Consider the following 57,671-nt stretch of genomic DNA (forward strand, 5'->3'; position numbering starts at 1 on the left):
TCGGCTGGTTAAAATAATCGCACTAAAATTGTTGAGGTCTATTTTTTGAGCCCTAATGTCTTTCGCACTTACTCCTTCTACATGAATAAACGAGCGGAAATCAACCTTTACCTTATGTTTTTGTTGTAATTCAAAATAAGGTGAATTTTCTACTTTTGGTTCTGGCTGAGACACCAAAATTGTTTTCACTTTTAAATTTGACATTGTTTTGAGCTAAATTTTTGTAATCAAATAATATATGAAATAATACGGTGCTATTTCAAGTGCGCAAAGATACAAAATAAAATAAAACAAGTTACCGATTACTAAATTTTGATAAATTCTCAAAGAAACTAAATAAGTAAGTAGGTTTATTATTAAAATCGCACCAATAACACAATAAATCAATAAATATGATGAATTATTGTAAAAAAGATAAATATTTACAGGAAGCAATACTATTGCTATAAATGTTCGATAACTAACTTTTTGCAAATTAAACTGCTCTATAAACTCTTCAATGTTAAAAGTAGTGGCAATAATTTTTTCGATTAAAAACTTAGAAAGTACAAAAACACCAAAGAAAACAAATATGCGTATAAAATTTATCCAATCATATTTAGAACTAATCCCAAAATAATCGAGCGCAATTTGAATAAAAAATGAAAACGAAATAGCTTGTACAATAAATAAAAGCACTGTAAAACCACTCATTAAATTAGAACTGTCTTTGTAAACTTTAATGTATTTGTCCGTAACCAAAATTCGCATGAAATCATTAAAACGAGTTTCAAAAGCCGTTTTAGTGATAGCAATTAAAGCAAAGGAAAGTATAAACAAACACGTTGCCCAATCTTTGGGTTCAATAACTCTTGGGTTTAAAATGGTTTCTATCATCGCTACAAAATTACGATTTTTTTATTTTCTAAATTATTATAAAATTATTAAGAAACTACACTGATAAAAACAGTATTTTTGCCCTGAAAAATGTCCTTATAAATGAGTTCAGGTATAGTAATTATTCCAACCTATAACGAAATTGAAAACATCGAAAGCATTGTTCGTGCTGTGTTTTCGCTTGAAAAAATATTTCATATTCTTATTGTTGACGATAATTCTCCCGATGGAACCGCGCAAAAAGTAACTGAACTTCAAAAAGAATTTTCCGAAAAATTATTTCTAGAAGTAAGAAAAAAGAAGTCTGGATTAGGAACAGCTTATGTGCATGGTTTCAAATGGGCTTTGGATAAAAATTACGAATTCATCTTTGAAATGGATGCCGATTTTTCTCACAATCCAAATGATTTAGAACGACTTCATGAAGCTTGTGTAAACGGTGCCGATTTAGCAGTTGGTTCTCGATATGTAACTGGTGTAAATGTGGTAAACTGGCCATTGAGCAGAGTTTTGTTGTCCTATTTTGCTTCGGTTTATGTTCGAATGATAACCGGAATGAAAATAATGGATGCAACTGCTGGTTTTATTTGTTACAAAAAACACGTGTTAGAAACCATCAATTTAGATAAAATAAAATTCATTGGTTACGCGTTTCAAATTGAAATGAAATACCGAGCTTTTGCCAAAAAGTTCAACATTCAAGAAGTTCCAGTCATTTTCACCGACAGAACTAAAGGACAATCCAAAATGAGTGGTGCAATTATTAAAGAAGCCGTTTTTGGCGTTTTGTCATTGCGAATAAAAAAGTTTATTAACCGATTATAAAATAAAATGAATACTGTTTTAATTAAAAATGCCAAGATTGTAAACGAAGGTAAGATTGTAGAAGGCGACGTTTTGATTGAAGATGAATTCATAGTCGAAATTGCCGAAAGTATTAGTCCAAAATCACCTAATTGTAAAATTATTGATGCCGAAGGAAATTATTTAATTCCGGGTGCAATCGATGATCAAGTACATTTTCGTGAACCAGGTTTAACTCATAAAGGAACAATTGAAACCGAAAGTCGTGCTGCTGTTGCTGGCGGAATAACATCTTTTATCGAGCAGCCAAACACCGTTCCAAATGCAGTAACGCAAGAAATTTTGGAAGAAAAATATCAAATTGCTGCCCGAACTTCCTATGCGAATTATTCGTTTATGATGGGTGGAACTAATGATAATTTAGAAGAAATTCTTAAAACAAATCCCAAAAATGTAGCCGGTTTAAAACTATTTTTAGGATCTTCTACAGGTGACATGCTTGTAGATAGTTCTGCTGCGTTAGAAAAAATATTTTCCAGCACTAAACTTCTAATTGCTGTTCATAGCGAAGACGAGACCACGGTAAAAGAAAATTTAGAAAAATATAAATTACAGTTTGGTGACGATATTCCGGTACAATATCATCCCGAAATTAGAAGTGTAGAAGCATGCTATAAATCAACGGTAAAAGTTATCGAATTGGCTAAACGAACTGGAGCAAGACTGCATGTTTTTCATATTTCAACAGCCAAAGAATTGGATTTATTTACCAATAAAATTCCGCTGGAAGAAAAACAAATCACGGCTGAGGTTTGCATTCATCATCTTTGGTTTTCAGACGAAGATTATGCCACAAAAGGAAATCTTATCAAATGGAATCCTGCCGTAAAATCAGCTGATGATAGAAAAGCTCTTTGGGCAGCATTGCTAGATGATAGAATAGATGTTGTTGCCACTGACCATGCGCCACATACTTTGGAGGAAAAAAAGCAAGTGTATACAAAAGCGCCTTCTGGTGGACCATTAGTGCAACATGCTGTAGTTGCCATGTTTGAAGCACATCATCAAGGTAAAATTTCTGTTGAAAAAATAGTAGAAAAAATGTGTCACAATCCAGCAAAAATATTTAAAATTGAGAAGCGCGGGTTTATCAAGGAAGGTTTCTATGCCGATTTAGTTATTGTAAATGCAGGTTTGCCTTGGAATGTCAAGAAGGAAAATATTATAGCAAAATGTGGTTGGTCGCCATTTGAAGGATATAATTTTAAATCCAGAATATCACATACTTTTGTAAACGGAGAATTGGTTTACCAAAATTTTAAAGTAAAAGATAAAAAAGTTGGAAAGCGATTGCTTTTTGAAACAGAGTTGTAATTTTACAAATATGAAAAAAATATTCTTTTTTTGCGTAGTATTTTTAGCCGTTAGTTGTAATAATTCAGTAATTGAAAAACCATCCAATTTGATTGAAAAAGATAAAATGGTTGATATTTTATATGATATTTCGTTATTAGAAACGGTTAAAAGTCAAGGGATTAAACGAGGTTTTACACAAAGTGAAATCAATCAATACATTCTAAAAAAATATAAAATTGATAGCCTTCAGTTGATTTCGAGCAATAAATATTATGCTTCGGATGCCGAAGAATATAAAAGAATGTTTGAAAAAGTAAAAGCAAAATTAGACGAAGACGATAAAAAAGTAACTGGAAAAACAGCTGCAGAGAAAAACAGTACCGAGAATTCGGATGCGCCTAAAGTGTATTAATTTTTTTGTCCAAAGTAATTATTTCGTCTAAAACGGAATCGATACTTTGAAACTCATAATTCAATCCCGAGATTTCGGGATTTTTAATTTTCTGGTTGGAAATAATTTCTTTGGAATGAAGTGAATTGGCACCATATTTTGTGATTTTTCGCTTACTTCTAAAAACAGTTGAAACCAACCAATCCAATCGCCACGCAATTGAAGTCATCCAAGGTTTTACTTCAAAAGTTGGTTTTTTGACATTTAATTTGTCGGCAATTTTAAAAATGATTTCTTCAAAAGATAGATTTTCGGAAATTAATGAAAATCGTTCTCCCGAAACGGTGCTTTTCATCAACAAATGCATTGTTTTTACAACATCAAAAACGCCAATATAACCTGTTGAACCTTTGGTGAAAAAGGGAAATCCTTTTTTTATTTTGGTAAAAAATTCGCCACTTCCATCTTTCCAAAGTGTTGTTCCAAAAATTACTCCGGGATTTACAATTACTACGTTTAAACCTTCTTGTTGTCCGCGCCAAACTTCCATTTCGGCACCATATTTTGTGATGGCATAATCGCTGTGAAGTGATTCGGGATTCCATTCAATTTCTTCGGTGAGAATGGTTTCGGTTTCTTTTAAATCGCCTAATGCTGCAATGGAACTAACGTGGCAAAGTTTTTTTATGTTTTTATCGATGCAAAAATTGACAATGTTGGCTGTACCTTCGATATTTACTTTTCTGAGTAGATTTTCGTCTTTTGGATTAAATGAAATTTGTGCGGCACAATGGTAAACGTATTCTATATTTTCAAAAGCAATTTCTAGTGATGGAATGTCGAGAATATCGGCTTTTATCCATTGGATTTTGGCAAAAAGATGTTCTTTATTGTAGAGTGAAAATAGTTTTTTGGTTTTTTCAATCTTTTTTTGATTTCTGTAAATGGCAACTATATTTTCTTCATTTTCTGCTAAATGAAGTAATAAATGTGCTCCAACTAAACCGGTTCCGCCTGTGACTAAAATCATGTTGTAAAGATAAGTTTAAAAGTTTATAGTTTAAAAGTTTAAAAGGAATTGGTTTTGAAATAATGTTTTCTTGGTAAGACAAATACTGTTTAGCCCTGATTGAAGTGGAAATCCTTTATAAATTGCCACGGGTTTAAACTCGTGGCAATTTATAAAGATTGAAACGGAAAGCAGGAGAATGGATAACAGATAAATTCCAAGCGATTCGCTCAACATAATTAATTTTTGATATTAAAATTGCTATTGTCATTGGTTTTTGAATTGTTATCTTTGTCAAAATTTTGAAAAAATGAAGAATTTAGTAGAAGAATTGCAATGGCGTGGATTGGTTCATGATATCATGCCTGGAACGGAAGAACAACTTTTAAAGGAAATGACAACGACGTATATTGGGTTTGATCCAACGAGCGATTCATTGCATATTGGGAGTTTGGTTCCGATAATTCTTTTAGTTCATTTGGAGAAATTTGGGCATAAACCTATTGCTTTGGTTGGTGGCGCAACAGGAATGATTGGCGATCCATCGGGGAAAAGTGACGAAAGAAATTTGCTGGATGAAGCTACTTTGGATAAAAATGTGGCTGGAATTAAAGCGGTTTTGTCACGATTTTTGGATTTTAATTCTACTGCTGCGAATGCTCCGATTTTGGTTAATAACTATGATTGGATGAAGGATTTTTCGTTTATCAATTTTGCACGTGATGTGGGAAAACGTATTACTGTAAACTACATGATGGCAAAGGATTCTGTGAAGAAAAGATTAAGTGCTGAAGGCGAAGGAATGAGTTTCACGGAGTTTACCTATCAATTAATTCAGGGTTATGATTTTCATCATTTGTATAAAGCGCACAATTGTTTGCTACAAATGGGTGGAAGCGATCAATGGGGAAATATTACGACTGGAACGGAATTGGTTCGTAGAATGAATAGCGAATCGGCAAAAGCTTTTGCAATGACTTGTCCTTTGATAACTAAAGCTGATGGTTCTAAATTTGGAAAATCCGAAGGTGGAAATGTTTGGTTAACTGCGGATAAAACTTCGGTCTATAAATTCTACCAATTTTGGTTGAATACAACTGATGTTGATGCGGAGAAATACATTAAGATTTTTACGTTTTTGGATAAAAACACGATTGATAGTTTAGTTGCTGAACATCAAACTGCTCCACATTTACGTGTTTTACAAAAGCGTTTGGCGGAAGAAATCACCACTTTTGTTCATGGAAAAGAAGAGTTGGAGAAAGCAGTTTTTGCTTCGAGTGCTTTTTTTAGTCCAACGATGGATGATTTAAAAAAATTGGATGTTGCTACTTTTTTAGAGGTTTTTGATGGTGTTCCACAAGCTGAGGTTTCAACTGATGATTTGAACGAAGGTTTGGATATGATTGCAGCGCTTTCTGCTAAAACAGGTTTCTTGGCTTCTAATAGTGACGCAAGACGTGAATTGCAGCAGAATTCGATTTCGTTAAATAAAGAAAAAATAGCAGCAGATTATAAAATTACAGCATCTGATTTAATTCACAATCAGTTTGTAATGTTGCAAAAAGGAAAGAAAAATTATTACTTGATAAAAATGGTTTAATACAAAAAGGAGCAAATTTTGCTCCTTTTTTATTCTCTAAAATTAATTTCAACTTTATTGGAAGTAAACCAACCTTTGATAAAGTTTTTGTCTTTTAGGATTTCGTTTTGTTCTTTTTCGGAAAATTTTGAAAGCAATTCTTCTTTCATCAAATTGATATGTAATTCATAAAAATGTGGTTCTTTTTCGTCAATGTAATATTCCATAACATCGTTTTTGAAATAGCGATTTTTATCCCAATTAAAAGTTGTTGAAAATTCTTTTGTTTGATTTGATTTAATTTCTTGAATGTTTTTGATTGTTCGGGCTTTACTTTCTTGTATAACTTGTTCAGCAGTTCTGTTTATAAATGTATCAGTTATTGAGTCATTGTATTTTTTTACTTCTGCTTCGTCCTTAAAAGTCCTAATAGTTTTTTTTGCTGTAAAGATTCCACTCACATCAATTGATTTTTCTTTTTCATAAACTTTATAATAAACACTAGGATTCAAAGAACCAGCACTAATCGGAATTAGATTGTCTGGATTTAATATAAAATGAATGGTTTTATTTGTTTTGTTTGTAATTGAATATTTTATAGTAAATGTTCTTACTTCTGGAGTTTCATCCAAAGAAGTCAGGCTTTCAATCTTAATCTCAACGGTTTTTTGTCCAAATAGAAATGTGGAATAAAGTAAAATTAAAATCAGTTTTATCCTCATGGAATTAATCTTTAAATTCAATTTTCATTTTGTTGGAAGTGAATTGACCTTTGATAAAATTAGGATTTTCTTTGATTTTTTGCAAATCTTCTTTTGTGAGTTGGTCTTGAAATAAATTGGTTTTCAGGTCGAGAATTAGTTCAATTTCGATAGTGTTATTTTGGTCGAGATAAAACTCTAAATCATCGTTTTTAATATATCGGTTTTTGTTCCAAAGTGTTTTTATAGTGAATGTTTTGGTTTCGTTTGGCTTCAAAAAAACAATATTGTTGAGCAAACGCAGTCTGTAATAAATCCATTGTAAATCATTACTTTCACCACCATTCTCTTTGTATTTTTTATAATTATCCATTGCTATTGTACCTTGAGTTATTTGGATTTTTTTCAAAAGATTTTTGGCTTCTTCGGATTCTTTATTTTCTATTTTTGAATATTCTAAATCGTCTTTTGTTTCGAATTCGAAAAATGGTCCATCCATATTTTCAAAAATACCGTTTTGATATATTTTGTAAACCGGAAAAAGCGTCAAAGAACTAGCCGAATTAGCAATTAATGCATTTGGAATAAGAAAAAACGAAAGTTCGTTTGCGGTTTTATTTTCTATTTGATAATTGATGTGATATTCCGTTGCTGAGTTGTGAACTGGAAAAGTTTCAATAGAATTGATTATAACTTCAAGTTTTGGATTCTGGGCGAAAATAGAAAATGAGCAAAGAAATAAAAGGATAAAAATTCGCATAAAGTTACATTAAATAATAAGATAACGTAAAAATATGGATTTTATTACATAACCATCAAATTGCAACCTCGAATATCGGAATTGTCAAAACGGCCTAAAATTTCAAAGGAATTGTTGGAATGTTTTTTTCCTAAATCTTGTGTTGCGATAAATGAACACGAATTAATATTGGCTAAATCAATCACGTTTACACCGCCAGTTTTTCCGAAATCGACATAGGTTAATGCATCTTCGGTGTCGCGAACTAGGATTTGCATCCATGATGGGCATTCAAAAATTCCATTGCCCAATGAATAGGCTTGCGATAATAATTCGGTCATGCCATATTCAGAATGAATGTTGGAAACGCTAAAACCTTTACTTAAAATGGAATGCAATTCTTCTCGAATGATTTCTTTTCGTTTGCCTTTCATTCCGCCAGTTTCCATGATAATGGTATTTTTTAACTGAAAGTTTTGTTTCTCGATTAAATCTAATAAAGCATAAGTTACACCAATTAAAATTACGTTTTGACCAGATGAATCGAGTTCGATTAGTTTTGCAATTAATTCGTCATAATTGTGAAGATAAAAACCGCTGTGTTCGTTGTTGGACAATTCGATTAGATCTTTAACCATATAAATCAAAGACGAACCGCAGCGTTCCAAATAGGATGGAAGCAAAGCCAAAACGGTATAATCTTCAATATTTCCATAAAACTCTGAAAAAGCCAATCGATAACTTTGTTCGTAGAGCGAAACATCAGTAACGAGATGTTTGCTAGTAATCATTCCTGTTGTTCCGCTACTAGTGAAAGTTTCTTGAATAGCTTCAGTGTTTGAAACCACATCATGACTTTTGAAAAACTGTATGGGCAAAAACGGAATTTTCTCAAGTGATTTTACTTTTTGAACATCAGTATTTAGAAAATCACAAAACTCACGATAGACTTTATTGTTTTCGTATTGGTAACGAAAAACTTTCAGCGCCATTTTTTCAAATTGCTTTTGAGAAGAAATGGTGAATATGTCTTGTGTGTTTATCAAGTAATTTTTTTGCAAAAGTAATAAAAATAAAAAAGCCCTAACTTTCGTTAGAGCTTTTAATATTATAAAAATGGGATTATCTAACCACTAATTTTTTAGTAGCAGTTTTACCTTCTTCAGAAATTTTAACTACATAAACACCTGCGTTTAATTCGCTAACATTGATTTCGTTTTCAGAAGAAATAGTTTTTAAAACTTGTTTTCCTATTACATCAAAAACAGTAACTGTTTTTTCAGCATTAGCAGCAGTTTCGATGAATAAAGTTCCGTTTGAAACTGGGTTTGGATACATTTTTAAACCAGTGATTTCATTTTGAGAAGTTCCTAAAGTAAAGTTAGGCGTTACATCTACTCTTAGTTCGTCAATAATCATTGTTGGCGTATTTGTATTTCCATCTTGTCTAAAGATTAAACCAGCAATACTAGTGTATGCAGTAGCAGGAACAACTGCTAATGTTGGAGAAGCAGTTCCGCCAATTGTTGGGTTGATAGTCAACGTTAAAATGTTGTTTGTAAAATCATATCCTAAAACAATATACTGAATATCGTTTACATTATATAATGTAGTATCCCAATCAGTTGGGGCTGCAGTTGTACCTAAACCATATTGATATTGAGTACCGTTTTTTCTTATCCAAACTCTACCATTAGTTGTAGCACCTGAATTATCAGTAAAAACAGCAAAATAAGTATTAACAGTTAAGTCAGTAGATGTAATATTTGATAAGTCTGTAACAGTAGCGATAAACGAAGCATAAACTGTACCTGTTGTAGTGTTTGTAAATGGAGTTCTTGATTCTGCTCCTGAACCTCCAAAAGTGATTGAATTTCCAGTAGAAGTAATTCCAGTATAACTTAAGCTTCCTGAATTGATAGTAATATTATCTCCAGAATTTACCGCTGTCCATTTTTGCTCAGCATTTAATGAACCTCCAACTGTATATGGGAATGGTTCGCTATATGGTAAAGAATTTACTGGTTTACATTCAGGAGAATTTCCATTAGTATCTAAATTACAAGTTCCACCTACAATTGTAACGGAGTAACCTGTATTTTCAGAAATACCTGTAATCGTTATATTTCCTTCTGCGGTTGTTGTTGGATTATCACCTCCAACTGTTCCAGATGATGGAGTTATAACATAGTTAGCATTTCCACCTCCAGTAAATGGTATTGTAACTGAATATGTGTCAATACCTAGAGTGGAATTAATACATGAAGTTGTAGGTGTTCCAAGTGCCAATGTACATGACGATGATACATTACTTAGTTTTATATCATCAATTCTAAATTGTGCAACTGCTGGATTAGGTTGTCTAAATCTTAATGATAAAGTTGACGATGAAGGTATTTGACCGCCTGGTATAGTTACTAATGACCAATTTGTAGCAGTAACGGTATAAGTTATTGCAGTCCAGTTAGTACCATTTGTGCTAAATTCAACAGCAACCTGATTGTTGACATTGTTTGTGTTAAGTCCAAATGATAGTTGAATGTTGGAGGAATTGTAAGCTGATGTATTTAATCCATCAATTTGGAAAAATAAATCAGCAGTATTGGTTATGAAAACATTTCTTCCTTGAGAAGCTCCAGCATAAGTACCAGTTGCAAGTGTTGATCTTGTGTCAGCAGTTCCTGAATACACAATAGGAGTTGAGTTTTGGAATGTATTAGCAGTAATAGATAAAGTTCCAGTTGCAGTTCCAATGTTTTCAGAGTAGAACGTTTGTCCAAAAGACAAAGAAGTCATTATTAAAAATAATAAAGCGTAAAGTTTTTTCATAAATTTCAAAATTAATTAGTATGCAAAGTTAAGCACAAATTTTTAGTAAAAAAATTATCAAAGTAAAAAAATAGTTAAATATCTAAATTTAACTATCTGACAATTAATTTTCTAGTAACGGTAGTATCTTCTTCTTTGATTTTAATAATGTAAACTCCTGCTGGAATTGTACTGATATTTAATTCTTTTGAAGAAGTATTGGTTTGTAACACTTTTTTACCTAGTACATCAAAAATTAGTATTTCTTTTTCCAAAGTAGTTTTTGATGTGATGTAGATTTTACCATTACTTACAGGATTTGGATAAAAACCAAGCACATCATTTTGTTGAAGTTTTCCTTCTTGTGATAATGCACTCAAAGAAAACAAACAAAAGAAAAGTGTAATATAGAAGTAGTGTTTTGCCATCATTATTATTTGGTTAATACAAATATATAAAATTTATTTCAAATATTGTACCAAAAAAAACTCCTTCTGGTTAGGAAGGAGCTTTTTTGTGAAATTATTAAGAAATATTACAAACCTCTTGTCCAGCCAGTTGCCCATGTTGGAATTCCAGTTCCATTTCCAGCACCTGTTGCATTTGCATTTTCGGTGTAAACTGAAGTTACATCAATAGCTTCACTAGTGGTGTTTGTACCTTTTGACTTTGTAGTAACATTATCAAATCTTACGTTTGTTGCTTTTAAAGAACCTGCAGTAACAAAGGCAAGACTTTCGTTGTGTTGAATATCAAAACCTGTTTTCCAGTTACTTAATACTAAGTTGTCAAAATTTACGTTTGTACCCACTCTCAATTTGATGGCTTGAGGCTCAGAACCAGTATCACCGTTACCAATTAAGGTAATGTTTCTAAGTGTAGGATTAGAGATTGGAGTAGCCGTGTGGTTGTTTGAATTGTTATCGGCTTCAATTCCTCTGTTTCCAGCATTTGTTCTTTTTCCATACCAATATTCACCTGTTCCAGTCCAGCCTTCAGTCCAGTCAAAAATATCATCACCAACAGAATTTGAACCATTAAAAGCAACTAAATATTTAGCATTTACTGTTCCACCAAACCATTCGAAAGCATCGTCTGATCCTTCATAAGATTGTACATATTCGATTAATGTTCCGCTACCAACTCCAAAAAGTGATAAACCATTGAATTCTTTTTCGCTGTTGTATGCATATCCTGTGTATTCTAGTCTTAAATATCTGATAGAACCAGAATTGTCATTTGAAATAGCACCACCATATGTTAATTCTGAAACTTCGGCAGAAGCTGTTAATCCTTTATTAATTGGAGCTTTACCACAGATTACTAATCCACCCCAACCACCAGGTTGTTTTACACTTGATGTCATAATAACTGGATTAGATGCTGTTCCTTGAACATCAATTTCTCCACCTTGTGCAATGGCAATATATCTAACAAGTCCATCAGTTGTAGCGTCTGTAGCTTCAATGATAACTCCTGGTTTGATAACTAATTTTGCTGTTTCTTTAACGATTAATTTTCCAGTTAGTTTGTATGTTCCTGATTCTAATGTTACAGTACCATCATTAATTTCTCCTTTCAAATTTTCGCGGTCTAAAACAAAAGTAGATTTGTTTGAATTATTTTCATCATCAGAACAAGACGTCATAAATAACGAAGCAGATAAAATTGCTGTTGCTAAAATTCTTGAAATTTGTTTTTTCATTGTGTGTTTATTTTATAGTTATTTTATTTGATTGCAAAATTGAAAATTACAGTTGTAATAATAGTTAAGGCTATGTAAACAATAAGTTAATTATCAGTTTGTTAAAATTTGTACTCTAATCCTAGTCCAAAAAAGGCACCTTTTTTATAGGTTAGTACAGGAACATCTCCACCAGCATTTTCTTGAACCCTTTTGAATGTTGGATTTAAGATGTTTCTTGCATTCAAATTGATACCTAGATTTTTGTTCAGTTTAGTTTTTAAAACAAAGTCCAATGAACCCATTCCTTTGTCTACTAAATTTCCTTTGGTTTCAACTCCAAGCGCATAAAGTCTATCAGAATAATGAGCATAAATTATTGTAGCTGTTACACTTTTATTATTTTGAAAATCTTTAGTATAAGATAAATCAGCATTTAACAAAAAGTCAGAAGCACCAGTAAATCCTGCTCTTTCGTTTGTTAAGTTAATGTTATAATCGGTTTCATTTCTAACTTTCTCTGAGTCTAATTCTTGATCAGTTTTCATATAAGAAGCATTAAATCCAGCCGAAAGTTTATTGGTTAAATCGCCTTCGATTTCGAAGATATTTTTTCTAACTTCCAATTCAATTCCATATGCGTGTCCAGAATCTCCGGTATTGATGAAAGAAATATCATTAGTTGAAGAAGCTAAAGTGATTTCGTTTATTGGGTCAATAATGTATTTTCCAAATGCTGTAACTGATATAAGTTCGTCATTTTTAAGGAAATATTCCCATTTTAAATCGGCATTGTAATTTTGTGAAGGATATAAATTTGGGTTACCTACTTTTACTTCGGTTACATCTTCATAAATAAAAAGTGCTCTTTCTTTGAACTGTGGTAAAGTATAAGTTTTACTTGCGCCAAATCTAAGGTTTTGTTTTTCGTTTACTTCGTATTTTAAAATAAGATTTGGTAAAAACTCATTTCTATTGAATGAATTTGTATCAGCACCTAATTGTGTTCTCCATGAAACAGTTTGTTCTACTCTTTCAAAACGTAAACCAACTATTGAACTTAATTTTTCAGTCAATTTGTATTCTAAACTCGCAAAACTCGCGTGAATATTCTGTTCACCAGTGTAAGTTTGAGGGCGCAAACCACCAAAAGCTTCAATATTAAATAAACCATTACTGTAGTTTTCTTGGTTTAAAACGGTGTCTAGGTTATCTGGATTTACAACAGTATTCAACAAACCGTCAAAAAATCTAAAGTTAAATTGAATGGCTTCAAAATCTCTGTTTTTAAATCTTCCGTTGTAACCAAGTGTGATTTTTCCTTTGGCTTCTCCATTTTCTTTATCGCCCAAAGCATAATTAAGCGCAAGATTAGCAGCAATTTCGTCTTCAGTTAAATTTTGATAATATCTGTGATTGTCTGTAATTGTGTTTTGTCCGAAAGTAAAACCATTCAAGTCTTCCTCAAATTTCAAAGTGTTTTGTGTTCTGTCTGGCATATCGCCTTTGATTTTGTTGTAAGACAAACCCCAGTCAAAATCAATCTTTTTTGTCAATTCGTGATTTCCTAATAATTGATTAACAAATAGTGTATTTTCTATGTAAGTTCCTCTTTGTACTAAAATGTCAAATCCTTCAAAATCTCTATTGTAACCAAAATAACTATCCTTTAATTGTTCGGAAGAATTTACGAATAGAAAGTTGTAAGATATTTTATTCTTGCTATTGATTTTGTAATTTGCATTGAACATTCCAGTTGAATTCGTTTTGTATGCAAATCGTTCTTGTTCAAATGATTTTAATTCAGCAGCTTGCGCACTAACACTTTGGTTTATTCCTTCTCTGTATTCATATCCATTGTTAAAGCCAGCGTTTGCAAATAAATTTAATTTTCCTTCTTTGCCGATGTCAAATGATTTTCCAGCTTTAATTCCTATGTTTCCACCAAATGGACTTTCTTTTACTGGAACTAAACTGTTTTGAAAATTGTATCCAGATAATGGATTGTTTGGAACACCATAAGACGAATATCCAAATTGGTTTGGTCCGTCTTGAAGATAAAATTCACCGTTTTTCTCTATTGCATTGGTATTGATTGTAGAACCCAAAGAAATTTCCAACATACCATTTCCTTTGTAATTCTTGGAAGAAATATTCACGTTTCCACCAGCAAAATCTCCCGAAATTCTAGAAGTATATACTTTATCAATAGAAATAGATTCTACAATATCAGTCGAAAAAAGATCAAGTGCAATGTTTTTCTTTTCAGGATCATTTGAAGGAACAGGTAAACCATTAATAGAAGTTGAATTATATCTGTCGCCAAGTCCACGAACATAAACATTGTTACTTCCTTCTTGTTTAGAAACTCCAGTCGTTTTAGCAACTGCCGATGCAACATCGCCAACACCTTTTCTGCTTAATTCTTGTGCACCAATTTCTTGTTTAACTTCTACAGCTTTCTTTTGGTCTAACAACAAAGCCGATTCTTTTTCACGATTTGTGGCTTTTTGAACAATAACATCTTGAAGCGTATAACTTCCAGAACCAATTGATTTATTTACAATAATGGTTTCGTTTTCTTTTACAATTACTTTTTCGGTAGCATTTTCATAACCTAGAAAACTAAATTCCAAAATATATTCTCCTGGAACGATAGCAATACTGAAACTTCCGTTTTCATCTGTATTAACCGCAATATTTTGTCCTTTTACCACTACATTTGCAAAAGGCAAAGGTTCGTTATTCAAATCTTTATCAGTAACAACACCTTTTATTGTTCCTTTGGTTTGAGCAAATCCTAAAACCGTAAATAACAAAGTGATAACAATTAATTTAAATTTCATTTTTGTTGTGTTTTATTTTGGCGCAAAGGAACTACTCCAATGTAAAGACCACGTTACTCACTTATTAGTATTTTGTTTTGAAAATATTACCAAATTGTTATCATATTAAATAATGGTTAACTCAGTATTTCATTTACGTATCATTTTGTATTATCTTTACTTTTGCATTGCTATTCTAAAATGATTGCATCACATGAAAAAAAAGGAAATTACCATTTTATTAGTCGATGACGAGCAAGATATTCTCGAAATTGTTGGCTACAATCTTGAGCAAGAAGGTTATCAAATCATCACGGCTTCCGATGGAAAAGAAGCTATTGCTAAAGCCAAAAAACATTTGCCACAATTGATCATCATGGACGTAATGATGCCCGAAATGGATGGAATGGAAGCTTGCGAAAACATTAGAATACTTCCTGAACTTAGCAATGTAATCATTACTTTCTTAACGGCTCGAAGCGAAGATTATTCTCAAGTAGCAGGTTTTGATGCTGGTGCCGATGATTATATTACAAAGCCAATCAAACCAAAATTGTTGGTTAGTAAAGTAAAAGCATTACTACGAAGATTAAAAGAAGACGAAAAATCTACCGAAACTTTAAACGTAGCCGGAATCGAAATCAACCGCGAAGAATACAAAATAATCAAAGACGGAAAAGAAATTATTTTGCCTCGAAAAGAATTTGAACTATTCTATCTTTTAGCTTCAAAACCTGGAAAAGTATTCAAGCGCGAAGAAATTCTGGATAAAGTTTGGGGTAACGAAGTTATCGTTGGCGGACGAACAATTGACGTACATATTCGTAAATTGCGCGAAAAAATCGACGAAGATTTATTCAAAACCATTAAAGGTGTTGGATACAAATTAGAAGGATAATAATGGCAATAAAATTCAAGAAAACATACCGGTTTGCACTAGTTTCAACCACTTATATTACCCTTTTTTCAACTGGTTTTCTTGGATTATTATTGTGGTTTTTTGGCAAATTTTCATTCTCAATTTGTTTGCTTTTTGCCGTTTCAATGGCAACATTTTCCTTCTTTGTGATACAATATCGTGTCGAAAAATTCATTTATCGAAGAGTAAAAAAAATCTACGATGATGTTTCGTTTCTCGAATCGACTTCCTTTATCAATCAACCCATTACTACTGATATGGCAACGCTAACCAAACAGGTTAAAAAGTTTGCTACCGATAAAAAACTCGAAATCGAAACCCTAAAAGTCCGCGAAGAATACCGTAGAGAATTTATGGGAAATGTTTCTCACGAATTAAAAACACCACTTTTTACCGTTCAAGGTTATATATCAACACTGCTTGAAGGTGCAATGGACGATAAAAAAGTGAGAAAAAAATACCTCGAACGTGCCGAAAAAGGTGTCGAACGATTGGTTTATATCGTAGAAGATTTAGACATGATTGCCAAATTTGAAATGGGCGAAATGAACCTCGATTTGTCTAAATTTAATATTGTGGAAGTTATTCAAAATGTTTTCGATTTGCTCGAAATGAACGCCGACAAAAAGAACATTATTTTGATGTTTGACCGAAAGTATAACAAAGCCATCAACGTTTTTGCTGACAAGGATAAAATCCAGCAAGTTGTCACTAATTTGGTGATGAATTCCATAAAATACGGTAAAGAAAACGGCACAACAGAAGTTACCATTGAAGATTTAGTCGATAGTAAATTGATTGTTCGTATTCGAGATAACGGCGAAGGAATTGCAAAACAACATCTTTCCAGAATTTTTGAACGCTTTTTTCGTGTGGATAAAAGTGGTGCGCGAAGCGAAGGTGGTTCTGGACTTGGACTTTCCATCGTAAAGCATATTATTGAAGCACACGGCGAATCGATTTATGTAGAAAGCGAATTTGGTAAAGGTTCCGAGTTTTCATTTACTATCGAAAAGGATAAATAATTGTTTCCAATGTATTTCTTCACTGATCTTTGGAAAACCACTGTATAACTGAATTTCTTGTAATTTTTCAATTCTAAAATCATCCTGATTTGCAAAAGGAATAATTCCTTTTTTCTTCAATCGTTTGGCGAGATATTCCTGTTCAAATTGTCCTGGAGTTGGAATAAAAAACGCTTTTTTCTCCAGTTTTACTAAATCCATAATTGTGGTATAACCCGAACGACAAAGAACAGTTTCACTTTCGTTAAAAGCCTTTTCCAGTTCGGTTGAAGTCATAAAATTGCAAAAAGTGACGTGATTTTTTTGCTCCATTTTTTGCGTTTCTTCCACTTTTCCTTTGATGAAAAGAATGTTACCGTCAAGGCTTTCAATTTCGTCAATTAGTTTGTCTTCCAAAATCGTTCGTTGCGGTTCTGGACCAGAAAGCAAAACCATCAAATCATATTTTTTAGGCAATTCTTTTTTCTCCAATCGGCTGAGAATTCCAATGTATTTTAAGTTTAGCGAATTGTCTTTTAAATGACCTAATTTTCCTGAAAAATTCACATTTTTATCAAAATCGGGAACCCAACATTCGGTAAAATTTTTAATAAAAAACTGATGCATTTTGCTCGAAATCCAAGTCGTTTTTCCCGATAAAACCGTGAGTTGATGCGTAATAAAAACACTCGGAATTTTTTTGCTATAAACACCAAGTCGATTGTCTGAAATAATACCACACAAATCAAATTCCTTCACCCATTTTTTTACAATTTTTTTCTCTTCCAAAATAGCGTGAATGGTTTTTGGACTATTTTTTATCAATTTCCACTTAAAATTTTCGGCTTTTTTGGCATATTCAATTTGATACGAAGGCAAATCTAAATGCATTAATTCAGGAAATTCTTTTTTGAGCAACGCCAAAGCATTTCCATCGGAAGCAATGATTGGTGTAAAACCATTTTTTTGCAATTCCCGAATGATTGGAATACATCGCGTAGCATGACCTAAACCCCAATTTAACGGAGCAATCAAGATGTTTTTTTTATTTTGAGCGAATGGTTCGGGCATTTTTGCTTTCCGTTTTCCCGCTTTCCGTTTCAATCTTTTATAATTACTTCTGTAATTATAAAAGGATTTCCACTTCAATCGGGGCTAATTTTTTTCTATTCGTTTACTAGGAATCAAATGGTTTACAGCTTTAACCCTGATTGAAGCGAAAATTTCCCGATTTTTTTTCGGGAATTGTAGCGAAAAGCAGGAATTACAATTACTGAAACAAACTACCGATTCGTTCCTAATCAAATGTAAAGATAAAACAGTTTGGTTTACTGTATATTTCCTTATTTTTACCAAAAATTTAAGTTTGTGGGAAGTAAGAATAAATTAAAGCGATTTAAAGAAAACGATACGTTTGAAAATGTGTTGCAACCAACTAGAGAAGAAGTTGTTAGTGGAAATTTTCAGTATAAAGGAAAATGGAATTCAGAGTTTTTCAAGAATGATAATCCGATTATTGTGGAGTTAGGCTGTGGAAAAGGTGAATATACGATTGGTTTGGCGCAACGAAATCCAAATGCAAACTATATTGGAATTGATGTAAAAGGTGCGCGTTTTTGGCGTGGTGCAAAAACGGCAGTTGAAAGCGGAATGAACAATACAGCGTTTGTTCGCACGCAAATTGAGTTGATTGAAGATATTTTTGCTGCACATGAAGTTGCCGAGATTTGGATTACGTTTCCCGATCCGCAAATTAAATATAAGCGAACGAAACATAGAATGACCAATTCGGAGTTTTTGAAAATGTACAAACGAATTCTAAAACCCGATGGCGTTGTAAATTTAAAAACTGATAGCGAATTTATGCACGGTTATACACTTGGATTGCTTCATGGCGAAGGTCACGAGGTTTTGTATGCCAATCATAATGTGTATAAAAATGAAGGTTCGCCAAAAGAAGTAACTGAAATTCAAACGTTTTACGAAAATCAATATTTAGAAATTAACAAAGCAATTACGTATATTCGTTTTAAGATTAAATAGTTTTTATTTGTATAATGTAAACTGTAAAATTGTATAATGTAATTATTCGGTTTTTCAATGTACAATATACATTTTACAATATACAATGAGTGTTATACTTCCATTCTTATCGGGATTTGTAGCTGCGATTATTGGCATTTTTCCGCCAGGATTAATCAATATGACCGCAGCAAAAGTTAGTGTTACTGACGGAAGAAGACGTGCTTTGGTGTTTGTTCTCGGTGCTTTGTTGGTAATTCTTGTCCAAACGTATATTTCGGTGATTTTTGCTCGATATATCAATAAGAACGAAGAAGTTGTAGTATTGCTACGCGAAATTGGTTTGGGAATTTTTACCGTGATTTCGTTTTATTTTTTATTTTTTGCTAAAACTCCAAAAAAACAAATCGATAAAGAAAGCATTCAACTGAAAAGCAAACGAAGTCGTTTTTTTATGGGAATGTTGATTTCGGCAATTAATTTTTTCCCAATTCCATATTATGTTTTAGTAAGTATAACATTGGCATCTTATAAAATCTTCACTTTTGATGCTGTTTCTATTTATAGTTTGGTTTTTGGCGTAGTTGTTGGTTCGTTCTCGGTGTTTTACTGTTATGTAGTTTTCTTCGAAAAGCTAAAATCCAAAACTGATTATTTCATAAAAAATATGAATACCATTATTGGTTTGGTTACAGGTTTTGTGGCAATTTTAACGTTAATAAATATCTTGAATTACCATTTTAATTAAGTTATTTCAAAAATCGGCTTTAATTTCAAAAACCAAAATCTGTAAATCTTTGGCAAAAAAAGAAATCCGATTAAAACTATTTAGAGAATTTCTATAACATGAAAAAAACATCAGAGAACGATAATTTTTTTGAACGAGTTTATGAAGTCGTTCGTCAAATTCCCGAAGGAAAAGTCACGTCGTATGGTGCAATTGCAAAAGCTTTGGGAGCAGCTCGTTCGGCTAGAATGGTTGGTTGGGCAATGAATGCAAGCCACAATATAGAAGATGTTCCAGCGCATCGTGTCGTCAATAGAAAAGGATTACTTTCGGGGAAACATCATTTTGAAGGAACCAATTTAATGCAACAACTGTTGGAAAACGAAGGAATTGAAATAGTTGATAATCAAATTGTAGATTTTGAAAAGCATTTTTGGATTCCAGAAATTAGTGAGCAGTTATGAGAAAAGTAATTTTTATATTCTTGGTATTGTTGTTTTCTTTTTGTTCCAAGAAAAAAGAGAATAATTTGCCACGACTTATTGTTCCAAAACAGAAAAATGTAGTTGAGGTCAATAGTAAAGAGATGCTACATATTTTTTATGCTAATATTTTAGCTCAAGGATTTGAAGAAGATATTAATGTAAATTATAATAAAGGTTTCTCGGAGGATAATCATAAAAACAATTATCAATGTTGTAAACATTTTGACACTATTTTACCCAAATATAATTTACACGTTATTATTGATACTTCATACACAGTAACTAATAATGGTTTTGAATATAAGTTTGTTAAAGTTCCACCAAAAGAATATCGATTTAAAAGAGTTGGTCTTATTGGCGGTAAATTACCTTCAAAAACTCTCAAAGAAAAATCCATCAAGTTAATGCAACAATATATAAATACTTGTGTTAATCAAGAAAAAGCTATGGTAAATTGCTTTCCAGTTTTAATTAAAAATTGTGGTAATACAACCGCATTTATAAAAGATGCTTATATTAAAATAATTCAAGAAGCAAAAGATGTTGATGGCATATGGAAACCAATCGAGTTTTCTTATAAAAGGTATGGTTGTATTGTCACAAGTCGATTATACAAGCTTAAACCTAAAAAATACATCGGTCTTTCAATGATTAAATACTACGGTAATTTCAAAACAAAAATTAGAACCAAACTTCAAATTAATAAACACTATTATTACTCAAATGAAATTGAAGGTAAAATAAATAGATCTCAATTTAATCAAGATAAAATATACGATTATGTTGATTTTGATTTACAAAGGAAATTGGATTTAAAGGATTTTAATGAAATTAAAAGCCACTGTCTATTAAAAAATGATTTGTAATTATTTCCTAATTTTCAAAAATTTACAAATAATTACAAATCTACTCCAACAAACAAACCGTAAATTTCGTTTGATTTTCTCCATTTTCAAAAGCCAAATAACCACCGTGAGCTTCAATAATATTTTTCGATAACGTCAGTCCAATTCCAGCGCCATCTTTTCGGGTAGTAAAAAACGGAAGGAAAATTTTGTCTTCAATTTCAGTATCAATTCCAGTTCCAGTATCCGTAATGATGAGGTAAATTCGTTTATCTTTGACTTCAGCTGAAAGCGTAATTTCTTTTGTTTCTTTTGCTTCCAAAGCATACATACTATTGGTCAATAAATTGATGATTACTTGTTCCATTTGATTTTTATCGACTAAAATCCAACGACTAAAATCGATAGTATTTTTAACAGAAATGGCCTCTTTCTTAAACAATGGCTGCATGATTTTTAAACAATCATTGATTAATTCTGAAAGCTCTGTTTTTTCTTTTCTTGGCGAAGGAAGCATCGCCAGTTTTCGATAACTTTCTACAAATTCTTGCAAGTGATTGCTTCGGTTGTGCATTGTTGCCACACTTTGTTTAATGTCTTCCAAATCTTCAGTTGAAAGTGTTTCTTGTTGGACCAATTCACTTAAATTTTGAGAAAGCGAACGAATTGGTGTAAGCGAATTTAATAACTCGTGCGAAATCACTTTCATCAAGTTAATCCAAGCTTCTTTTTCTTTTTTCTCAACCACTTTTTGAATGCTGTCGAGTAAAATAATGTAGTATTCCTGATTGAATGTTCGAGTTGCAGAGGTTTGAATAATGAAGGTTTGTGTATCTTGTTTGTTCACTCTAATTTGCAACGATGTTTTCATTTCCTGAAAATGTTGCTCTTCAATAATTTCGCAAAGCGATGGTAATTGATTTTTTAAATAATGCCATTTGGAAACTTTTGGCACAGTAAAATGTTTGGAAAAATAATCATTCATCAAAAAGATATTCCAATCGTCATTTTCCTTCTGCAAAATGATAATTCCGGTTTCAATATTGTTTAAAATCGAACGATAAATAATGTCTTTTGAAAGTTCTTCGTGTTGTTTGTTTTTTAGCCTACCATACAATTGGAATAAACTGGAATAATTTTCATAGGATTTATGTTTAGAAAAATCGGCAGAAAAATCATTTTGTAATATAGACGCAATCGTTCGGTCATAAATCAAAAAAGCATTTTTGATAAAAAAATAAATTTCAGAAAGCAACAAAACAGAAATAAATACTACGAAAAATCCAGTGTAAAGCAAGCCTTTTGAAAATAAAAACATACTCAAACCAATACTGATTAAAACCAGTATCAACCGAAAAAAAAGTTGATGATATAGTTGTTGATTTTTGAACACTTTACGAATTACTAATGTTGTATTTTTCCATTCTTCGATATAAAGCCGCGCGAGACAAACCGAGTTCTTCTGCCGATTTACTAATGTTGTAATCGTGTTTTACTAATACTTTTTCTATCGTCATTTTTTCTCTATCCGAAAGCGGAATATCATCACGGTTTTCAAAAGTAGTAATTTGTTCTAAATCCAAATCGGAAGCCGAAATAGTGTTGTTTTCACATAAAATTACAGCTCTTTCAATTCGGTTTTCCATTTCACGAATGTTGCCATTCCAAGCGTGCTTTTCTATTTGTTCCAATGTTTTTTCACTGAAAATTATTTCATTTCGATTGTATTTTGAAATCATTTTTTCCAATAAAAATTGCGCCAACGGAATTTTATCTTCTTTACGTTCTTTTAATGAAGGCAAGGTAATTTCCATCGTGTTGATGCGATAATACAAATCTTCACGGAAATACTTTTGGTTGACTTCTTCTTTCAAATTCAAATTGGTTGCCGTAATGATTCTAACGTCCAATGGTCGCGCTTTTGATTCGCCTAAACGAGTAACGGTTTTGGTTTGAATAACCTGTAATAATTTGGATTGTAAATGCAACGGAACGTTTCCAATTTCGTCTAAAAAAATAGTGCCGTTTTGTGCGTTTTCAAATCGTCCAGCGGTATCTGTTTTGGCATCGGTAAAAGCACCTTTGGCATAACCAAAAAGTTCGCTTTCAAAAATGTTATCATTCAACGAACCCAAATCAACATGAACAAAAGCATTATTTTTTCGATCAGAATTCTGATGAATATAATGTGCCATTACAAATTTTCCAGTACCGTTTTCGCCTAAAATCAACACATTAGCATCGGTTTTGGCTACTTTTTCTCCCAAAGAGTAGGCTTTTTGTATCGATTTAGATTCACCAATAAAATAATTTTCTGCTGGAGTTTCTTTTTTGGCTTTTTTTCTCGTTTTTCTTGATTCGTCAACAGCTTGTTTTACCGTTTCAAGTAGTTTTTCGTTTTCCCAAGGCTTCAATACATAATCAAAAGCGCCATTTTTCAAGCCTTCAACAGCAGTTTCAACTTTTCCAAAAGCTGTCATTAAAATCACAATCGTTTTTGGCGAAAGCGTTTTTATTTCTTTCAAAAAATACAAACCTTCGCGTCCATCTTCAAAACCAATGCGATAGTTCATGTCCAAAAGCACAACATCAATATCATTTTCGGCTAATAATTGGATGACATTCTTTGGATTATTGAGCGTAAAAATGGTTTCGAAATGTTTCTTCAAAAGCATTTTTGCGGCAAAAAGAATATCTTCTTGATCGTCAATAACTAAAATGTTGGCATTGGTTTTTTTCATCTATTTTATGTTTAAACCATTAAGATGTTAAGAAAATTAAGCTTTGTAATGCTCTAAATGAACCTTAATTTCTTAATGGTTTATATTTTTTTATAATTACTGTTTTTTCAAAGTGTTCGGTTTCGTACAAATGGTGTTCGATAATGAACACTGTTGAAAATTAATCGACTTGTAATTTATTTAAAATCAAATGATTGTGTTTTTTAAAACTTTGGCACAAAATTGTATTTATGCATACCAAAGAATTTAAAATGGACACAGTCATCAATCGTAAAAGTAACAAAAAAAAATATCTGGCAATAGCAATTTTCGCCATTATAGTTTTGGGATATGGCGCTTTTTCAATGATTACCAAAAAGAGAACTTTCAATGTGAAAAAATCCGAGATTACAATTAAATCGGTGGAAGAAGACTATTTTGAAGATTTTATGGTATTTCAAGCACGAGTTGAGCCAATGAATTCGATGTTAGTGAATATTGTTGAAGGTGGATCAGTTCAAGAAATTTTTGTTAGTAATGGTGATATGGTTGTGCAAGGTCAACCGTTGGCAAGATTGTACAATCCAAATACGGAATTGAATTACATGCAACAAGAAACCGCCATTATTGAGCAAATTAATAATCTGAATAAAGCAAAATTGGATTTAAGAAATCAAGAGTTGAATTTGGCAAAAGATTTGGTTTCAATCGAACATGATTTTTTGGATGCTAAAAATTTATATGATTTGAATAAAAAACTTTTTGAACAAGAAATTTTGGCTAAAAACGAATGGGAAAAAACACAAGAGAATTTTCGTTTTCAAAAAGAGCGAATGAATATTATCAAACAAAGTGTAACTAAAGAAAAGCAAGCCAATCAAATCCAAATCGGACAACTCAATCAATCCATCGGAATTATGGAGAAAAGTTTGGGAATTTTGAGAACCAACAAAAAGAATTTTCTAATTGTTGCACCACTTTCAGGAAGATTGTCATCTTTTGAACCAGTTTTGGGACAAAGCTATCAACAAGGACAAACGTTAGGTAAAATAGATGTGATGAAAGGTTATAAATTATTGGCAGATGTAGATGAATTTTATTTGTCAAAAGTAAAACAAGGTCAAAATGGAACGGTTGATTTTAATGGTAAAGAAGTAAAAGTTACTATTGCTAAAGTCATTCCCGAAATAAAAAGTGGAAGATTTCAGGTGGAATTGAATTTTGTGTCCAATGAAAATTTAGATTTACAACAAGGATTGAGTTTTGCCGTTCGCTTAACCTTGTCTGAAAAAACAAAATCGGTAGTGCTTTCCAAAGGAAGTTTTAATCAAGATACTTCGGGCAAATGGATTTTTGTGGTAAACGGAAACAAAGCAGAAAGAAGAAACATCGAAATTGGAAGGGAAAATCCGCTATATTTCGAAATCATCAGCGGATTGAAACCTGGCGAACAAGTGGTAACATCAAGTTATAAAGATTATCAAGAAGCAGAAATATTAAATTTTGAATAAAATGAAAAGTATCGTATTCTTATTATTATGTGCAATTAGTTTAAATGCACAAACCATCAAATCAAGTGGAACTCATTTTCTTGATGGGATAAAAGATAAAAGTTGGGCAAACGCCAATGGAGAAAATTTTGCGAATGCAAAATTCAAATCTTATACAGGAACTTGTTATACTTTATTGGAAGTTGATGAAACGGTTGAAGTTAGTTTTCAAGCCTTTTCTATTATAAAAGCAGGACGACTTGAATTCAAATTAATCGATGAAAAAGAAAATCAGTATTTTTATTGTAGCGCAACAAAAGAATGTGAATTGTTGAAAGACGTTATCCTTGAAAAAGGCAAAAAATACAAACTGCTTTTCACAGGAACAAATGCCAATGGAAATTATGAAGTTACGTGGAAAATAAGAAAAAAATAAAAGTCAATCAAAAAACGAACAGTCATGATAAAAATCGAAAAAATTTCAAAAGTCTTCAGAACGGAAGAAGTAGAGACAAAAGCACTTAGCGAAGTTTCAATCACAATCAATCAAGGAGAATTTGTAACCATTATGGGTGCATCAGGAAGTGGGAAATCGACACTTCTAAACATCGTTGGACTTTTAGATGGTGCAACAAGTGGAAGTTACCAATTATTAAATCAAGAAATGATTGGCATGAAAGAACAAGAAAAATCAAAAATTAGAAAACAAAATATTGGTTTCATCTTCCAAAATTTTAACCTGATAGACGAACTTTCAGTTTTTGATAATATCGAATTACCATTGATTTATAACAATGTTCCATCATCGGAACGAAAGAAAAAAGTTGAAGCAATTGCCGAAAGACTAGGAATTTCGCATCGATTGAAACATTATCCGCAACAACTTTCGGGCGGACAACAGCAAAGAGTTGCTGTGGCTAGAGCGTTGATTAACGATCCAAAAATCATTTTAGCCGATGAACCAACAGGAAATTTAGATAGTAAAAACGGAAACGAAGTCATGGAATTATTGACGGATTTACATGCTAATGGTTCCACTATTTTAATGGTTACACATTCCGATTATGATGCGTCTTTTTCGCAAAGAACGATTATAATGAAAGACGGAATGGTGCTTTCAGAAAAAACAAATAGCAGAAACGTAGATGTTTTTGTATCTTAAAACAATAATTTAAAAAACATAAAATCATGACTAAATTAATTTTAACAATTACCTCATTATTAGTAGGTTTAGTAGCAACAGCGCAAGTTTCTGAAAACAGAAATGTAAGCGATTTTTCAAAATTGAAAGCTTCACAAGGAATTGAAGTTTTTTATACCGTTTCCAATTCAAATAGTATAAAAGTTGAAACGGATGACAATGAAAGAATGCAAATGATTAAAACCGAAGTAGAAGGCCAAACCTTGAAAATTTTTGTTGATACTGAAAATTCCAAAAAGCCAAAATCAAAAAAGTGGAACAACAGAACTATCAACGGCGTTAGTTTTAATGTTATAAAAGTGTACGTAACTGGAAAATCATTATCTGAAATCAAAGCCAGTTCTTCGGCAAGTATCAAAATTCAAAATTTGAATACAACTGAAAGATTAGAAGTTGCAGCAAGTTCATCTGGAAGTGTTTCTGGGAATTTTGAATGCGTTGATTTTAAAGCCGATGTTTCTTCAAGTGGCGATGTCAAAGGAAATATCAATACCAAAACAATTTATGTAGAAGTGAGTAGTTCAGGCGATGTTTCTTTAGACGGAAAAGCAACTTCGCTTGAAGTAAAAGCTAGTAGTTCGGGCGATTGTAATTTGAGAGGTTTATCAGTGGAAAACGCAACAGTAAAAGCCAGCAGTTCTGCCGATGTTACACTAACCGTTACAAAATCGTTAGAAGCTGCAGCGTCATCGAGTGCTGATGTTAATTATTATGGAAATCCTTCGCAAGTGAATGCTGATAAAAGTTCATCGGGTTCGGTGAATAGGAGATAATAGTTAAAAGTAATCATCAAAATCATTATCAAAAAACGAATAAATCATGCTAAAAAACTGGCTACACCTATTTTTATATCAAATCAAAAACAACAAACTGTTTACAGCTTTGAATGTTTTGGGATTGAGTATTGGAATCGCAGGATTAATTTTTGCCATTCTGTATTGGAATGACGAGCAAAGTTACAATGCTTGGAATCCAAACAAAGACAAAGTTTTTCAATCCATTAGTCAAGTTGCTCCAGACATGTATTGGGCAAGTAATGTTGCGGCATTAAAAACATATTTCGAAAAAGATTTCCCCGAATTAGAAGCTTATTGTTATCTCGAAAATTGGTACTACGAGGAATTAGTTCAATATAAAAGCAAAAAAGAAATTCTAAAAATAACCGATTCTCAAAATAAATTTTTTGAATTTTTCCCGTTTCCGTTTATTAAAGGTTCTTCAAAAACCGCTTTGAAAGACAATGCAAGTATGGCAATTTCGACAAAAGCTGCTGAAAGACTTTTTGGCAATGAAGATCCGATAGGCAAAGAAGTGCGTTATTCAGGAAGAACTTTTGTAATCAGAGGTGTTTATGAAATCACTGGTAAATCATCGTTAATGCCAGAAGCAGTTACAAATTTGATTGAACCAAAAATACAGGAAAACATCAATCATTGGGGAAATTTTAATCACGGATTATTGTTAAAACTCAAAAATCCAGATGATGCTCCAAAAGTTGTTGCCCGAATGGAGAAAATCATGTTCGAAAATCGAGTAGTACGATGGGCAAAAGAAGAAGGAATATCGGTTGATGAATGGCTGAAAAAGAACGGACAGCAAAGTACAATGTTTACCTTGGAACCATTGTCAAAATCACGTTTACATTCCGTAACTGATGGTTTTGCAGAAGGAAAAGGAAATTATCAATTCTTGATGATTATGCTCGGATTATCCATCTTAATTTTGATTTTATCTATCGTGAATTACATCAATTTGGCTACAGCCAATGCTATAAAAAGGGCAAAAGAAGTTGGTGTGCGAAAAATTATTGGTGCGTCAAAAATGAATATTATCAAGCAATTTATTTTCGAAACAACACTAATTACTTTGTTTTCTATCTTACTTTCTTTGGTAATTGTTGAACTTTCGTTACCATATTACAATGAATTTTTGAATAAAAAATTAATCATTCATGGCGAACAATTTTACCTTCAATTAATTTTAATTTTCTTTTTCACTATAGCCGTAGCAGGTATTTTTCCTGCGATTTATGTGTCAAATTTCGAAACGTTAAAAGTGCTGAAAGGTAATTTCGGTAGAAGTAAAAGCGGCATTTGGTTGCGAAACGGAATGCTGGTTATGCAATTTGCTATTGCAACATTTTTCATCATCGGTTCTTATATTGTTTACCAACAAGTACAATTTTTAAATACTAAAGATTTAGGTTTCAAAGGCGAACAAGTACTTTCTATTCGCTACAGAAATATATACGATTGGAAAGAGAATGATTATAAGCAAAAACTTTTCAGTCGATATTATATGATTAAAGATCAGGTTTCAAAAATAAAAGGCGTAGAACAAGTTTCCACTGGAGCGTTTGATTTTGGAAATGGTTCGGGTTCGTCTTCTAGTTTTGATTATAATGGGATAACAGTTCAAGGTCAGAACATGGGAATTGATTTTGGAATGCTCGAAATGATGAAAATCGGGTTAAAAGAAGGAAGATATCTTACCGAAAAACTGGCTTCGGATACTATCAACACAATGTTGATTAATGAAACTTCGATGAAGCTAATGAAGGAAAAAAATCCATTAGGAAAAGAAGTTGAGTGGAATGGAAATAAACTTAAAATTGTTGGAGTTGTAAAAGATTTTAATTTGTATAGTCCACAAGCCGAAGTACCGCCAATGGTGTTTTTTCACTTCAAAACCATCGATTGGATGCTTCAAAATGCTAGTAGAATTCATGTTAAAGTGGATGGAAAAAACATGGAACAAACTATTGCCGATATTGAAAAATTTTGGACAAAAAATGTCGATTCTGAATATCCATTTGAATATGACTTTGTTGATAAGGCTTATGCAAGAACCTATGAAGCTTATGTCAAACAAAGAAATCTATTTTCATTATTAAACGTGATTGTAATCTTGATAGCCATTTTTGGATTATTTGCTTTGGCGTCATATTCCATCCAACGAAGAATGAAAGAAATCGCCATTAGAAAAACGCTCGGTGCTGAAACCAATGTTTTACTAAAAGAATTATCAAAACAATATGTGTTTTTCTGTATTATTGGATTTTTAATCGCTGTTTTTCCAGTGTATTATTTACTCGGAAAGTGGCTTGAAAATTTCGCTTCCCGAATAGAGATTAGTTTCGTTCCGTTTGTCGTTGGATTTGTTGTTTTGTTGATTTTAACTCTAATTGTAGTGCTTTCGCGAGCTTATCAAGCCACAAGAATGGATGTTTTAAAATATTTGAAATACGAATAACAATTTCAAAAATCAACATCAAAAGTCAATTTCAACATCAAAAGTCAATTTCAACATCAACTTTAAAAATCAAAATCAGTTTAATCCGTGAAATCTGTGGCAAAAAAATATTGACATGAATAAAAAAGTTTTTTTTCTAGTTTTCATTTATACACTTTGTTTTTCTGTATTTGGTCAAGAAAATTCCTGGCCTTTGCAGAAATGCATTTACGAAGCGATGAAGAATTCGATTGACATAAAAATCAGTCAACTTCAAGTAAAAAAATCACAAAAATTGCACAATTCTATAGCAAATCAAATGTTACCAGCAATTTCTTTTACAGGAAATCAAAGCTATAACTTTGGTTCAACCATTGATCCATCTACCAATGGAAGAGTTAGTTCTAACATTCAAAACGATAATTTCTTTTTGAATGCACAAATGAATTTGATTGATTTTAAAAATTTTGCCATGGCGCAAAAGACAAAAATTGACATAGAAAAAGCCAAAGCTGATTTAGCCGTTATTGAAAACGAATACCAACTTCAAATAGTGGAAAGTTATTATCAAGCACTTTTTACTCAAGAATTGCTTAAAATTCAAAATGAACAATTCAAAAACGCACAATTTAACTTGAATCGTGTGCAAAAAGAAGTTGAAATTGGCAGTAAACCTAAAAGCGATTTGTATGATATGCAACTCAGTTTCGCCCAAGAAGAAATTAGGATTTTACAAGCGGAACAATTGTTTTTAATACAAAAAAAGCAACTTTTTCAATTGATGAATGTTGAAAATCTTTCCATAGCCGAAGTTTTTTTGGAAAATTTTATTGATAAAAATACTGCCAAAAATTCCGTTGAAAATAATCCAAAAATTCGAGCTGCCGAACTTGGTTATCAAAGTAGTTTGAAAGATACAAAATTGGAACGAGCTAATAATTTACCAACGTTAACAACCTTTTACGGATTTTCAACTTTTTACTATAAACCATTAAATCAACCCGATGTTGTAGTAGATAATTTCAACAAACAGGTTAGTGACAATAAAAATCACCAACTCGGACTTCAATTAAGCGTGCCAATTTTTAATGGATTTAGAAATAATCGCCGAGTTTCAGCAACTAAGATCGAAGCCGAAAAATCGAAACTTGTAATCGAGCAAGAAAAGTTAAAAGTCAAAAACCAAATCGATATCGAAACCCAAAATAAAGTCAATTTTGAACAATTGGAAAAGAAATTAGAAGAGATGAAAACTTTTGCCGATGCTTCTTTTCGAACATCACAATCAAAATATGCTTCGGGAGTTATCGATGCTATCGTTTTTTCGGCAGTTAAAAATCAGTTGCTTTCTGCGGAATACGATTTGCTTAAAAATCAATTGCAAATTCAGTTTGCCGACATCAAAATCAATCTAATTCAAGGAAAAGTCTTGTAGCGGTTTTTCCCAATCAAACTATAAATATTTTCAATTCTTTAACTATTGTTTCCAAACATTTCGTAGTATCTTTGCAATTCATATTAAGTTTAAATAAAAAGTCTATCAACTTTTAAATTTTTAAACTCATAAACTTTTAAATAAGAAGATGAAGCTAGATAGAAAAGAAATCCTAAAAGCGTTAGAAACTATTACTATTGCTGGTGAAGGAAAAAATATGGTAGAAAGTGGTGCGGTTAAAAACGTACTTATTTTTGGCGATGAGGTAACAATAGATTTGCTGATTGCAACACCTGCAATGCACATAAAAAAACGTGCCGAAGACGATATTAAAAAATTAATTCACGAGCAGTTTTCTCCAAATGCAGTCGTGAAAGTAAATATTAAAGTTGAAGCCAAAGAAAATCCAAACGAAATCAAAGGAAAAGCCATTCCCGGAATTTCAAATATTATTGCAGTAGCTTCAGGAAAAGGTGGCGTTGGAAAATCTACAACTACAGCAAATTTAGCCGTTACTTTAGCCAAAATGGGATTCAAAGTTGGAGTTCTTGATGCCGATATTTATGGTCCAAGTATGCCAATAATGTTCGATGTAGAAAACGAAAAACCAATCTCTGTAGAAGTTGACGGAAAATCAAAAATGAAACCTATTGAAAGTTATGAAATAAAATTACTTTCAATCGGATTTTTCACTTCTCCAAGTCAGGCTGTTATTTGGCGTGGACCAATGGCTTCTAAAGCATTAAACCAAATGATTTTTGATGCCGATTGGGGAAATCTTGACTTCATGTTAATCGATTTACCACCAGGAACAGGCGATATTCATTTGTCAATCATGCAGTCGTTACCAATAACAGGTGCAGTTGTCGTAAGTACGCCACAAGCCGTTGCTCTAGCCGATGCTAAAAAAGGAGTTTCCATGTTTTTATCAGAAGCTATCAATGTTCCTGTTCTCGGAATTATAGAAAATATGGCCTATTTCACTCCAGAAGAACTACCAAATAATAAATACTACATCTTCGGTCAAGAAGGTGCAAAAAATCTTGCGCTTGACCTTCAAGTTCCATTTCTTGGCGAAGTTCCAATTGTTCAGAGCATTCGCGAAGCAGGAGATTATGGTCGACCAGCAGCGTTACAAACAGGTTCTGTCATAGAAACAGTTTTTGAAGAAATTACAAGAAATGTAGTTGAAGAAACGGTAAAAAGAAACGAAACACTTGCTCCAACCGAAGCAATAAAAATAACAACAATGGCAGGATGTTCTGCTGTGAAAAAATAGTACTCAGTTTACAGTCTCAGTTTATAGTTTACACTGTTTTCTGCGACTGAAAACTGCGACTGAAAACTAAAATAAAGTATGACAAACGAAGAATTAATTTTAAACATCGAAAAAGCACTGAACGAAATCAGACCATTTTTGAATTCGGATGGTGGCGATATTAGTTTGGTTTCTGTTGAAGATGAAAAGCACGTAAAAGTTCGTCTTCAAGGCGCGTGTACGTCTTGTAGTTTAAGCATCAGCACTATGAAAGCTGGCGTTGAAACTACAATCAAAAAATATGCACCGCAAATTGAAACTGTAGAAAACGTAGCTTAATTTTATTTTGGCGTTACCAGTTTGCTTCGTGCCTCGCAATGACTGGTCGGGCTATTCGCTGTATCTTTTGTTCCGTAAACTCCACAAAAGGATGCCGCTTCTATCCCTAACGCAAATCCATGAACTGACAAATGTCATATAATAAAAAAATTATGTTTTAGACTTTTGTATGTATAAACTTCTAAACACATAAACCCATAAACTTTTATAATGATTACAACAGATATACTTATCATTGGCGCAGGTCCAACAGGACTTTTTGCCGTTTTTGAAGCCGGATTATTAAAATTAAAATGTCATATAATTGATGCTTTGCCACAACCTGGTGGACAATTAGCCGAACTATATCCCAAAAAACCAATATTTGATATTCCAGGTTATCCCGAAGTTCTTGCGGGCGATTTGGTTACCAATTTAATGGAACAAATAAAGCAGTTTCAACCTGGTTTTACTCTCGGAGAAACCGCCGAAACCATCGAAAAATTAGAAGACGGAAGTTTTGTAGTAACAACCAATGAAGGAACAAAACATCATGCAAAAGCAATCGCCATTGCTGGTGGATTAGGAACTTTTGAACCTAGAAAACCAATTCTAAAAGATTTAGAGTTCTACGAAAAAGAAGATCGAGGTGTTGATTATTTTGTGAAAGATCCAGAAAAATATAGAGGAAAAAAAGTAGTGATTTCTGGTGGTGGCGATTCGGCATTAGATTGGTCAATCTTTTTGTCCAATGTAGCTTCTTCAGTAACTTTAGTGCATAGAAGAAACGAATTCCGTGGTGCTTTAGATTCAGTTGATAAAGTACAAGAGTTAAAGCAAGAAGGAAAAATAAAATTAATTACTCCAGCAGAAGTTGTTGGTTTCAAAGGTTCAGAAAGAATTGAAGCAGTAGATATTGAAATCAATGGAGCAAGAATGAACGTTGAGACTGATTATTTTATTCCGTTATTTGGATTGACGCCTAAACTTGGAGCAATTGCCAATTGGGGATTAGAAATAGAAAAAAACGCTATTAAAGTAAACAACGCATTAGATTATCAAACCAACATCGACGGAATTTACGCCATTGGTGATGTGAATACGTATCCAGGAAAATTGAAGTTAATTCTTTGCGGTTTTCACGAAGCAACATTGATGTGTCAAAGTGTTTACAATAGATTAAATCCTGGAAAAAAATACGTATTAAAATATACAACGGTTTCCGGAGTTGATGGTTTTGACGGAACAAGAAAAGAAGCGGAAAAAGCAGTTGTAAAATCAATTGATTAATTATCCTGCAAGGTTTTTAAAACCTTGTAGGTGTTTATAAAAAGTAAAATGCCACAAGACATCACTCTAAAAATAACCGACCGAAACGGACAAATTCACGAAATTCAAGCACCAACAGACATGAACTTAAATGTCATGGAAGTTATTCGAATGTATGAGTTAGCCGAAGAAGGAACCGTTGGTGTTTGTGGCGGAATGGCAATGTGTGCATCATGTCAATGCTACGTTTTAAATGATGTAATTTCGTTAGAACGAAATCCCGATGAAGAAGCTATGCTTTGGGAAGCGTATCATGTTAAAGACAATTCACGATTGGGTTGTCAAATACGAATTACCGAAGAAATTGATGGATTAGAACTTGAAATTGCACCAGAACAATAATAGAAGCGAGATGAAATTCTCGCTTTTTTTGTAACAAAATTTTAACACTTACGTATAAAAGAATATCTCATCAAATCAATTGGGATTTTACTTTTAATGGATCAAAACACCTATTCTCCGGGATTACATAAATTAGTCACACTTCAAGTAGATGAGGTAGATTTGCTAACTAACAGCAGTGCTTTTATCGAGTTTTCTGAAAAAATCATTCAAGATTTTGAACTTGAAAAAGTTGGAATAATTACCCACAATTTTGAAAATAATAGTTTTACCATTGCTATTTGTTTAAAAGAATCTCATATTTGTATTCATACTTGGCCTGAATTTAGACAGCTTACGTTGGATGTTTACTTGTGCAATTATTTACAAGATAACACTCAAAAAGTAAAAAGTATTACCAATGAGTTTGTAACCTTTTTTAAGGCAATTGTTTTAAAAGATTTTGAAATTAATAGATAAATTTGAGTATGGATTTTTCTTGCTATCATTGTAATACGGTTACCAAACTTGATGTAAAAATTGAGGTTTCTTATTTTTCCTGCCCAAATTGTGCAACTATTTATAGTAGAAACGATTCTAATGATTTTGTTTTCAAAGAAAGACACAAAAAAGTTGATTATAACAATGCCTTTTCTATTGGCCAAAAAGCAGAATTTCATGGAAGTGTATTTACAATCATTGGTTTTTTGGTTAAAAGCGGTGATTACAATATCAGATGGATTGAATATGTGTTGCAAAATGATAAAAAAGAATTTTTATATCTTTCAGAATCATCGGGAAACTTTATACTATTAGAACAAATTGAGTTTGAAAAAAAAGTAGGCAATCACCCATTAACGGTTGACTATTTGGATAATACCTATGATAGATTTGATTATTCCTATCCAAAACTTGATTATGCGGCTGGTTTTTTTGATTTTAATGTTTTGAACAATGCAGAATTAATCGAATATATAAATCCGCCATTTATCCTGTCATTTGAAAAATTTGGACAAGAGCAAACCGCGTTTTACGGTAAGCATATTTCAAGAAGTGCTGTAAAAAAAGCATTCAACACATCGGCAATACCATCAAAATCAGAGATTGGAATGGTAGAACCTTTCTTTATTAATGTTAGAAATTTGGTCTTGACTTTTTGTGCAGTTGGGTTTTTAATCATTTTTACCCATTGGTATTTCAACCAAGATAGATTAGAACAAGAGGTTTTGAATGCCTCAATTCCATTTGAAAGTTTTACTTCCAAAGAATATGTAAGTCCATCTTTTGAGTTAAAAGGAAGTTCGGCACCTTTACAAATTTCGGTTTATTCAAATGTGAATAATTCTTGGGCAAATGTTCAAGTAGCTTTAGTAAACGAAAATACTAATGAAGAAGTTTATGCCTCTAAAGATATCGAGTATTATCACGGTAATACTGATGGAGAAAGTTGGTCTGAAGGAAGTACATCAGAGAATTTTAATATTTGTGGCGTTGCAGAAGGTAAATACCATTTATCAATTACACCTTCCAAAGCTCCAGAGGATTTGTCAAATAGTTTGCTGGTTGTAAGTGCAACATGGAACAAACCTTCGATGCGAAATATTTTTATGACATTTATTTTTATGACAGTTTTTGTTGTTATAATTTTTTACCTTTCAAAGTATTTCGAAGAAAAAAGATGGGGTAATTACTAATATTAATTTCAAATGGAAAAAGTATCAGATTTTATTAAAGAAAATTATCTATCAATTATAATAGCTATAGGTTTTTATGGGTTATTCCTATATTATACAACGCAAGGTAATAGTTTATGCGACTGTGAATCGACTGAAAATTACAAACCCACAAATTCAGGACGTAGTTCTGTAAATCGTTTTTATCATAAATAACTAAAAATATAATATCATGAATATATCACAACTTGTTATCAACTCATTAGTGTTTTCTGCCGTTGGAATTGCAATACTTTTTATTGCTTATTTTATCATTGAAAAAATTACTCCCGAAAATACCTGGAAAAAAATTACTCAAGAAAATAATGTTGCTGTAGCTATTGTTTTCGCAGCCTTAATTATTGGAATTTCAATGATTATTAGCGCAGCAATTCATGGGTAAAAAATTCCTTAAATTTGAATATTTACTACTTTTTGCTGTTTTTACCATTGCCACTTGCGGACTAGTTTACGAGTTAGTTGCAGGAACTTTGGCTAGTTATTTATTGGGTGATTCAGTAAAGCAATTTTCTTTCATCATTGGAGTGTATCTCTTCTCGATGGGAATTGGGTCGTATTTTTCAAAATTTATTACCAAAAATCTACTCAATACTTTTGTAGAAATAGAAATTCTAGTCGGATTAATTGGTGGATTGAGTTCGGTTATTCTTTTTTTGTTGTTTGAAACCGCTTTTGCCTTTCAATTTATTCTTTATTTTTTAGTTTTCATCACAGGATGTCTTGTCGGATTGGAAATTCCGTTACTAATGAATATTCTTAAAGATAAAGTAGAATTCAAAGATTTGGTTTCCAACGTTTTTACATTTGATTACATTGGAGCTTTATTAGCATCCATTCTTTTTCCGTTAATTTTAGTTCCAAAACTCGGAATTATTGGAACATCTTTATTCTTCGGAATGATTAATATTTCTATTGCTATTGTACTTTGTTATTTGTTAAAATCAGAATTAAAAAAAGTAAAATTACTCAGAGCAAAAGCCATTTTTTCTTTTCTAGTTTTATTGATTACTTTCTTTTTCTCCGAAAATATCCTGTCCTATTCAGAAGGTAAATTGTATGGCGAAAATATCATTTATACCAATTCAACGCAATACCAACGTATCGTTTTAACCCATAATAAAAGCGATTATCGATTATATTTAAACAACAATCTTCAATTTAGTTCTGCCGACGAGTATCGTTATCACGAAGCTTTGGTTCATCCAGCAATGTCAATGGCAAAAAAAATTGAACATGTATTAGTTCTTGGCGGTGGCGATGGTTTGGCTGTTCGAGAAGTTTTAAAATATAAAGAGGTAAAAAAAGTTACTTTGGTCGATTTGGATGAAGGAATGACCAAGTTGTTTAAAACCAATCAGGTATTGGTTGATTTCAATAAAAATGCTTTGAATAATCCCAAAGTTACGGTTTACAACAAAGACGCTTACATTTGGGCAAAAGAAACCAAAGAGAAATTTGATGTAGTTATTATCGATTTTCCAGATCCTTCCAATTACAGTTTGGGTAAGTTGTATTCATTGAATTTTTACAGTACGATGCAACAACTACTGTCACCAGATGCAGTTGTGGTAATTCAAACGACTTCGCCTTATTTTGCTCCAAAATCTTTTTGGTGCATCAACAAAACGGTAATGCAAGTTTTTCCACAAATTGATGCTTATCATGCATATGTTCCATCGTTTGGAGAATGGGGTTTTACCATAGCAATAAATGGTTTTGGGACTAATTTCAATAAAGTAAATAGAACCGTTGACGGATTGCGATTTTACAATTATCAGTTTGAAAAATTCAATTATTTTTCCCAAGATATGATTTCAAAAGACATTGAAATTAATCGATTAGATAACCAAGTTTTAGTACGCTATTTCGATGAAGAATGGGGGAAATTATAGTAGTTCGAGAAGGAATTTCTTCAAATTTTTAGGAGCAACTTTACTGATTGTTCCGCTTCTCGATGCTTGTAAAGAAAAAGTAATTACGCTTTTAATTCGGCTATCAGGAACCAATCATATTTTAGGACATAAACTTCGCGTTAAGAATTTTCCAAAAGCTTCTAATCAAATTTCTATTCCGTATTTAATTGTTGGTGGCGGAATTACCGGTTTATCTGCTGCAAGACAACTTTCTAAAAAAGGAATTTCCGAATTTTTGTTGGTTGAATTAGAAAATCATTTGGGTGGAAATTCTTCCAATGGTGAAAATCAATATTCTAAATTTCCTCTTGGTGCGCATTATTTGCCTCTACCAAACCAAGAAGATAAAGAGTTACTGCAATTTCTAGAAGAAGAAAAAATTATTTTAGGTTATGATGAAAAAGGATTTCCAAAGTTTGATGAAACGCAACTAACGTTTTCACCAGACGAACGATTATTCTACAAAAACAACTGGCAAGAAGGAATTGTTCCGAAAGTTGGAAATTCAGCAGAGGAAGACGCAGAATTACTTCGATTTTTTTCGATGATGGATGATTTTAGAACTAAAAAAGATGACTTTGGTTTGTATTGGTTCAATATTCCGATGGCTTTATCTTCTCAAAATGATGCCGTTAAAAGTTTGGACCAACTAACTATGAAAGAATGGTTAGAACAACAAAATTTTAAATCAAATCCGCTTTTGGTTTATGTAGATTATTGTTGCAGAGATGATTTTGGTTTAGGATTTGAATTCGTTTCTGCTTACGCCGGAATTCACTATTTTGCTGCGAGAAAACAAAACAGTACGCAAGATAAAAATGATAACGTTTTAACTTGGCCCGAAGGTAACGCAAGATTAACGCATCATTTAAAAAAATATTCCAAAGGAAAAACATTGCAAAATCATTTGGTTTATGAAGTGAAAATCGAAAATGGTAAAGCAGTAGCCTTGGTTTTTGATGATAAAACAAAAACTTCTATTGAGATTATTGCCGACAAAATTATTATGGCAACTCCGCAATTTGTTAATCAATATTTGTTTGAAGACAGAAAAGAATTTACCAAAGATTTTCATTATGCACCTTGGCTTTTGGCAACATTAGTAGTTTCCGATTTAACCGATAATTTTAGTTTTCCTTTGTGTTGGGATAATGTGGCTCACGATTCAAAAGGATTGGGTTATATTTACGATCAACATCAGTCTTTGCAGCAAATTCACGATAAAAAAGTGATTACGTATTATTACAGTTTCTCCTCATCAGATTGTGGGAAAAGCAGACGAGAAATCTATAAAAAACCAAAAGAGCATTGGAAGAATATAGTATTTGAAGATTTAAAAGTTGCGCATCCTAACATAGAAGAAGTAACAGAAAGTATTGATATTCATCTTCTAGGACACGGAATGATTAGTCCTAAAAACGGATTTTTATTTGGCGAAAGCAAACAAAAAGCAGCGCAATCTATTGATGATAAAATCTATTTTGCACATTCGGATTTATCGGGAATATCTATTTTTGAAGAAGCTTTTCATCAAGGTATTAATGTAGTAAATAAAATAGTGTAATGGTTCAACCTTGGATACATAAAGCCAAAACCGACGGAGTTTTTATACTTGCACCATCATTTATTGTGTTGGCAATTGTTTTGTTATTTCAAAATTGGTTAACAGATATCGAAGAAAGTTATTCGTTTTATACTTGGTTGTTTTTAATTGTTTTTATTGATGTTGCTCATGTTTATTCTACATTATTTAAAACCTATTTTGTTGCTTCAGAATTTCAAAGAAGGAAACAATTGTACATTGGATTACCTATTTTTTGCTTCTTAATTGGTTTCATTTTATTTTTATTTGGAAGTCAGGTATTTTGGTCTGTTTTGGCTTATGTGGCTGTTTTTCATTTCATTCGTCAGCAATATGGTTTTATGCGATTGTACTCTAGAAATGAAGATAAAACCTATGCTTGGATAGATAATTTAATTATTTATTCTGCCACAATTTATCCTATGTTGTATTGGTTTTTATCGCCAAAACGAAAGTTCAATTGGTTTGTAGAGAACGAATTTTTGAAGTATGAAAATGCAAATATCCTTGAAGTTCTTACATGGATTTATTTTGCAATACTCGTATTTTATATTGTTAGAACAATTTATATTTCTATAAAATCTAACTATTTTAATATTCCAAAGAATGCTATTATTGTTGGAACAATGCTTTCTTGGTATTTTGGGATTGTGTACTTTAATAACGATTTAGTTTTCACATTATTAAACGTTGTCTCTCATGGAATCCCATACATGGCATTGATTTATATGAACGAAATTGAGAAAAAAACTAAAGAAGATTTGGGTTTTTTAAGTTTACTCAAACAATTTAAAGGTGTGCTAATTTTTATTGTAATCTTATTTATTATAGCTTTTTCAGAAGAATTTTTGTGGGAGATTTTAGTTTGGAACGAACAAATTTCAATTACAAATTTCGACTTTTCAAATTGGCAATTTATCTTAGTTCCTTTGCTAACAGTTCCTCAGTTTACTCATTATTTATTGGATGGATTTATTTGGAAATCCAAAAAGTGATTAAGTTACAACCCCAAAACCACTTTCGCTTTAGGAAAAATTCTTTCCACAAATCTAGAATAAGCCAAGTCTGAAGGATGCAAACCATCGTTAGCAACTAAGGTAGGTTGAGCCAAACCTTCTCGAGTAATGTCAGTAATATTCACAAAAGTGATATTGTTTTGAATACAATAATTTTCTGCGAAATTATTATAAGTATCTATTTGGCTTGAAATAGTTGCATTTCCATTTCCAAATGGTGTGTAAGCATAATCTGGAATGGAAACAACAATAACATTATCCTTGTTGCCTTTGGCTTTCTCGATGGCAATATTTACCAATTCTGGAAATTCTTGTTCGTATAAATTAAACGGTTTGTTTTGATATTGATTATTAACCCCAATTAGTAACGTAATCAAATCATAGTTGTTTACTGGATTTTGTGATGCAATGGCGTTTTTTAAATTGGTCGTTGTCCAACCTGTTTGAGCTATAATATCAGTCAAAATATTATCTGATGCAGACAAGCTTTGCTTCAGTTTTATTTTTAACTGAATTGGAAATCGGCAAGTTTCACAAACGCTTTGTCCAATAGTATAACTATCGCCAAGTGCTAAATAACGGTAAGTTTTAGAAATAACAACTGGAGTTTCATTTTCAATAATTGTATCATTTTCCGCACTGCATCCAAAAAAAAGTGTGCAAATCAAAAAAAATGATATTATTGAGCGAAAACATTTCATGGTTTATACTATTTCAACAGTTTTTTCGATTTTTTCTTCAATTGCATCCCAAAGTCCAATTCTTTTTTCCAAAGCAGTGATGGAAACTTCTTTTACTTCGCGCCATTTTTGAGCGTCATTTCCACATAAGTCATTAATCATTTGCATTGCCATTGGTCCGTGTTCGTCAGCATCCAATTCGATATGTCTTTCGAAGTAGTAAATTAATTTTGATAAATCGGTTTCTGGGAAATTCTGTTGGAAACTTTTTAATATTTCGGTAAACATATTTGGAATTAAATCTTCTCTTCCAAAAGTAAAGGCAGCAGCAATTTTGTGTGCTTTTCCTTCTTCGATTACTCGGAAAGTAAAATCAAGAAAGTTTTTGATGTTTTGGTGTAAGTTGCTTTGCTTGATGGCAATGAAAACATTTTTAGTATCAACTACATTTTGCAAAAAAGTATGCAGTTCAATAGTATTTGCACCACAATCTTGCATAGCGTCAACATACATTTCAAAATGGCTAAGGCGTTTTCCATCCAGAGTCAAATCGCTTTCTTCTGCCAAAACAATTTCGTTGATTAAATATCTTGTTTCTGGATTTGCTGAAGCAAACCAAGGCGTTGTCGTACACGTTAGTTTACTTTGCAGTGCTTTTAACAGCGACATAAAATCCCAAACGGCATAAACATGACTTTCCAAAAACTGATGCAAATCATCAATTGTTTTTACTTTTTCATATAATGGATGTTGTAGTAATTGTTGTTTTTGGGGTTGAATTTTGGTGTTTATTTCAAGAATTGTCATAGCTTTTTTTATTATATACGAAGTATAATTATTTTAAGATTGTACTTCTCTACAAATGTAAAAATGCTTCTCGAAATGAAGAAGCATTTTATATCAATTTTATTTATTGTTTAATTGTATTTAAACCATTAAGGTATTACGTTTCGTTAAGTCTTAATTCTCTTAACTTGCTTAGTGGTTTTAATAAAAAATAAATTTATTTAAACGCTGGAATTCCAGTAATATCTGCGCCAGTAATCAGCAAGTGAATGTCGTGCGTGCCTTCATAAGTAATTACACTTTCCAAGTTCATACTGTGACGCATAATTGAATATTCTCCTGTAATTCCCATTCCACCAAGCATTTGACGTGCTTCGCGAGCAATGTTTATTGCCATATCGACGTTGTTTCTTTTTGCCATGGAGATTTGAGCTGTAGTTGCTTTTCCTTCGTTACGCAAAACGCCTAATCTCCAAGTTAGCAATTGTGCTTTGGTGATTTCGGTAATCATTTCGGCTAATTTTTTTTGTTGCAATTGAAATCCGCCAATTGGTTTTCCAAACTGAATTCTTTCTTTAGAATATCTCAAAGCTGTGTCATAACAATCCATTGCAGCACCAATTGCACCCCAAGCAATTCCATATCGAGCAGAATCTAAACACATCATTGGCGCGCCAAGTCCAGATTTTCCTGGTAATAAATTTTCTTTTGGAACTTTTACGTTATCAAAAATTAATTCGCCTGTTGCACTAGCACGAAGCGACCATTTGTTGTGTGTTTCTGGAGTTGTAAAACCTTCCATGCCGCGTTCTACAATTAATCCGTGAATTCTTCCTTCTTCATTTTTTGCCCAAACTACAGCAATGTCTGCAAACGGTGCATTTGATATCCACATTTTGGCACCATTCAATAAATAATGATCGCCCATATCTTTGTAATTTGTTACCAAATCTGATGGATTTGAACCATAATCTGGTTCAGTCAATCCAAAACAACCCATGAATTCTCCAGTGGCTAACTTTGGTAAATATTTCATTTTTTGCTCTTCCGTTCCAAATTTCCAAATAGGATACATCACCAAAGATGATTGAACTGATGATGTAGAACGAACTCCAGAATCACCTCTTTCAATTTCTTGCATAATCAATCCATACGAAATTTGGTCTAAACCTGCGCCGCCATATTCTTCTGGAATATAAGGTCCAAAACCGCCAATTTCTCCCAAACCTTTAATGATTTGTTTCGGAAATTCAGCACGTTGTGCATAGTCTTCAATAATTGGCGAAACTTCACGTTTTACCCAAGCACGAGCCGAGTCACGCACTAATTTATGTTCGTCAGTTAGCAAATCGTCTAACAAATAATAATCTGGTGATTGAAATAAATCTGGTTTCATTTTTTATCGTATAAAAGTAAAGTGAAAAAATGTACAACGTTTTTGTTACGAAAACGTTTGCAAAGGTAATAAAACATATTTGAGTTTCACTTTAACAATTGTTATTTTTTGGAGCTTATTCCAGCTGTTCGCTATATCTTTTTCTTTAAAAAAAAAGAAAAAGGATGCCGCTTCCATCTGGGCTAGAACTTGGTGTTGAATTATCGCTCCAGTTTTTTGAATGCTTCGTTTTTAGTAGTAAGAAATTCCATGGTTTCTAAAGTGTCTTCGCGTTGCATGATGGCTTTGTAGTTTGCATCGGTTTCACAAAAAGCCATGAATAAATCGAGTTCTTCCAGATTTACATCTAATTTTTTATAAAAAAATTCGTTGACATCAAATTTAGAAACAGCATATTCTTTAAAAGAAGCAAATTTTGATGCTCGATCTTTATCTTTCTTTTTGTTTGACTTGAATATTTTTTTAAAAAGCCCAACAAAATCAACACCATAAGGCATTTCTCCGGTATAAACGCCTAAAACTTTTGGGGAGTTTTCAAACTTTGCAATTTTTGCCATTCGTATTTCTTCGGGCGAAACAATAAAATTAACTTTTTCTACTTTGTTTATTGTGACTTCATCAAGTTCAATGGGTTTTTTGCTCAAATTGATGATAAGCTTTTCAAGTTTAAAATCTTCTTTTGTAAGTCTGATTTTAATGTCATAATAGTCATTGGATAACACAAAAAGTTCATCGCTAACTTTGGCTTCTATACTAAAGTTTCCTACAATATCAGTTGTGCTACTTTTTTTAGAATTCAGATTGACGATGTCGATTTTCTCTAAAGCCATTTCATTAAAAACAACTTTACCGTGAATTGTTTTTCTATCTTGAGAAAAGCAGTTCAAAAAAGTAAAAAAGAAAAGGAGTAAAAGTAATTTTTGCTTCAAGTGAATCGGTTTTAGTTTTCAGTTCTAAAAGTATCCGATTTAAGTGATGCTAAATGATAAAGGATTGTTAATTGTGATTTTTTTAATGATTTGACAATTACATTTTAAGGTAAAAATCCTTAGTTAGATTGATATAATCATCGGTATATTCGTGTCGATTGATTTCAATTACCAATTCGTCAGCCGTTAAAACCGAAAGTTCATAACGTTTAAAAGCGAGTAAACTTCTAACAATTGGAGTAGTGTGAGAACCTTTTACGCGAGTAACTTTTACTGGAAATAATTCAACTTCGGAACACAAATCAATAAAACGTTCTTCTTCTTTGTAAGGAATGATTACAGCAAAAATTCCATTTTCTGACAAAAGCAAATCAGCAGCTTCAATCAATTCTTCAAACGGCAAGGCGTCTTGAAAACGAGCCAAATCTCTTTGAGAATTATCGGTTTTATAATCTTCAGAATAAAACGGCGGATTGGAAATGATGATGTCATATTCGTCTTCGGGTTCTTCAACAAATTCGTCTAAACCAGCATGAAAACAAAATAATCGGTCGCTCCAATGCGAAGCTTCAAAGTTTTCTACGCATTGTTCATATGCATCTTCGTCAATTTCAAGTGCGTCTATTTGTTCGGCGTTAGTTCTTTGTGCTAACATCAATGATAAAACGCCAGTTCCAGCACCAATATCCAAAACCGAAAAAGGATTTTTTTCAATTGGACACCAAGCGCCAAGTAACACACTATCGGTTCCAATTTTCATAGCACATTTGTCTTGTTGAACAGAAAATTGTTTGAATGCGAATTTTGACATTTATTTTAGAAAATTAAAACCATTAAGAAATTAAGTGAATTAAGGCGATGCTTAATGAAACTTAATTTCTTAATGGTTCAAAATTATTTTTATGTTTTTACAAGTACATTTCTACAAGTCCTTCTGGTAAATCCATGATGACTTTTTTGTTTTCTCTATCAATTTTTACTAAAAATTGATCAATCATTGGTACAAGAATTTCCACAGAACCATTAACAACTTCAAACAATGGCTGGGATGAAGAATCGTTGATAGATATAATTTTTCCAAAAACACCTAATCGCTTGTCTTCAATTTCAAAACCAATAACTTCGTGAAAATAAAATTTATTACCCGAAAGTTTAGGCAACATCGATAAAGGTAAGTAAATTGCTAGCCCGATTATTTTATCGGCTTCTGCTTCAGAATCTACATCTTCAAATCGAACACGTAGAAAATCATTTTTGTGGAGTGAGCTGTTTTCAATAAAAAAAGGAACCAGATTTTTGTTGAATTCAACAAAAACTGATTCCATATTTTCATATAATTCGGGTTCGTCTGTATCTAAATAGATAAGAACTTCTCCCTTGAAACTAAATTTTTTAGCAATTTTACCTAAATAGAAACAATCTTCTTTACGCATAATTGCTTACTAAATTATGCTTCAGTTTCTTCGCTAGCTTCTTCAGCAGCTGGAGCTTCTTCTGTAGCAACTTCTGCAGCTGTTTCTTCAACAGCAACTTCAGTAGTTTCTTCTGCTACTTCTTCAACAACTTCTTCTGTTTTTGCAGCTTCAACAGCGGCAGCAACACGTTTGTCATTAGCTTCTTTTTCAGCTTTTAAAGCTTTTGCTTTAGCAGCTTCTTGTGCTTTTGATAAACCTTCTTTTTTAGCGGTTACTTTTCCAGTTTTTTCGTCTAACCAAGCAGCTAATTTTGCATCAGCTTGTTCTTGAGTTAAAGCACCTTTACGAACTCCGCCATCAAGGTGGTGTTTCAATAAAGCTCCTTTGTAAGAAAGGATTGCTCTAGCTGTATCTGTTGGTTGAGCACCATTGTGTAACCATTGAACCGCTTGGTCAAGGTTTAAATCAATTGTTGCTGGATTAGTGTTTGGATTGTAAGTACCAATTTTTTCTAGGTATTTACCATCTCTTTTTGAACGAGCATCAGCTGCTACGATCCAATAAAAAGGTTTCCCTTTTTTTCCGTGTCTTTGTAATCTAATTTTTACTGACATAATCTTTTTGATTAATTTGAGGTTCTCGACCTCGGTTATTTAAGGGGTCAAAGATAGTTTTTTTAATTTAAAATACAACTCACGAATTCACTTTTTGTTGATAGTGATAATTTTAACTGTAGTTTCAATTGAATTTTTTTGAAAATAAGTTAGTATTTTTGCTTTAAAAAGTTATTTTTGTCAAATAATAATTATGAATATGAAAAGAATATTGCCTCTGTTTCTATTGTTAGTTTCGCTTGTTTCTTGTGAAGAAGATGTTAAGTTTAATACACCTGGTTTTCAAGGTCAAAGAAATGATGTGTTTTGGAGAGCTAAAGATGCAAGAGCGTATATTTCTTCTTCGGGGGATTTAACAATTGATGGATTAACTCAATATGAAAAAGTTACTTTAGGAACAACTAGTACTAATTTAGGTAAATATTCATTGGGAACAACTAACCAAAGTAATTTTGCTTCATATACCCTGACTGTTGATGGCGTTTCTCAAGAGTTTGCTACTATTTCGGTTCCAGGACCAGTTTCAGCTGTAACTTTAGCATCTGGAGGAACTGGTTATACAGCTCAAAGTAATGCTGAGACATCAGGAGGAACTGGTAGTGGTTTATCCGTATCAACAACAGTTAATACTAGTGGAGCAATCACAAAAATTACTATTGTTGCTCCAGGAAATGGTTATAAAGCTGGTGATTTAATAACAGTTGTTGGAGGAAATCTGAACGGTAGATTTAGAGTTTTAAACGTTAGAAACAGTAATGGTGAAATTGAAATTACTGAATATGACGCAACAAAAATGACAGTTTCAGGGAAATTTAAGTTCAATGCTGCAAATGTTAATAGTCCTCAGAGTGGACAAGTATTTAATTTTCAGTACGGAGAATTTTATAAGGTTCCGATCTTTCCACAACAATAACAAGAGAACAACATAAAAAGTATAAAAACCATCCTAGGATGGTTTTATTTTTTAATAAAATCCAAATAATAAGCTGATTATAAGTTTATTTAAACTATCTTTGACCAAATTTTAAAAATTTAATATGAACATTTTTGTTGGAAGTCTTCCTTGGAGTATTGAGGAAGCAGATTTAAGAGAGTCTTTTGAGGCTTATGGAGCAGTAGACTCTGTTAAAGTAGTAACTGATAAATTTACTGGAAGAAGTAAAGGTTTCGGTTTTGTTGAAATGTCAAACGATGATGAGGCATTAAAAGCAATTGAAGAATTAAATGGTGCAACCGTTGAAGGTCGTACAATTGTAGTAAACAAATCTGAACCAAAACCAGAAGGTGAAAGAAGATCTTTTAACAACAATCGTTCAGGCGGAGGTTATAATGGAGGTGGAAATTCTCGTGGCGGTGGTTACGGTGGTGGAAACAGAGACAATAATGGTGGTGGAAATAGAGGAAGATACTAATAAATATTCTTTACAAATACCAAAAAAGTCAACTCAACCGAGTTGGCTTTTTTTGTTTTTAGAAGCAACACATTCAGGCAAAAATAAACCCTATTCCTGCTTTCGCCTTTATCTCTCCATTGCATTACGAGGATATCTGCTCAATCAGGGCTAGTCAAAAACTTCGAGACACAAGCACCGTTTGTTGATAACTAAAATTTAAATTATCTACCTTAAATTGTACTTTTGAACGAGGTCAAAAACAACACTTTTTGATATTGACTTTTACAATTGATATTGATTTTTGAAAGCTATGTATTTAATATTCGACACCGAAACCACAGGATTACCAAAAAGTTGGGCTGCACCAATTTCTGATACAGACAATTGGCCAAGATGTATTCAAATTGCATGGCAGTTGCACGACGATATGGGAAATCTTGTTGAACATCAAGATTATCTTATTAATCCAGAAGGTTTCAATATTCCGTATGATGCCGAAAGAATTCACGGAATTTCAACCGAATTAGCTCAAGAACAAGGAATCCAACTCAAAGAAATGTTGGAGAAATTCAACATAGCCTTATCTAAAGCAAAGTATATCGTCGGACAAAACGTTGGGTTTGATATCAACATTATGGGTTGCGAATTCTACCGAATGGGAATCACTTCTCCAATGTCGCAAATGCCGATTTTAGATACTTGTACCGAAGTTACCGCATCGTTATTAAAACTTCCAGGTGGACGTGGCGGAAAATTCAAATTACCTACATTAACAGAATTACATCAATATCTTTTCAACGAACCATTTGCAGAAGCACACAACGCAACTGCCGACGTTGAAGCTACAACACGTTGTTTCTTAGAATTAATTCGTACAGAAATTTTTACTAGAGAAGAACTTGATGTTGAACCCGAATATTTCGAAGATTTTCAATTAAAAAATCCAAGATCAGTTCAATTAATTGGATTGAAGCATATCAATCTTAAAGAAGCTTCGGAGGAAATCAGAAAAAAACTTCAAAAAAGTGGAGAAGAAACAATTCAAACCTCTATTTCTGAAGCCGATAAAAAAGATTTTAAACAATCTCGATTTGCTCATTTACATAATCATACACAATTCTCAGTTTTACAATCTACCATCGGAATTCCGTCACTAGTTGCTGCAGCTGCAAAAACAAAAATGCCTGCTGTAGCCATGACCGATACCGGAAATATGATGGGTGCCTTTCATTTTGTAAGTGCGGTTATGAATCATAACAAAGCGGTTAAACCTAAAATTGAAGCCGCAATTGAAAACGGAGAAGAACCATCTGACAATGAAATTATTCCAATCGTAGGTTGCGAGTTCAATATTTGTGACAATCATAAAGACAAAACAAAAAAAGATAACGGCTATCAAGTAGTTTTTTTGGCGAAAAATAAAAAAGGATATCACAATTTAGCCAAAATGTCTTCTATCGCATACATCGATGGTTTTTATTACGTTCCTAGGATTGATAAATCAGTTGTGGAGCAATACAAAGAAGATATCATTGTTTTATCAGGAAATTTATATGGAGAAATTCCTAGTAAAATTTTAAATGTCGGAGAAAATCAAGCTGAAGAAGCGCTAATTTGGTGGAAAGAACAATTTGGGGATGATTTTTATTTAGAAATCATGCGCCACAATCAAGAAGATGAAAATCGTGTCAACAAAACCTTGATAGAGTTTTCACAAAAGCACAAAGTAAAATTAGTTGCTACAAATAATACTTACTACGTAAATAAGGAAGATGCCAATGCTCACGATATTTTGTTATGTGTTAAAGATGGTGAAAAACAAGCCACACCAATAGGTAGAGGTAGAGGTTATCGTTATGGATTACCCAATCAGGAATATTATTTCAAATCGGAAGATGAGATGAAAAAACTATTTACTGATTTGCCAGAAGCCATTATCAACGTTCAAGAAATTATTGATAAAGTTGAAACGTATTCATTGTATCGCGATGTATTACTTCCAAAATTTACTATTCCAGAAGAATTTGTAAATCCAGAAGATGAAGCTGATGGCGGAGTAAGAGGTGAAAATGCTTATTTACGTCATTTAACCATGAATGGCGCACAAAAACGTTATGGCGAAATCACTCCAGAAATCCAAGAACGATTGGATTTTGAACTACTAACCATTTCTAATTCCGGTTATCCTGGCTATTTCTTAATTGTACAAGATTTCATCGCCGAAGCCAGAAAAATGGACGTTTCCGTTGGTCCAGGTCGTGGTTCTGCAGCAGGTTCTGCGGTTGCCTATTGTTTGGGAATTACCAATATTGACCCAATTAAGTACGATTTGCTTTTTGAGAGATTCTTGAATCCAGACAGGGTTTCAATGCCCGATATTGATATTGACTTCGACGATGAAGGTCGTGGTCGTGTTATGGATTATGTAATCAATAAATATGGTTCCAATCAAGTAGCTCAGATAATTACTTATGGTAAAATGGCAACTAAATCAGCCATTCGAGATACGGCTCGAGTATTGGATTTACCATTGTTTGAAGCCGATAGAATTGCAAAATTAATCCCAGGAATGATGCCTTCCAAATGGAATTTGGCACGATTTATTTCTGAAAAAGAAGAAGACGTCAAAAAAGCATTACGTTCCGATGAATTTGATAGAGTAAAAGAATTAATTGCGATTGCTAACGACGGAGAATTATCAGGTGAAACCATTCAACAAGCTAAAGTTTTGGAAGGTTCACTTCGAAATACTGGAATTCATGCTTGTGGTGTGATTATTACGCCAAGTGATATTACGAATTTCGTTCCAGTAACAACAGCCAAAGATTCTGATTTATATGTAACTCAGTTTGATAACTCGGTTGCCGAAAGTGCCGGATTACTAAAAATGGACTTCTTGGGTTTGAAAACCCTAACCTTAATAAAAGATACAGTCAAATTAGTAAAATACAGAACTGGAATTCAATTAGATCCTGATACTTTTCCAATTGATGATGTTAAAACTTATGAATTGTTCCAAAGAGGTGAAACGGTTGGTATTTTCCAATACGAGTCACCTGGAATGCAAAAATACCTTCGCGATTTAAAGCCAACCGTTTTTGGAGATTTAATTGCTATGAACGCACTTTATCGTCCTGGACCATTGGAATATATTCCTTCTTTCGTTCGCAGAAAAAATGGAGAAGAGGAAATAAAATACGATTTAGATGCTTGCGAAGAATACTTAGGTGAAACTTATGGAATTACCGTTTATCAAGAGCAGGTAATGCTTTTGTCACAGTCGTTAGCCGATTTCTCTAAAGGTGATGCCGATGTTTTGCGTAAAGCAATGGGTAAAAAAGATCGTGCTACTTTAGATAAAATGAAACCTAAATTTATAGAACAAGCAGCAACCAAAGGTCACGATGCTACAGTTTTAGAAAAAATTTGGAAAGATTGGGAAGCTTTTGCAAGTTATGCCTTCAATAAATCGCATTCTACTTGTTATGCTTGGATTGCTTATCAAACGGCTTATCTAAAAGCGCATTATCCTGCAGAATATATGGCTGCGGTGCTTTCTAATAACATGAACGATATCAAGCAAGTTTCTTTCTTTATGGAAGAATGTAAACGTATGGGATTGCAAGTTCTTGGTCCAGATGTTAATGAATCGTTTTATAAATTTACGGTAAACGAAAACAATGCCGTACGTTTTGGAATGGGAGCTGTTAAAGGAGTTGGAGCCAATGCAGTGGACACTATTGTTCAAAGCAGAAAAGATGCGCCTTACAAGTCGATATTTGATTTGGCTAAAAAAATTGATTTGCGTTCTGCCAATAAAAAAGCTTTTGAAAGTTTGGCTTATGCCGGAGGATTTGACTGTTTTACCGATACACATCGTGCACAATATTTCCACATTGAAGGCGAAGGAATTACATTTTTAGAAAAAGCCATGCGATATGGTTCAAAATTTCAAGAAAATGAAAACTCATCACAAGTGAGTTTATTTGGAGAAGCAAGTGATATTCAAATAGCCGAACCAATTGTTCCGCCATGCGAAGAATGGAGTACGATGGAAAAATTGGCTCGCGAGAAAGAAGTTGTTGGAATTTATATTTCAGGACATCCATTGGATGATTATAAATTTGAAATGGAATATTTCTGCAATGTAAAATTGGAACAATTAAAATCACTTGAAAGTTTGGTTGGTAAAACAGTTTCGTTTGGCGGAATTGTAACCAATATTCAACATCGAACTGCCAAAAACGGAAAAGGTTGGGCAACATTTCTTTTGGAAGGTTATGACGAAAGTTATGAATTCCGAATTTTTGATGAAGAATACTTGAAATTCCGTCATTTTTTAGTTCAAAACCAATTTGTTTATTTCAAAGTTTTGGTAAAAGACGGTTGGGTAAATCGCGAAACTGGAAAAAAATCCGATCCAAGAATCCAATTCATGGAAGCTAAAATGCTCGCCGATGTATTACCAACCTATGCTAAAAGATTGATAATCATATTGAATATAAAAGAGCTTCATCAAGATTTTGTGTACCAATTAAGTCAAATCATGACGCAACATCAAGGTGATCATAGCGTAACATTTGAAGTGTTAGAAATAGAAAAAGTTAAAAAAGAAATCGAAATTCAACCCGTTATCAATGAAGATACTGAAGAAGTAATGACCGATGAAATTGAAGGTGAAATGACTACAGAGATAACAATGAATGTAACCGAAACAATCGAAGAAAATAAAGTAATTACTGCTATTTCAATGCCAAGCCGAAAAACAAAAGTAAAAATTTCATCCGAATTTTTAAACGAATTAGAAAAACTACAAGTTAATTTTAAACTCAATTAAGTATCAATTCTAATGATTTCAGCATAGCCAAAACTAATTTTCAATTAACAATAAATTAAGTTTTTAATACTTAAATTTGCAACATAATCAATAAACAAAAAATTAAATATAATGGCATTAGCAATAACAGATGCTACTTTTGACGAAGTAGTTTTACAATCAGACAAACCAGTAGTAGTAGATTTTTGGGCAGCTTGGTGCGGACCATGTAGAATGGTTGGACCAGTTATTGACGAAATCGCAACAGAATATGAAGGAAAAGCAGTAGTTGGAAAAGTAGACGTAGATGCAAACCAAGAATTTGCTGCAAAATATGGCGTTCGTAACATTCCAACGGTTTTAGTTTTCCAAAAAGGAGAAGTTGTAGGTCGTCAAGTTGGCGTTGCGCCAAAGAAAACCTATACCGATGCAATCGACGCATTGTTATAAAAAATGATGAAAGAGAATTTAAGAAAGCCTGATTGTAAAGTCAGGCTTTTTTTTTGAAGCCATTCTATGTGAATAAAATAAACCATTTTCCCGCTTTCCGCAGTATCTTTTTTGTCACGCCGAGCGCAGTCGAGGCGCTTTTACAAACAAAAAAGGATACTTGCTTCAAATGAAATTCATCGAACTCCAATGAAAAGTATTAACAAAGTGAGATAATCGGGGCTAAAAAATAAACCATAGCATTTTAATAAACTTTTAGAAGATAGTTTATAAACCTTTCAATATCTTTGAAGTTATGAAGATAGAACAACAAAAAGAAATCATATCAGGATTTAAACATTTGGAGCTTTTAGCAAACCAAGTAGTTGAAGGATTTATTTCCGGAATGCACAAATCGCCATTTCACGGATTTTCAGCCGAATTTGCCGAACATAAAATCTATAATTCAGGCGAAAGCACAAAAAATATTGATTGGAAACTTTTTGCCAAAACCGACCGATTATATACTAAAAGGTATCAAGAAGAAACCAATCTTCGTTGTCATTTAATTATCGATAATTCGTCCTCGATGCATTATCCAAAGTTGAATTCTAACGATTTGTTTTTTCACAACAAAATAGGTTTTTCCGTCTTAGCATCGGCTGTTTTGATGAATTTGTTAAAGAAACAACGCGATGCCGTTGGACTAAGCGTCTATTCCGATAAATACGAATATTACGCACCCGAAAAAGGAAGTGATCGTCATCATAGAATGATTTTGAACACCTTGGAAAATTTGCTTGAAAATCCAAAAGAAGCAAAATCGACCGATACCATTACTTATCTGCATCAAATAGCTGAAAAAGTACATCGTCGCTCGATGATAATTCTCTTTACTGATATGTTTCAAAATACAGCCGATAAAGAAAAACTCTTCAATGCATTACAACATTTAAAACACAACAAACATAAAGTAATAATCTTTCATGTTTATGATAAAAAAACCGAAATCAACTTCAATTTTGACAATGCGCCACGAAAATTTATCGACCTAGAAACAGGAGAACAAATCAATATTTTTGCCGATAACATCAAAGAAGCCTACGAAGAACAAGTAAATTTATACTTCAAAGAAATTGCAATGACCTGCGCTCAGAACAAAATTAAGTACGTTCCAGTAGCTGTTGAAGAAAATTTTGAAAAAATTTTAACGACATATTTAGCTGAAAAACAAATGTTTGGTTAGTTTTATGAAAAAAAGGCAATATTTTTTTTCAAAAAAAGTTGCAAAACTAAAAAAGCGTTGTATATTTGCAACCGCAATAAAGCAAAGGTTTGGTAGTTCAGTTGGTTAGAATACATGCCTGTCACGCATGGGGTCGCGGGTTCGAGTCCCGTCCAGACCGCTAGAAATAGCGAATTTAGGAAAAGGTTTTCAGAGATGAAAACCTTTTTTGCCCTAAATCCTAAACGGTAGTTGTGTTGTTTACCCGAGTAAAATCGGGCGGTTTAGTAGTTAGACCAAATGAAAAGCTTTCCCTATTGGGATGGCTTTTTTGCTTTATAGAAATTTCTATTCGTTGATAAAGGCGAAATTCTTTTTACTTCTTTAGCTTTAATTTGCCCAATATCCATCCCCTAATCCGTTACCTCAAAACTATACATTTAATTAAGTTTTGTTTTGAACCTCAAAATTGAGTAAAAAAAACAAAGAAAATTAGTAAAAAAATCATAATATTGTAGGATTTGAGCAACCCTAAATATTTGTGGTTGTAAATATATATCAGAGAGCAATTAAAATGAATAAGTTTACTCAAAATATAGTTGATGAAATAATCGACCAGTACATGTTTGCTGATGATACAAAACGCCCATGGATTATTGGTTTTAGCGGAGGGAAAGATTCAACAGTAATGCTTCAATTAGTTTGGGAAGCATTAACACAAATAAAAGATTTTCATGGTGTTGTTGGAAGGGATATTTATGTAGTTTGTAATGATACTATGGTTGAAAATCCTGTGATAACCGAATATGTATATAGGGTTTTAGATAAAATTTCAGAAGCTGCTAGAGACCAAAATTTACCAATACAAGTTATAAAGACATTACCTAGATTAGAAGACTCTTTTTGGGTTAATTTAATAGGTAAGGGCTATCCTGCTCCAAATAATGCCTTTAGATGGTGTACTGAGAGATTAAAAATCAAACCAACTTCACGATTTATCCTTGAACAGTTAGACGAATTTGGAGAAGCCATAATACTAATTGGAACTCGTTCTAGCGAAAGTGCAAGTAGAGCTAAATCAATGAAAAAACATGCTATTAAAGGTAAGAGATTAACAAAACATCCTACCCAAGCAAATACTTATATGTATGCACCAATTAGACATTTAATGCTAGAGCAGGTTTGGTATATAATTAACACAATGCCCTCGCCTTGGGGTGCTAGTAATGAAGAATTATTTCAAATATATTCAGATGCAAGTGCAGATGATTATGAGTGTCCAACTGTTGTTACTGATAAAGAACACAAATCTTGCGGGCAAAGTAGATTCGGTTGTTGGGTTTGTACCGTAGTAAAACAAGATAAGTCAATGTCTGCCTTAATTGATAATGGATTGACTTGGCTAAAGCCGTTGCTAACTTTAAGAAATGAACTAGCAGAGGAGAGAAATATTATTGAAAACAGAATGCCACAAAGAAGAAATGGTACAGATGCCATTAATGGTATGGGACCATATTATCCTAAATATAGAGCATCAGTACTTGAAAGACTTCTGAAAACTCAAAGAGAAGTACAAAAAGAGAAACCTCATGTTGAATTAATTACCAATCAGGAGTTAATTGCTATTCAAACAATTTGGTATAGGGATTTTGTTTTCGGTCAGAAAGTTTCAGATATTTACAAGAACGCATATAAAACAGATTTGGATATGAATAACCAAAATGAAAAAAGAGAAAAAGAGCTAGAATTACTTAAAAAAACATGTGAAAATAGTCCACAAGATTTTGAGTTAATACAAGAACTTTTAACTCTACAAAAAAATAAGTCATTATTAAATAGAAAAAGAGGACTTAAAGACGATATTGAAACAAGAATTGAAGAATATCTAAAAAAAGAGCAATAGATATGTTCATTAAAGAAATTGAGTTAAATAATTTCAGGATATATAAGGGAAGTAACAAAATAAATCTTCTGCCTGAAAAGGATAAAAACATTATTGTTGTTAGTGGTAAAAATGGATTTGGAAAGACAACTTTTCTAATGTCATTGGTTTGGTGTTTATACGGCAAACAAATGGAAAAAGTAGATGAGTTGTATCAGAAAGAAATTGCCGACAAAGGAGGTTATGGAAAATACATAGGTAATAGTTTAAATCGTCTTGCAAAAGTTGAAGGAGAAACGAAATTTTCTGTTTCTGTAACTTTTAGAGATGTTAAAATTCCTGAAATTACATGTAATGAAATAAAAATCACGAGAACTTATGACATTGTTACAAGTGCAAGTGATAAAGTCGAAGTCTTGATTGATGGTTTTCAGAATGAATTGATTCAAGATTTAACAACTGATGGCAAACAAGACGGTGAAGAGATATTTATTAGGGACTTTATTTTACCAATAGAAATTGCAAAATTTTTCTTTTTTGATGCTGAAAAGATAGTTTCACTCGCTGAAATCAATTCTCCCGAGCAAAGAAGATTATTGAGTAAAGCTTACACGGAAGTTTTAGGTATCAAAAAGTATGAAGATTTAAAAGAGCAATTAGAAAATATTCAGGATGAATATAGAAAGAAGTTTGCTAAACCTCAAGAGAGAACAGAGTTCAATCAGATTATTGCTGACATCGATAATCGACAAATAAATATTGATGAAGTTGAATTACAGATTCAACAACTTAATCAAGAAAAAATTGAAAAGCAAAGCAATTCAAATGAAATTCAAATGAAGCTAATTCAAGAGGGTAATATGATGACTCTTGAACAACTAAACGAGCTTAAAGAATTTGAAAATACGCTAAATGGAAAAATTGGAGATTTACAAAATGATTTAAAAGAATTATTTGATTTAATACCATTTGGATTAGCAGGAGAAACACTTATGGATATATCTACTCAATTAGATGTTGAAAAAAGTTACAGAGAGAGTAAATATAAACAAGAAGATGTAGGAGATAAAACAAATAAAATTCTCAATGATATTGAAGCTCAAAAACGCAATTTTTCGGGTGTAATACCAACTGATATAAGAGATTTTTATGAAAACCAAATAAAATTTTTAGTAAAAAAATATTTTTATTCAGATTTACCTGAATTAGAAACAAACTTTAATGCTTTACATGATTTTTCTGATGTTGAAACTAATGAATTAAATTCATTAATCAATAACCTAAAACATACCTTTAAAGATGTATTTACAAAATTGAATGATGAATATACTCGTTCTAAAAGCGATTTAGATTCTATAAGAAGAAAAATTAGAGCAGCAGAAAAAGATGCTGAAGATGAATATATAGCAAATTTAAGGTCTGAAAAAGAAAGACTTGATAAAAGAATTTTTTCTATTGACAAAGACATTTACGATTTAGGGGAAAGAATAGGAGGTTTTAAAAATGAAATTAAAACTTTGAAACAAAGACAAGAAGAGTTGAGAAAAAAGATTGATGATTCAAGAAGATACTCTGAAAAAGATAAAAAAACCCAAGAATTAATTTCTAAACTCAAAGAATTCATTAAAGAATTTAAAGTTACAACTAAAAAGAAGTTGGAAGAAAATATATTGAATGAATTAAATACATTAATGCACAAAAAAGGATTTATTAAAAATGTTGTTGTAGATATTAATCAAGCAGGAGATGATGTTGATATAAATTTATTTAATTCTAGGGGA

At 32.4% G+C, this 57,671-nt stretch carries 53 protein-coding genes and 1 tRNA gene (2 of these 54 cut by a window edge); 34 read left to right on the forward strand and 20 right to left on the reverse strand.

The window, feature by feature from the left end:
* On the reverse strand, nucleotides 1-204 hold the 5' portion of the coding sequence (locus IAI56_RS00270; protein ID WP_187655961.1) for a uroporphyrinogen-III synthase. Its footprint begins 555 nt before the window's first position; 204 of the gene's 759 nt are visible here — the first part of the coding sequence; its start codon is at nucleotides 202-204; its stop codon lies beyond the left edge, outside the window.
* Between the two features lie 9 nt (nucleotides 205-213).
* Nucleotides 214-876: a DUF4271 domain-containing protein gene (locus tag IAI56_RS00275; protein WP_187655963.1), complete on the reverse strand. Its 663-nt coding sequence runs from the start codon at nucleotides 874-876 to the stop codon at nucleotides 214-216.
* Between the two features lie 102 nt (nucleotides 877-978).
* Here IAI56_RS00275 and IAI56_RS00280 point away from each other — a divergent pair, with 102 nt between their 5' ends.
* Genes IAI56_RS00280 through IAI56_RS00290 form a run of 3 tightly spaced genes read left to right on the forward strand, consistent with a single transcriptional unit; the run spans nucleotide 979 to nucleotide 3,448 of the window.
* Entirely contained in the window at nucleotides 979-1,701 is a 723-nt protein-coding gene (locus tag IAI56_RS00280) for a polyprenol monophosphomannose synthase (RefSeq protein WP_187655965.1), read from the forward strand.
* Between the two features lie 6 nt (nucleotides 1,702-1,707).
* Nucleotides 1,708-3,054: a dihydroorotase gene (locus tag IAI56_RS00285; protein ID WP_187655967.1), complete on the forward strand. Its 1,347-nt coding sequence runs from the start codon at nucleotides 1,708-1,710 to the stop codon at nucleotides 3,052-3,054.
* Between the two features lie 10 nt (nucleotides 3,055-3,064).
* Complete coding sequence (locus IAI56_RS00290) at nucleotides 3,065-3,448, forward strand: DUF4296 domain-containing protein (RefSeq protein WP_187655968.1); 384 nt, start codon at nucleotides 3,065-3,067, stop codon at nucleotides 3,446-3,448.
* Here the strand turns inward: IAI56_RS00290 and IAI56_RS00295 are convergent.
* A complete protein-coding gene (locus tag IAI56_RS00295) occupies nucleotides 3,435-4,457 on the reverse strand; it encodes an NAD-dependent epimerase/dehydratase family protein (protein WP_187655969.1) in 1,023 nt (340 codons plus the stop codon). The two genes, IAI56_RS00290 and IAI56_RS00295, sit on opposite strands and share 14 nt — an antisense overlap.
* A 289-nt stretch (nucleotides 4,458-4,746) precedes the next feature.
* Between IAI56_RS00295 and tyrS the strand changes: the two genes are divergently transcribed.
* The gene (gene tyrS / locus IAI56_RS00300) at nucleotides 4,747-6,039 is read left to right on the forward strand and encodes a tyrosine--tRNA ligase (protein WP_187655970.1); all 1,293 of its coding nucleotides are present in this window, start codon (nucleotides 4,747-4,749) and stop codon (nucleotides 6,037-6,039) included.
* Nucleotides 6,040-6,068: 29 nt separating this feature from the next.
* On the opposite strand, the gene IAI56_RS00305 is transcribed toward tyrS, so the two are convergent.
* The 7 genes from IAI56_RS00305 to IAI56_RS00335 form a co-directional block, all read right to left on the reverse strand.
* Entirely contained in the window at nucleotides 6,069-6,740 is a 672-nt protein-coding gene (locus IAI56_RS00305) for a hypothetical protein (RefSeq protein ID WP_187655971.1), read from the reverse strand.
* 4 nt (nucleotides 6,741-6,744) lie between these two features.
* On the reverse strand, nucleotides 6,745-7,479 hold the full coding sequence (locus IAI56_RS00310) for a hypothetical protein (RefSeq protein WP_187655972.1): 735 nt from the start codon (nucleotides 7,477-7,479) through the stop codon (nucleotides 6,745-6,747).
* A gap of 44 nt (nucleotides 7,480-7,523) precedes the next feature.
* A complete protein-coding gene (locus IAI56_RS00315; RefSeq protein WP_187655973.1) occupies nucleotides 7,524-8,504 on the reverse strand; it encodes a LuxE/PaaK family acyltransferase in 981 nt (326 codons plus the stop codon).
* 76 nt (nucleotides 8,505-8,580) lie between these two features.
* Nucleotides 8,581-10,287 carry a T9SS type A sorting domain-containing protein gene (locus IAI56_RS00320; protein WP_187655974.1) on the reverse strand — a complete coding sequence of 569 codons (1,707 nt, stop codon included), beginning with the start codon at nucleotides 10,285-10,287 and terminating at the stop codon, nucleotides 8,581-8,583.
* Between the two features lie 92 nt (nucleotides 10,288-10,379).
* Nucleotides 10,380-10,694: a T9SS type A sorting domain-containing protein gene (locus IAI56_RS00325; protein ID WP_187655975.1), complete on the reverse strand. Its 315-nt coding sequence runs from the start codon at nucleotides 10,692-10,694 to the stop codon at nucleotides 10,380-10,382.
* 107 nt (nucleotides 10,695-10,801) lie between these two features.
* Nucleotides 10,802-11,971 carry a hypothetical protein gene (locus IAI56_RS00330; protein WP_187655976.1) on the reverse strand — a complete coding sequence of 390 codons (1,170 nt, stop codon included), beginning with the start codon at nucleotides 11,969-11,971 and terminating at the stop codon, nucleotides 10,802-10,804.
* Nucleotides 11,972-12,072: 101 nt separating this feature from the next.
* Nucleotides 12,073-14,796, reverse strand: a complete 2,724-nt coding sequence (locus tag IAI56_RS00335) for a TonB-dependent receptor (RefSeq protein ID WP_187655977.1) — start codon at nucleotides 14,794-14,796, stop codon at nucleotides 12,073-12,075.
* 193 nt (nucleotides 14,797-14,989) lie between these two features.
* Here IAI56_RS00335 and IAI56_RS00340 point away from each other — a divergent pair, with 193 nt between their 5' ends.
* Nucleotides 14,990-15,673: a response regulator gene (locus IAI56_RS00340; RefSeq protein ID WP_187655978.1), complete on the forward strand. Its 684-nt coding sequence runs from the start codon at nucleotides 14,990-14,992 to the stop codon at nucleotides 15,671-15,673.
* Between the two features lie 2 nt (nucleotides 15,674-15,675).
* Complete coding sequence (locus tag IAI56_RS00345) at nucleotides 15,676-16,719, forward strand: sensor histidine kinase (protein ID WP_187655979.1); 1,044 nt, start codon at nucleotides 15,676-15,678, stop codon at nucleotides 16,717-16,719.
* Here the strand turns inward: IAI56_RS00345 and IAI56_RS00350 are convergent.
* Nucleotides 16,693-17,769, reverse strand: a complete 1,077-nt coding sequence (locus IAI56_RS00350) for a glycosyltransferase (protein ID WP_187655980.1) — start codon at nucleotides 17,767-17,769, stop codon at nucleotides 16,693-16,695. The two genes, IAI56_RS00345 and IAI56_RS00350, sit on opposite strands and share 27 nt — an antisense overlap.
* Before the next feature lie 297 nt (nucleotides 17,770-18,066).
* Between IAI56_RS00350 and trmB the strand changes: the two genes are divergently transcribed.
* The 4 genes from trmB (at nucleotide 18,067) to IAI56_RS00370 (ending at nucleotide 20,798) form a co-directional block, all read left to right on the forward strand.
* Nucleotides 18,067-18,741: a tRNA (guanosine(46)-N7)-methyltransferase TrmB gene (trmB, locus tag IAI56_RS00355; protein WP_187655981.1), complete on the forward strand. Its 675-nt coding sequence runs from the start codon at nucleotides 18,067-18,069 to the stop codon at nucleotides 18,739-18,741.
* A gap of 85 nt (nucleotides 18,742-18,826) precedes the next feature.
* Entirely contained in the window at nucleotides 18,827-19,468 is a 642-nt protein-coding gene (locus IAI56_RS00360; protein ID WP_187655982.1) for a LysE family translocator, read from the forward strand.
* 98 nt (nucleotides 19,469-19,566) lie between these two features.
* Nucleotides 19,567-19,911, forward strand: a complete 345-nt coding sequence (locus IAI56_RS00365; RefSeq protein ID WP_187655983.1) for an MGMT family protein — start codon at nucleotides 19,567-19,569, stop codon at nucleotides 19,909-19,911.
* Complete coding sequence (locus tag IAI56_RS00370; protein ID WP_187655984.1) at nucleotides 19,908-20,798, forward strand: hypothetical protein; 891 nt, start codon at nucleotides 19,908-19,910, stop codon at nucleotides 20,796-20,798. Before IAI56_RS00365 ends, IAI56_RS00370 begins: the two co-directional genes overlap by 4 nt.
* Before the next feature lie 40 nt (nucleotides 20,799-20,838).
* Here the strand turns inward: IAI56_RS00370 and IAI56_RS00375 are convergent, their stop codons facing one another.
* Together IAI56_RS00375 and IAI56_RS00380 are read right to left on the reverse strand one after the other, a co-directional pair.
* Nucleotides 20,839-22,128 carry a sensor histidine kinase gene (locus tag IAI56_RS00375; RefSeq protein ID WP_239107010.1) on the reverse strand — a complete coding sequence of 430 codons (1,290 nt, stop codon included), beginning with the start codon at nucleotides 22,126-22,128 and terminating at the stop codon, nucleotides 20,839-20,841.
* 43 nt (nucleotides 22,129-22,171) lie between these two features.
* Complete coding sequence (locus tag IAI56_RS00380) at nucleotides 22,172-23,518, reverse strand: sigma-54-dependent transcriptional regulator (RefSeq protein ID WP_187655985.1); 1,347 nt, start codon at nucleotides 23,516-23,518, stop codon at nucleotides 22,172-22,174.
* A gap of 230 nt (nucleotides 23,519-23,748) precedes the next feature.
* Between IAI56_RS00380 and IAI56_RS00385 the strand changes: the two genes are divergently transcribed.
* The 16 genes from IAI56_RS00385 (at nucleotide 23,749) to IAI56_RS00460 (ending at nucleotide 40,303) form a co-directional block, all read left to right on the forward strand.
* Nucleotides 23,749-25,008, forward strand: coding sequence for an efflux RND transporter periplasmic adaptor subunit (locus tag IAI56_RS00385; protein ID WP_239107009.1), 1,260 nt, complete (start codon nucleotides 23,749-23,751; stop codon nucleotides 25,006-25,008).
* A 1-nt stretch (nucleotide 25,009) separates the two neighbouring features.
* A complete protein-coding gene (locus tag IAI56_RS00390; protein WP_187655986.1) occupies nucleotides 25,010-25,423 on the forward strand; it encodes a hypothetical protein in 414 nt (137 codons plus the stop codon).
* Nucleotides 25,424-25,447: 24 nt separating this feature from the next.
* On the forward strand, nucleotides 25,448-26,149 hold the full coding sequence (locus tag IAI56_RS00395) for an ABC transporter ATP-binding protein (protein WP_187655987.1): 702 nt from the start codon (nucleotides 25,448-25,450) through the stop codon (nucleotides 26,147-26,149).
* 26 nt (nucleotides 26,150-26,175) lie between these two features.
* Nucleotides 26,176-26,961, forward strand: coding sequence for a head GIN domain-containing protein (locus IAI56_RS00400; protein WP_187655988.1), 786 nt, complete (start codon nucleotides 26,176-26,178; stop codon nucleotides 26,959-26,961).
* Between the two features lie 46 nt (nucleotides 26,962-27,007).
* A complete protein-coding gene (locus IAI56_RS00405) occupies nucleotides 27,008-29,440 on the forward strand; it encodes an ABC transporter permease (protein ID WP_187655989.1) in 2,433 nt (810 codons plus the stop codon).
* A 115-nt stretch (nucleotides 29,441-29,555) separates the two neighbouring features.
* Nucleotides 29,556-30,854 carry a TolC family protein gene (locus IAI56_RS00410; RefSeq protein WP_187655990.1) on the forward strand — a complete coding sequence of 433 codons (1,299 nt, stop codon included), beginning with the start codon at nucleotides 29,556-29,558 and terminating at the stop codon, nucleotides 30,852-30,854.
* Between the two features lie 148 nt (nucleotides 30,855-31,002).
* Nucleotides 31,003-32,133, forward strand: a complete 1,131-nt coding sequence (locus IAI56_RS00415) for an Mrp/NBP35 family ATP-binding protein (RefSeq protein ID WP_187655991.1) — start codon at nucleotides 31,003-31,005, stop codon at nucleotides 32,131-32,133.
* Between the two features lie 78 nt (nucleotides 32,134-32,211).
* Nucleotides 32,212-32,451 carry a NifU family protein gene (locus IAI56_RS00420; RefSeq protein WP_133533236.1) on the forward strand — a complete coding sequence of 80 codons (240 nt, stop codon included), beginning with the start codon at nucleotides 32,212-32,214 and terminating at the stop codon, nucleotides 32,449-32,451.
* Nucleotides 32,452-32,661: 210 nt separating this feature from the next.
* Nucleotides 32,662-33,720 carry an NAD(P)/FAD-dependent oxidoreductase gene (locus IAI56_RS00425; protein WP_187655992.1) on the forward strand — a complete coding sequence of 353 codons (1,059 nt, stop codon included), beginning with the start codon at nucleotides 32,662-32,664 and terminating at the stop codon, nucleotides 33,718-33,720.
* A 48-nt stretch (nucleotides 33,721-33,768) separates the two neighbouring features.
* Nucleotides 33,769-34,101 carry a 2Fe-2S iron-sulfur cluster-binding family protein gene (locus tag IAI56_RS00430; protein ID WP_187655993.1) on the forward strand — a complete coding sequence of 111 codons (333 nt, stop codon included), beginning with the start codon at nucleotides 33,769-33,771 and terminating at the stop codon, nucleotides 34,099-34,101.
* A gap of 96 nt (nucleotides 34,102-34,197) precedes the next feature.
* Nucleotides 34,198-34,560, forward strand: coding sequence for an S-adenosylmethionine decarboxylase family protein (locus IAI56_RS00435; RefSeq protein WP_187655994.1), 363 nt, complete (start codon nucleotides 34,198-34,200; stop codon nucleotides 34,558-34,560).
* An 8-nt stretch (nucleotides 34,561-34,568) separates the two neighbouring features.
* The gene (locus IAI56_RS00440) at nucleotides 34,569-35,774 is read left to right on the forward strand and encodes a DUF4178 domain-containing protein (RefSeq protein WP_187655995.1); all 1,206 of its coding nucleotides are present in this window, start codon (nucleotides 34,569-34,571) and stop codon (nucleotides 35,772-35,774) included.
* 211 nt (nucleotides 35,775-35,985) lie between these two features.
* Entirely contained in the window at nucleotides 35,986-36,195 is a 210-nt protein-coding gene (locus IAI56_RS00445) for a DUF350 domain-containing protein (RefSeq protein ID WP_187655996.1), read from the forward strand.
* Nucleotides 36,188-37,705 (forward strand): polyamine aminopropyltransferase, encoded by a 1,518-nt coding sequence (locus IAI56_RS00450; protein ID WP_187655997.1) that lies wholly within the window; start codon nucleotides 36,188-36,190, stop codon nucleotides 37,703-37,705. The genes IAI56_RS00445 and IAI56_RS00450 overlap by 8 nt, the downstream gene beginning before the upstream one ends.
* Nucleotides 37,683-39,290, forward strand: a complete 1,608-nt coding sequence (locus tag IAI56_RS00455) for an FAD-dependent oxidoreductase (protein WP_187655998.1) — start codon at nucleotides 37,683-37,685, stop codon at nucleotides 39,288-39,290. Before IAI56_RS00450 ends, IAI56_RS00455 begins: the two co-directional genes overlap by 23 nt.
* The gene (locus IAI56_RS00460) at nucleotides 39,290-40,303 is read left to right on the forward strand and encodes a hypothetical protein (RefSeq protein WP_187655999.1); all 1,014 of its coding nucleotides are present in this window, start codon (nucleotides 39,290-39,292) and stop codon (nucleotides 40,301-40,303) included. The genes IAI56_RS00455 and IAI56_RS00460 overlap by 1 nt, the downstream gene beginning before the upstream one ends.
* 5 nt (nucleotides 40,304-40,308) lie before the next feature.
* Here the strand turns inward: IAI56_RS00460 and IAI56_RS00465 are convergent, their stop codons facing one another.
* The 7 genes from IAI56_RS00465 to IAI56_RS00495 all read right to left on the reverse strand — a co-directional run bounded on the left by IAI56_RS00465 (nucleotide 40,309) and on the right by IAI56_RS00495 (nucleotide 46,144).
* Nucleotides 40,309-40,992, reverse strand: coding sequence for an SGNH/GDSL hydrolase family protein (locus IAI56_RS00465; protein ID WP_317192468.1), 684 nt, complete (start codon nucleotides 40,990-40,992; stop codon nucleotides 40,309-40,311).
* Between the two features lie 36 nt (nucleotides 40,993-41,028).
* Nucleotides 41,029-41,811, reverse strand: coding sequence for a DUF3050 domain-containing protein (locus tag IAI56_RS00470; protein ID WP_187656001.1), 783 nt, complete (start codon nucleotides 41,809-41,811; stop codon nucleotides 41,029-41,031).
* Between the two features lie 196 nt (nucleotides 41,812-42,007).
* Nucleotides 42,008-43,186 (reverse strand): acyl-CoA dehydrogenase family protein, encoded by a 1,179-nt coding sequence (locus tag IAI56_RS00475; protein ID WP_187656002.1) that lies wholly within the window; start codon nucleotides 43,184-43,186, stop codon nucleotides 42,008-42,010.
* A 200-nt stretch (nucleotides 43,187-43,386) separates the two neighbouring features.
* Nucleotides 43,387-44,115: a hypothetical protein gene (locus IAI56_RS00480; protein WP_187656003.1), complete on the reverse strand. Its 729-nt coding sequence runs from the start codon at nucleotides 44,113-44,115 to the stop codon at nucleotides 43,387-43,389.
* A gap of 97 nt (nucleotides 44,116-44,212) precedes the next feature.
* Nucleotides 44,213-44,926: a tRNA1(Val) (adenine(37)-N6)-methyltransferase gene (locus IAI56_RS00485; RefSeq protein ID WP_187656004.1), complete on the reverse strand. Its 714-nt coding sequence runs from the start codon at nucleotides 44,924-44,926 to the stop codon at nucleotides 44,213-44,215.
* Nucleotides 44,927-45,023: 97 nt separating this feature from the next.
* Nucleotides 45,024-45,548 (reverse strand): ribosome maturation factor RimM, encoded by a 525-nt coding sequence (gene rimM, locus IAI56_RS00490; protein WP_187656005.1) that lies wholly within the window; start codon nucleotides 45,546-45,548, stop codon nucleotides 45,024-45,026.
* Between the two features lie 14 nt (nucleotides 45,549-45,562).
* Entirely contained in the window at nucleotides 45,563-46,144 is a 582-nt protein-coding gene (locus tag IAI56_RS00495) for a 30S ribosomal protein S16 (protein ID WP_187656006.1), read from the reverse strand.
* Between the two features lie 199 nt (nucleotides 46,145-46,343).
* Between IAI56_RS00495 and IAI56_RS16175 the strand changes: the two genes are divergently transcribed.
* From IAI56_RS16175 to dndD, 8 genes are all read left to right on the forward strand, one after another.
* A complete protein-coding gene (locus IAI56_RS16175) occupies nucleotides 46,344-47,057 on the forward strand; it encodes a DUF6252 domain-containing protein (RefSeq protein WP_187656007.1) in 714 nt (237 codons plus the stop codon).
* A 124-nt stretch (nucleotides 47,058-47,181) separates the two neighbouring features.
* Nucleotides 47,182-47,556, forward strand: a complete 375-nt coding sequence (locus IAI56_RS00505; protein WP_187656008.1) for an RNA recognition motif domain-containing protein — start codon at nucleotides 47,182-47,184, stop codon at nucleotides 47,554-47,556.
* Nucleotides 47,557-47,848: 292 nt separating this feature from the next.
* Entirely contained in the window at nucleotides 47,849-52,375 is a 4,527-nt protein-coding gene (dnaE, locus tag IAI56_RS00510; RefSeq protein ID WP_187656009.1) for a DNA polymerase III subunit alpha, read from the forward strand.
* A 111-nt stretch (nucleotides 52,376-52,486) separates the two neighbouring features.
* Complete coding sequence (gene trxA / locus IAI56_RS00515; protein ID WP_187656010.1) at nucleotides 52,487-52,804, forward strand: thioredoxin; 318 nt, start codon at nucleotides 52,487-52,489, stop codon at nucleotides 52,802-52,804.
* Nucleotides 52,805-53,099: 295 nt separating this feature from the next.
* On the forward strand, nucleotides 53,100-54,029 hold the full coding sequence (locus IAI56_RS00520; RefSeq protein WP_187656011.1) for a DUF58 domain-containing protein: 930 nt from the start codon (nucleotides 53,100-53,102) through the stop codon (nucleotides 54,027-54,029).
* Nucleotides 54,030-54,115: 86 nt separating this feature from the next.
* Nucleotides 54,116-54,189, forward strand: a tRNA-Asp gene (locus IAI56_RS00525).
* Between the two features lie 393 nt (nucleotides 54,190-54,582).
* Nucleotides 54,583-55,911: a DNA phosphorothioation system sulfurtransferase DndC gene (gene dndC, locus IAI56_RS00530; RefSeq protein ID WP_187656012.1), complete on the forward strand. Its 1,329-nt coding sequence runs from the start codon at nucleotides 54,583-54,585 to the stop codon at nucleotides 55,909-55,911.
* A 2-nt stretch (nucleotides 55,912-55,913) separates the two neighbouring features.
* Nucleotides 55,914-57,671, forward strand: partial view of a DNA sulfur modification protein DndD gene (gene dndD, locus IAI56_RS00535; protein ID WP_187656013.1) — the 5' portion only. Its footprint extends 360 nt past the window's final position; 1,758 of the gene's 2,118 nt are visible here — the first part of the coding sequence; it begins with the start codon at nucleotides 55,914-55,916; its stop codon lies off the right edge, out of view.

Source organism: Flavobacterium macrobrachii (assembly GCF_014486675.1).
In the GTDB taxonomy this organism is placed as follows: domain Bacteria; phylum Bacteroidota; class Bacteroidia; order Flavobacteriales; family Flavobacteriaceae; genus Flavobacterium; species Flavobacterium macrobrachii.

Excerpts from the sequence above, each read along its gene's own strand:
- IAI56_RS00275 (WP_187655963.1), bottom strand. The coding sequence starts at position 876 with ATGATAGAAACCATTTTAAACCCAAGAGTTATTGAACCCAAAGATTGG.
- IAI56_RS00280 (WP_187655965.1), top strand. The coding sequence starts at position 979 with ATGAGTTCAGGTATAGTAATTATTCCAACCTATAACGAAATTGAAAAC.
- IAI56_RS00285 (WP_187655967.1), top strand. The coding sequence starts at position 1,708 with ATGAATACTGTTTTAATTAAAAATGCCAAGATTGTAAACGAAGGTAAG.
- IAI56_RS00290 (WP_187655968.1), top strand. The coding sequence starts at position 3,065 with ATGAAAAAAATATTCTTTTTTTGCGTAGTATTTTTAGCCGTTAGTTGT.
- IAI56_RS00295 (WP_187655969.1), bottom strand. The coding sequence starts at position 4,457 with ATGATTTTAGTCACAGGCGGAACCGGTTTAGTTGGAGCACATTTATTA.
- tyrS (WP_187655970.1), top strand. The coding sequence starts at position 4,747 with ATGAAGAATTTAGTAGAAGAATTGCAATGGCGTGGATTGGTTCATGAT.
- IAI56_RS00305 (WP_187655971.1), bottom strand. The coding sequence starts at position 6,740 with ATGAGGATAAAACTGATTTTAATTTTACTTTATTCCACATTTCTATTT.
- IAI56_RS00310 (WP_187655972.1), bottom strand. The coding sequence starts at position 7,479 with ATGCGAATTTTTATCCTTTTATTTCTTTGCTCATTTTCTATTTTCGCC.
- IAI56_RS00320 (WP_187655974.1), bottom strand. The coding sequence starts at position 10,287 with ATGAAAAAACTTTACGCTTTATTATTTTTAATAATGACTTCTTTGTCT.
- IAI56_RS00325 (WP_187655975.1), bottom strand. The coding sequence starts at position 10,694 with ATGGCAAAACACTACTTCTATATTACACTTTTCTTTTGTTTGTTTTCT.
- IAI56_RS00330 (WP_187655976.1), bottom strand. The coding sequence starts at position 11,971 with ATGAAAAAACAAATTTCAAGAATTTTAGCAACAGCAATTTTATCTGCT.
- IAI56_RS00335 (WP_187655977.1), bottom strand. The coding sequence starts at position 14,796 with ATGAAATTTAAATTAATTGTTATCACTTTGTTATTTACGGTTTTAGGA.
- IAI56_RS00340 (WP_187655978.1), top strand. The coding sequence starts at position 14,990 with ATGAAAAAAAAGGAAATTACCATTTTATTAGTCGATGACGAGCAAGAT.
- IAI56_RS00345 (WP_187655979.1), top strand. The coding sequence starts at position 15,676 with ATGGCAATAAAATTCAAGAAAACATACCGGTTTGCACTAGTTTCAACC.
- IAI56_RS00350 (WP_187655980.1), bottom strand. The coding sequence starts at position 17,769 with ATGCCCGAACCATTCGCTCAAAATAAAAAAAACATCTTGATTGCTCCG.
- IAI56_RS00360 (WP_187655982.1), top strand. The coding sequence starts at position 18,827 with ATGAGTGTTATACTTCCATTCTTATCGGGATTTGTAGCTGCGATTATT.
- IAI56_RS00365 (WP_187655983.1), top strand. The coding sequence starts at position 19,567 with ATGAAAAAAACATCAGAGAACGATAATTTTTTTGAACGAGTTTATGAA.
- IAI56_RS00370 (WP_187655984.1), top strand. The coding sequence starts at position 19,908 with ATGAGAAAAGTAATTTTTATATTCTTGGTATTGTTGTTTTCTTTTTGT.
- IAI56_RS00380 (WP_187655985.1), bottom strand. The coding sequence starts at position 23,518 with ATGAAAAAAACCAATGCCAACATTTTAGTTATTGACGATCAAGAAGAT.
- IAI56_RS00385 (WP_239107009.1), top strand. The coding sequence starts at position 23,749 with ATGCATACCAAAGAATTTAAAATGGACACAGTCATCAATCGTAAAAGT.
- IAI56_RS00390 (WP_187655986.1), top strand. The coding sequence starts at position 25,010 with ATGAAAAGTATCGTATTCTTATTATTATGTGCAATTAGTTTAAATGCA.
- IAI56_RS00395 (WP_187655987.1), top strand. The coding sequence starts at position 25,448 with ATGATAAAAATCGAAAAAATTTCAAAAGTCTTCAGAACGGAAGAAGTA.
- IAI56_RS00400 (WP_187655988.1), top strand. The coding sequence starts at position 26,176 with ATGACTAAATTAATTTTAACAATTACCTCATTATTAGTAGGTTTAGTA.
- IAI56_RS00405 (WP_187655989.1), top strand. The coding sequence starts at position 27,008 with ATGCTAAAAAACTGGCTACACCTATTTTTATATCAAATCAAAAACAAC.
- IAI56_RS00410 (WP_187655990.1), top strand. The coding sequence starts at position 29,556 with ATGAATAAAAAAGTTTTTTTTCTAGTTTTCATTTATACACTTTGTTTT.
- IAI56_RS00415 (WP_187655991.1), top strand. The coding sequence starts at position 31,003 with ATGAAGCTAGATAGAAAAGAAATCCTAAAAGCGTTAGAAACTATTACT.
- IAI56_RS00420 (WP_133533236.1), top strand. The coding sequence starts at position 32,212 with ATGACAAACGAAGAATTAATTTTAAACATCGAAAAAGCACTGAACGAA.
- IAI56_RS00425 (WP_187655992.1), top strand. The coding sequence starts at position 32,662 with ATGATTACAACAGATATACTTATCATTGGCGCAGGTCCAACAGGACTT.
- IAI56_RS00430 (WP_187655993.1), top strand. The coding sequence starts at position 33,769 with ATGCCACAAGACATCACTCTAAAAATAACCGACCGAAACGGACAAATT.
- IAI56_RS00435 (WP_187655994.1), top strand. The coding sequence starts at position 34,198 with ATGGATCAAAACACCTATTCTCCGGGATTACATAAATTAGTCACACTT.
- IAI56_RS00440 (WP_187655995.1), top strand. The coding sequence starts at position 34,569 with ATGGATTTTTCTTGCTATCATTGTAATACGGTTACCAAACTTGATGTA.
- IAI56_RS00445 (WP_187655996.1), top strand. The coding sequence starts at position 35,986 with ATGAATATATCACAACTTGTTATCAACTCATTAGTGTTTTCTGCCGTT.
- IAI56_RS00450 (WP_187655997.1), top strand. The coding sequence starts at position 36,188 with ATGGGTAAAAAATTCCTTAAATTTGAATATTTACTACTTTTTGCTGTT.
- IAI56_RS00455 (WP_187655998.1), top strand. The coding sequence starts at position 37,683 with ATGAAGAATGGGGGAAATTATAGTAGTTCGAGAAGGAATTTCTTCAAA.
- IAI56_RS00460 (WP_187655999.1), top strand. The coding sequence starts at position 39,290 with ATGGTTCAACCTTGGATACATAAAGCCAAAACCGACGGAGTTTTTATA.
- IAI56_RS00470 (WP_187656001.1), bottom strand. The coding sequence starts at position 41,811 with ATGACAATTCTTGAAATAAACACCAAAATTCAACCCCAAAAACAACAA.
- IAI56_RS00475 (WP_187656002.1), bottom strand. The coding sequence starts at position 43,186 with ATGAAACCAGATTTATTTCAATCACCAGATTATTATTTGTTAGACGAT.
- IAI56_RS00485 (WP_187656004.1), bottom strand. The coding sequence starts at position 44,926 with ATGTCAAAATTCGCATTCAAACAATTTTCTGTTCAACAAGACAAATGT.
- rimM (WP_187656005.1), bottom strand. The coding sequence starts at position 45,548 with ATGCGTAAAGAAGATTGTTTCTATTTAGGTAAAATTGCTAAAAAATTT.
- IAI56_RS00495 (WP_187656006.1), bottom strand. The coding sequence starts at position 46,144 with ATGTCAGTAAAAATTAGATTACAAAGACACGGAAAAAAAGGGAAACCT.
- IAI56_RS16175 (WP_187656007.1), top strand. The coding sequence starts at position 46,344 with ATGAAAAGAATATTGCCTCTGTTTCTATTGTTAGTTTCGCTTGTTTCT.
- IAI56_RS00505 (WP_187656008.1), top strand. The coding sequence starts at position 47,182 with ATGAACATTTTTGTTGGAAGTCTTCCTTGGAGTATTGAGGAAGCAGAT.
- dnaE (WP_187656009.1), top strand. The coding sequence starts at position 47,849 with ATGTATTTAATATTCGACACCGAAACCACAGGATTACCAAAAAGTTGG.
- trxA (WP_187656010.1), top strand. The coding sequence starts at position 52,487 with ATGGCATTAGCAATAACAGATGCTACTTTTGACGAAGTAGTTTTACAA.
- IAI56_RS00520 (WP_187656011.1), top strand. The coding sequence starts at position 53,100 with ATGAAGATAGAACAACAAAAAGAAATCATATCAGGATTTAAACATTTG.
- dndC (WP_187656012.1), top strand. The coding sequence starts at position 54,583 with ATGAATAAGTTTACTCAAAATATAGTTGATGAAATAATCGACCAGTAC.